A 57,671-nucleotide genomic window follows, 5' to 3' on the forward strand; every position below is an offset into this window, starting at 1 on the left:
GTGTTTCAGAAAGCTTCTTTGAATCGATATATTTCATCCGCAGATTATGCATGAATATTTAAAATTCTTCGGTACAAATAATCAGCAAGAGACTGTTCGTTTTTTGATTTATGAAAGAGGCTTAATGAAATATAAAACACTTTAAAATTATAAATATTTCTTATTTGACGGTTCTTATTGAGAATACCCCCCAAATCAACGAGAATACAGGCATCATAAGCCTTCTGGTCATTAAAGGCTTTAACCTTATTTAAGAACTGTAGACAACCCTATGAACAAGCAACAACTCGCTTCCAAAATCTGGGAATCAGCCAATAAAATGCGCTCAAAGATTGAGGCAAATGAATATAAAGACTATATCCTAGGGTTCATGTTCTACAAGTTTCTTTCCGATAAAGAACAAAGCTTTTTAGAAGCGAACGATTTTACACAGTCAGATATTGAAGCACTGACAGAAGAAGATGCTGAAACCGTAGAATTTATTAAAAATGGTATTGGTTATTTCATCGCTTATGATGACCTGTTCTCAACATGGCTCAATAAAGGCTTAGACTTTACAGTTGCTGATGTTCGTGATGCGCTATCCGCTTTCTCACGCCACATTCATAGTTCCCATAAAAAAGTTTTTGAAGGTATTTTCAAGACATTAGAGACAGGTCTAAGTAAATTAGGCGATAACTCAAATAGCCAGACCAAAGCGATCAGTGACTTGTTGCAACTGATCAAAGTCATTCCAATGAATAACAAGCAAGACTATGACGTGCTTGGTTTCATTTATGAATACTTAATTGGTTCTTTTGCAGCAAATGCGGGTAAAAAAGCAGGTGAGTTCTATACACCGCATGAAGTTTCAGTGCTTATGTCTGAAATTATTGCGCATCATTTAAAAGACCAGCCTGAAATTAAAATTTACGATCCAACAAGTGGGTCAGGGTCATTGCTGATTAATATTGGTAGTTCTGTGGCGAAGCATGTGAATGATGCCAATAAAATCAAATACTACGCACAAGAATTAAAAGAGAATACCTATAACTTAACCCGTATGAACTTGGTGATGCGTGGTATTTTACCTGCCAATATTGTGGCGAGAAATGCTGATACTTTAGAAGATGACTGGCCATTTTTTGAAGACAATGATCCCATCAATACTTACGAACCACTCTATGTAGATGCAGTGGTATCGAATCCACCATATTCACAAGCCTGGGATCCAGCAAATAAAGATGCAGACCCTCGATACAAAGAATTCGGTTTAGCCCCTAAAACTAAGGCGGATTATGCGTTCTTGTTGCATGATTTATATCATTTAAAACCAAATGGCATTATGGCGATTGTCTTACCACATGGCGTATTGTTCCGTGGCGGTGAAGAAGAGCGTATACGTACCAATTTAATTAAGAAAAACCACATTGATGCGATTATTGGTTTACCTGCCAATATTTTCTTTGGTACGGGTATTCCAACGGTCATCCTTATTTTAAAACAACAACGTCCAACTACAGACGTGTTGATTGTTGATGCATCTAAAGGCTTTGTGAAGCTCGGTAAAAACAACCATCTTCAAGCATCGAATATTAAGAAAATTGTCGATGCTGTGATTGAACGTAAAGATGTTGAGCAGTTCTCACGTCTAGTGACGCAAAAAGAAATTCAGGATCAGGGCTACAACCTGAATATTCCTCGTTATGTAGACTCTTCAGCAACGGCTGAAACATGGGATATCTATGCCACGATGTTTGGCGGTATTCCGAAAAAAGAAATTGATGCGCACAGTGCATATTGGAAGGCATTCCCACAATTACGCCAAGACTTATTTGCCGAGAGTGATACGCCTTATGTCAATTTAGCAACGACTGAAATTAGCCAAGCGATTCACAGCCATCAAGATGTGAAGGGCTTTGTGACTCAGTTTAATACCGCATTTGCTGATTTTAAGGATTACTTGAAGGGTGAACTCATTGGCAAAATGCAAAGCTTGCATATTGCCCAGCAAGAAAATGTTTTAAGTAAGGACATCTTTAAACGTTTAGCTGATATTCCACTGGTGGATAAATATCAGGCGTACCAAGCTTTAGATGATCAATGGCAAGGTATTGCAGGTGATTTGGAGATTATTCAATCTGAAGGTTTGGATGCTGCCAAAATTGTTAATCCAAATATCGTGATTAAAAAGAAAGATGGTAAAGAGCATGAAGTACAAGAAGGTTGGGTAGGCTATGTATTGCCATTTGATCTAGTACAGCAACGTTTATTGTCTAAAGAATTGGAAGCCTTAAAAGTCAAAGAGCGTGAACTTGCAGAAGCGAGTGCAGAGATCGAGTCTTTGATGGAGTCTTTATCTGAAGAAGATAAAGAGCAGTTATTAAATGAAGCCAATGATGCATTTGTGCCTGCTGAAATTGCTAAAGCGTTAAAGCAAGCTTATGCGGAAATTGAAACGCCTGAAATTGTGGCACTCAATGAATATCTTGAGTTTTTAGGAACAGACCCTAAACCGAAGAAGCAACAAAAAGAGCAATTTGTACAAACTCATGCGGAAGTGAAGTGGTCTAACATTGAAGCCAATAAAGATGGCACTTATGCAGCACCAAAAGTAAAAGCCTATTTAAAGCAATTGCGTTCAGGCTTTAGTTTTGAAGAAGGCAGTTTAGAGGCAACTTTGGTACAGGTCGATGAGTTACTTGCACAAGAGAAAGAGTTAAAAGCACAGATTAGTAAAGAAGAAGCTGTACTGCATCTTTTAACCAAAACCACGATTGAAGCTTTAGAAGAAGCGCAAGTGAAAGCGTTGCTAGAAGCGAAGTGGGTTGAACCGATTGTGTCTGCGATTTTGGCATTGCCGAATGAAGTGATTGAGCATTTTACCGATACGGTACAGGCTTTGGCAGATAAGTATGCCGTGACCTATACGGAAACCACGCAAAAGCTGACTGAGGCAGAGCATAGCCTTGCAGCCTTGATTGATGACTTAACAGGTGATGAGTTTGATATGCAAGGTTTGGCACAGTTTCAAGCATTGTTAAAAGGGGCGTAATGTGGAAAAGCAAAAATGCCCTGAGGTGCGATTTATAGGCTTTGTAGGCGGATGGTTCAAATCAAGTTTAGCCAAATGTACAGATTTGCTTACAGGCAATCCCTTTGATAGCAATGAGTTTACATCTAGTGGTGTTCTTCTAGTAAGAGGAATGAATGTCAAAAGAGGTTATCTAGATACCTCTGCTAATTTATCTAAATATTGGCCGTCTTCAAAAGGTTTAGAGCGCTATTTGCTACAAGCCGAAGATATTGTTATTCAAATGGATGGTGCATTAATTGGGAAAAGTTATGCTAAGATAAATTCAAAAGATTTACCAGCACTTTTAGTTCAGCGAGTTGCTCGTGTAAGGAGTAATAAGGTTGAAAGTGAGTTTATTTACCAGTATATACATAAGGGCTTTTTAAGTCATATTTCTGGAATCAAAACTGAAACTGCTGTGCCTCATTTGAGTCTTAATGATATTAGAAATTTCACATTTTTTTTACCAGACCAATCAGAGCAGATTATTATTGGTGACTTGTTCAGAAAGCTTGATCAATCAATTGCTTTACATGAAAAGAAATTGGCTCAAACCCAAAATTTTAAAAAAGCGATGTTGGGAAAAATGTTTCCAAAACAGGGAGCTCAACGTCCTGAAATTCGTTTAAAAGGTTTTGGTGGGGATTGGCATAGCTCAAAATTATTAGATTATATTTCGATTAAGCATGGTTATGCATTTAATGGTGAGTTTTTTAGCGATAAAGAAACCGATTATTGTTTATTAACGCCGGGTAACTTTAGGATTGGTGGTGGATTTAAAGCTGAAAAATTTATCTACTATAAGGGTGAAGTTCCTAAGAATTATATCCTTAAGGAAAATGATCTTATTGTAACTATGACTGACTTAAGTAAAGAAAGTGATACTTTAGGTCTACCTGCATTATTACCATCAATTAAAGGAAAAACCTTCCTTCATAATCAGCGATTAGGACTAATTAATTTTGAAAACTCAGAGTTAGATAAAGAGTTTTTATTCTATTTATTGCAGACCAAATCCTACCATAAATATATCGTACTAGCGGCAACAGGTACGACAGTAAAGCATACTTCTCCAAGTAAGATTTTAGGATTTACCTGTAAAATCCCAGAGCCAGCTGAACAGGAAAAAATAGGTCAATTCTTCAAAAAAATTGATGAAAAGATCTATTTACACCAGCAACAGCTCCAAACTGTAAAAAATCTGAAACAAGCATTTTTAGAAAAAATGTTTGTTTAATAATTGCTATATCCCCCTTGATGTAAGGGGGATTTTTAAAATCTAAATACTGACTTTATAAAACTAAATTTGATATGACTTTTAAAAGCGAAACAGCATTCGAACAAGCACTCATTGATCTCCTTTTAAAAAAAGGTTGGCAAGATGTCATTAAAAACCCAACGGAACAGGATCTGATTGATAACTGGGCAAAGATCCTATTTCAAAATAACCGAGAAATTGATCGACTGAATAATCAGCCTTTAACTCAAGGGGAAATGGATCAGATTATTGAACAGATCAATACGCTACGTACACCGTTTGCCCTCAATGGATTTATTAACGGTAAAACCGTATCCATTAAACGTGACAATCCAAATGATGAACTACATTGTGGTAAAGAAGTCAGCTTAACCATTTACGACCGTCAAGAAATTGCCGCAGGTAAAAGCCGTTATCAAATTGCGCAACAACCCAAATTCCCAACCAAATCTAAAATCTTAAATGACCGTCGTGGCGACTTAATGCTGCTCATTAATGGTATGCCTGTTTTTCATATCGAGCTAAAACGCTCAGGCGTGCCAGTGAGTCAAGCGGCACACCAAATTGAAAACTATGCACGTTCGGGCATCTTTACAGGTTTGTTTGCATTGGTACAAATCTTCGTGGCAATGAACCCAGAAGAAACATGGTACTTTGCCAACCCGGGACCTGATGGCACATTTAACTCAGATTTCTATTTCAATTGGGGAGATTTTAATAACGAACCCGTGAACTATTGGAAAGATATTGCAGGGAATCTGCTTTCTATCCCCATGGCTCATCAACTTATTGGTTTTTATACTATTGCGGATAAAACTGATGGTATTTTAAAAGTGATGCGCAGTTATCAATGTTTTGCTGTACATGAAATCACGGATCGAGTGGCAAGTATAGAATGGGATGGCCGAGATCGTTTAGGTGGTTATATTTGGCATACTACTGGATCAGGTAAAACCATGACCAGCTTTAAAGCAGCCCATTTGATTGCTCTGAGCAAAGATGCAGATAAAGTGATTTTCTTAATGGATCGTATTGAATTGGGTGTGCAATCACTTGAGCAATATAACAACTTTGCTGAAATTGAAGACTTTGTCCAAGCCACTGAAAATACCCATGCCTTGGTCAGTAAACTTAAAAGTAAAAATCCAAATGAAGTCTTGATCGTAAGCTCAATTCAAAAAATGAGTAATATTAAGGATGAAGATGGCGGTTTAAATGCACATGACATTGAACTGATCAATAAAAAACGGATTGTCATCATCGTAGATGAAGCACATCGCTCTACATTTGGTGAAATGTTGATGACCATTAAAGATACCTTCCCACAAGCAGTATTCTTTGGTTTTACAGGTACGCCGATTCAGGAAGAAAACGAAAAAAATATGAATACCACTGCAACGGTATTTGGTAATGAATTACACCGTTACAGCATTGCAGATGGTATTCGAGATAAAAACGTTTTAGGTTTTGACCCTTATTTGGTTTCAACCTATAAAGATTCTAAATTGCGTAAAGAAGTTGCACTGTATCAGGCAAAAGCCAATACAGAAAAAGAAGCCATCGATGATCCTGACAAAAAAGCAGTCTATCAACACTTTATGGACAGTAAGCAAGTTGAAATGGCAGGGCGTATAGATAAGTCTGGCAAATACATAAAAGGAATCGAAGACTATCTGCCAACATCACAATATCATCGTACTGAGCATCGCAATAAAGTTGTTGAAGATATTAAAGACAATTGGATGCAGTTTAGCCAAAATCATAAATTCCATGCCATGTTTGCAACCAGTAGTATTCCTGAAGCAATTGAGTACTATCGACTGATTAAAACGTCGATGCCAGAGCTAAAAGTCACAGCCTTATTTGATCCAAATATTGATAACAATGGTAATGCTGCCTTTAAACAGGATGGCTTAGTTGAAATTATTCAAGACTACAATGCACTTTATGGTGTGGACTTTAGTTTAGCTACTCATGCCAAGATGAAGAGAGATATTGCAGATCGCCTATCACACAAAGAAGCCTATAAACGCATCGAAAATACGCCTGAAAAACAGCTTGATCTGTTAATTGTGGTGGATCAAATGCTGACAGGTTTTGACTCAAAATGGGTTAACACGCTGTATTTGGATAAGATGTTAGAATATGCAAATCTAATCCAAGCCTTCTCACGTACCAATCGCTTGTTTGGCAAAGATAAGCCATTTGGCATTATTCGTTATTATCGTCGTCCGCACACCATGAAGCGTAATATCGACGCTGCGGTAAAATTATATTCGGGTGATAAGCCATTGGCTTTATTTGTCGATAAATTGCCAAGCAATTTAAAAAACATCAATGACATCTTCGAAAAAATTGATAGCGTATTTAAAAGTGCCCATGTGTCTAATTTTGAGAAGTTACCAGAAGATGATCAGTCCTGTGCTTTATTTGCCAAACTGTTTAAACAACTCAACGAATATCTTGAAGCGGCTAAAATTCAGGGCTTTAAATGGGATAAATTGAGTTATGAATTTACTGATGAGCATAAAAAGAAATTTACGATTCAATTAAAGTTGGATGAGCAAACTTTCTTAGTTCTGGCACTGCGTTATAAAGAACTGTTCTCGAATGGCGGTGGTGGCGGTTCAGGTGGTGGGAGCATACCTTTTGAAGTAGAAGGCTATTTAACAGAAATCGATACAGACAAAATCGATTCAGACTACATGAATAGTCGTTTTGATAAATATCTAAAAGCACTGCGTAATGGTGATTTAGAACTTTCTATTGAAGATGCGTTAAATGAATTGCATAAGAGTTTTGCAATGCTCAGTGCCGAAGAACAGAAGTTTGCTAATATCTTCTTGCATGATGTACAGAGTGGAGATGTGACTCTTGTTGCTGGTAAATCGTTCAGGGATTACATTACTGAGTATCAATTCCAAGCACAAGAAGATGGAATTCATGATCTTGCAGAAGCACTAGGACTCGATGAAACGAAGTTAAGACAACTCATGAATACGCAGGTGACTGTAAATAATATTAATGAGTTTGGACGTTTTGATGAGCTTCTAGCAACGGTAGATAAAGTCAAAGCAAAACAATATTTAGAAGCTAAAGATGGAGCAACCATTCTTCCTCACAAAGTAAATATTCGAGTGGATGCAATGTTGCGAAAATTCATATTAAGTAACGGCAAAGAATTAACATAGTAATATAAGACGAGGCCAAATGGCCTTGTCTTATTTTGATTCTGTTATTGCTTCAGCTTCTAGTAGATATAACTCATTGATTAATAGAAACTCTCGGTACTGATGAATTAAGTTTTCATCTTTCTCTCGATGTGCACGAGCGTTCCGGAAAGCCATATAGGCACCTGTAAATAAATTTACTCGACCTTTGATCTCGGCACTCTCTGGTACATCCCAAGTGAGAATGGCATTTCCCCTTGAAAGACTTGAGCAAACAGCTTGGTGCTATGCTCACGGATACCTGTACGTGTACGAATAATATCTTCAAGACGCTTATATGCTTTTGTTAAAGCAGAGTCGGGATCTTGTTTAAAGAGTAGAGCAAGGTCAAAAATTCTGTCATCAATAATCGAGTAGGGTAGTTCTAAAGGGTAGTAACGCTTTGAATTAACAGTGTGGGCTGCTTCATTTTCGAAAGGATAAATATAATCATGCAGACGAATAGGACGAATGATTTTTTGCTGAAAAATAAAATCAATATCCTGATCATTTAATGATGAGTTATTCAATCTATTGAGAAGCTTCGTAGGTATTAGAATTTCTTCAGTTTCAATTCTATGTTTGCTTAAAAGAGCTAATGCTTTTGCTAGACCCTTTGGTCCTTCACCTGAATAACAAGATGTAAAGCCAGAGCGAATGACATAATAATTTTCGGTTAGATCTTTCAAGATAAAGGCATGAGATTGTTCACTTGTCAGCAATAGGGCGTAACTTAGATCTGCATGAGTTTGGATCAAATTGTGCAGGCTTAATAGACATGTTTCTGTAATGCCTTCTTCACCTAAATAATCGACACGATAGTAATTTTCTGTTTTAAACATTTTTATAAATAGAGAATTGTTGTTCGAAAAGATGATGGGGTAAATTGGGGTAAAAATCTAGTACTTCAAATTTTCTAATTGCTAGATTTCTTTGGGGATTTTGGGTGAGTTCAATTGCCACCACCTCAAAAAAAGCTATTATTTAAAAACCGTTCATTTTTTTTTGCAAAAAATTATCTTGAATTTATATATGAGCCAATGAATAAAAAATAATTATACTTTTTTTTGAAGAGTTAATTTTTTATTATATTCCATACTGCAGTTATATTTTCAATCTCAGCACCCTAAGGCACTGAGATTACCTAAAAAATTAAAATGAAGAGCTAGTTATAACTCCACATGTATGGGTATATGTGAGCTTCCTCACAAGAACTATCTTAAATTACATATTTGGATAATTCGGACCACCACCGCCTTCAGGCGTTACCCAGGTGATATTCTGAGAGGGATCTTTGATGTCACAAGTCTTACAATGCACACAGTTTGCTGCGTTAATTTGGAAACGTTTAAAACCGTCATTCTCTTCCATAATTTCATAAACACCAGCAGGGCAGTAGCGCTGAGCAGGCTCATCCCATTTTGGTAAGTTCACATTTACTGGAATAGAGGCATCTGTCAGCTTCAAGTGAGCAGGCTGGTTTTCTTCATGTACTGTGTTTGAAACGAATACAGAAGATAGGCGGTCGAACGTTAACTTGCCATCCGGTTTTGGATAGTCTGGTTTCATGTTGTTCGCTTCTACAGATTTCATTGCGCTGTAGTCAGGCTGTAAGTCATGCAGCGTAAATGGCACTTTAAAGATGTTTTGATCGATAAAGTTAAATGCGCCGCCGCCGAATGTACCGAATTTATGCATTGCAGGGCCAAAGTTACGAGCGTTGTATAACTCTTCTTTTAACCAGCTGTTGTTAAATTTCTCAGTGTATGCAGTCACTTCTTTAGCGAAGAAGTCTTCACCTTCGGTCACACGGGCAATAGCAAGGTCACCGCCTTTTTCTACACCGGCAGCAATCGCTTCAAATACTGCTTCACCGCACAGCATGCCAGATTTCATGGCAGTGTGAGAGCCTTTGATTTTTGCAAAGTTCAAGAAGCCAGCGTCATCACCAATCAGCGAGCCGCCTGGGAATGTGAATTTAGGAAGCGAGTTGAAACCTCCTTTCACAACTGCACGCGCGCCATAAGAAATACGCTTGCCGCCTTCAAGGAACTGTTTGATCAGCGGGTGTGTTTTCCAGCGCTGCATTTCCATGAATGGGTACATGTGCGGGTTGGTATATGACAAGTCTACGATCATACCCAAAGTCACTTGGTTGTTTTCTGCGTGGTATAACCACCAGCCGCCTGAAGAACCCGTTTCAGTTAAAGGCCAGCCAGCACCGTGCATTACCGTACCTGCTTTGTGTTTTGCAGGGTCGATTTCCCAAAGCTCTTTAATACCGATACCGTAATGCTGCGGATCAGCATCTTTATCTAAATCAAATTTAGAAATAAGGCGTTTGCCTAGATGGCCGCGGCAGCCTTCAGCAAATAATGTGTATTTTGCATGCAGTTCATAGCCAGGGGTAAAGTTGTGCGTCGGTTCGCCATCTTTGCCAATGCCCATGTCGCCAGTTTGGATGCCTTTAACCGTACCGTCTTCATGGTAAAGGATTTCTGAAGCTGCAAAGCCTGGGAATATTGATACTTCTAATTCTTCAGCTTTAGCGCCTAACCAGCGAACCACGTTGCCCAATGAAATGACATAGTTGCCATCATTGTGCATGGTTTTTGGCACCATCCAATGCGGCATTTCTTGAGATTTTTCATCAGACAATAAGAAATAGGTTTTGTCTTCAGTGACAGGCACATTTAAAGGAGCGCCTTGTTCTTTCCAGTCAGGGAAGAGTTCATTCATCGCGCGCGGTTCAAGCACAGCGCCAGACAGAATATGCGCCCCTACTTCGGAGCCCTTTTCTACGACACAAACGGACAAATCGTTCAGGTTATTTTCAATTGCAAGTTGACGGATTTTAATCGCTGCAGAAAGACCCGCAGGGCCTGCACCAACGATTACTACGTCAAACTCCATCGATTCACGTGTAATATCTTCCATGATTTTTACTCTGTGGATTATTTCATAAAATTGGGGTGAGAAATTTCAGCTTAAATTTAAAAACCCGCTTGCTGGCCTAAGCAAGCGAGATAAGAAGTTAAATAATGCCTTCAACTGATAAGGATTGAATATATTCTGGACTAAACTCCAATTCCTTTAAAATACTGTGGGTATGCTGACCTAAACTAGGTATGCCTTTTACAGTAAAATCCTCAGTATTGGATAAACCGACTGGTTTTAAGGTTGGGATTTTTCCAACAGGGGAATCGACCTCAATCCAACGCTGGCGTGCCTGAAGCTGTGGATGCTGCCATAGGTCTTGAACTTGATTGACACGTGCATTGGCAATATTTGCGCTTTCTAAACGCTGCATAATTTCAGCTTGTGACCACTGGCTGAACTTTTTTTCGATCATATGACACAATGTATGTCTGTTTTGCGAGCGGAGTGTATTGGTGTGGAATCTTGCATCGAGATAAAGTTCAGGAGCTTCTAGTACCATTTCACAAAAGGCTTGCCATTCACGATCATTTTGCACACCTAAAATGACTTGCTTTTGATCGCCTGTTGGGAATGGCCCATAAGGGTAAATGGTGGCATGTGAAGCACCGCTCCGAGGTGGTGAGGACTCACCATTTAGAGTGTAATACAGCGGGTATCCCATCCATTCTGTCATGCTTTCCAGCATAGAGACATCAATGCGTTTACCTTTGCCTGTTTTACCGCGCTCAATCAGCGCAGCCAGAATATTACTGTAGGCATACATGCCAGCAGAAATATCTGCGATGGAACATCCTGCTTTAACACTTTCCTCATCCGTGCCAGTAATAGAGAGAAAGCCTGACTCACTCTGAATCAGCAAGTCATACGCTTTTTTGTCGCGGTATGGCCCAGGATGATTAAGATCATCGCCATATCCAGAAATGTCGCAGACAATAATTCTAGGATTAATTTCAGCAAGCTCTTCGTATGAAAAGCCTAAGCGTGATGCCGCACCAGGCGCTAAGTTTTGTACTAATACATCAACTTTTAATAAAAGTTGTTTGACTACAGCTTTTGCTTGTTCAGTTTTTAAATCTAACGTCAGGCTTTCTTTTGAACGGTTTGTCCAAACAAAATGCGAGGACATGCCATCGACACGTTCATCGTACTTTCGGGCAAAGTCACCAACCTGTGGGCGTTCAATTTTGATGACACGTGCCCCAAGGTCTGCGAGTTGCCTTGTACAAAATGGCGCAGCAATCGCATGTTCTAAAGAGACTACAGTGATTCCATCTAAAGCTGGCATGTTAACCCTCGTGATATTGTACAGCGCCTTTCATTGCAATTTGCCCGTCAGATTTTTCAATCCATAATTCAGCTTGGTTGAGCTGTACATCGCCGCAAATTGAAAATGTATTGAAATCATATACAGGATTAACAGCTTTGAATTCGAAGCGCGAAATTTTTTTATCGCTATGTTCTTGTTTAAATGTATGCAGCAACAATGTTGCTAAAAGGGGGCCGTGAACGACGAGGCCTGGGTAGCCTTCTGTTTCCATCGCATACGGACGATCATAATGGATTTTATGACTATTGAAGGTTAAAGCAGAATAGCGGAATAACGTAGTGGTATTCACTGAAAAACTTTTTTTGTATGTATATGGCTTTTCTGTGACCGCAATTGGCGCAGCAGCTTTAAGCGTTTGTGGCTGATTAGATGCAGCGCGATAAACGATATCCTGCTCTTCAACAATGGCTAAAATATCATTGGAAAATATAGAGTGCTTTACCGTAACGAAGTACATATCGCCACTTTTGCCAGATTTGAACTGAATTTTAATAATTTCAGATTCTTTACGGACGTTGGTATTGAGTAGTACAGGTTCAATAAATTCAATGCGGCTGCCTGCCCACATACGTTTAGGAAAAGGAATTGGGGGTAAGAATCCGCCTTTTTGAGGATGTCCATCTTCAGCGAGGTTTTCTGAATTTACAATTGGCAGGAAGTAAAACCATTGATATAGGTGCGGTAACTCACTGATTTTATTTTCCGTCTGATTTAGCAGCGCTTGCATCATTGAGACAGAGCGCGGATGTGTAAAATCATTTAAAACTTCTTTTTTGCCAATCCAAGCATCAAAATTTTCCATATTCTTATCCCTATATTCCTTTTTTTATTCCTTAAGATGCACGATCAATAATTTTTTGTGCTTGCAAAATAACCGGTAGATCAATCATTTTTCCATTCAAGCTGACTGCTTGTCCTTTTGCGTCTTCAACAGCTTGCATAATTTGGTTTGCCCAAGAAATTTCCTGAGTGCTTGGATTAAACGTTTGATTGACAAGATTGACTTGGTTGGGGTGAATACACAATTTGCCAGCGAAACCTAAGTTTTTAGCTTGCTGTGTTTCTAATTGAATTAAATCTTCATCCTTAAAATCAACCGTCACACCATCTACAGGTGCTTGAATCTTCGCGAGTTGAGAGGCTAAAACAATTTCATTTCTAAACGATAGCAGTTCTAAATAACCGCCATTCATATTCAACTCAAGTTGGAAATCAATCGTGCCAAACATCAAAGCAATGACTTGCTTGGTACAAGCAATTTGTCTGACATTTGCGAAACCCTGAGGTGTTTCAATCAGTGGAAAAATACCAACATCACGAATTTTCAGCACAGCTTCAATGTCTGCGCTGGATTCAGTTTTAGGCAGCACAATTGCGCTTATATTGGGAAATTTCGCTAATTCGATATCCGCCAAGAACCATTCAGTTTGGCTTGAGTTCACGCGGATCATCACTTGATGTTCAGGATGGTCTTGCAGCCAAGCAGCAAGTGCATCACGTGAAGACTGTTTAAGATCGAATGGAACGGCATCTTCTAAATCGATGATCACAGCATCGGCATCGGCATTGAGCGCTTTTTCGAAGCGCTCAACACGATTGGCTGGAACAAAGAGATAAGAACGTGCTGATTTCATCACTTTATTCATTGACTTACCTCATTAGAATGAACGTGGAAGACCAAGTAAGTGTTCAGCAACAAAGCTGTAAATTAAGTTGGTTGAAATAGGTGCAACTTGATATAAGCGTGTTTCACGGAATTTACGTTCGATATCATATTCATTAGCAAAACCGAAACCGCCATGGAATTGAAGGCAGTTATTTGCCGCTTCCCAACTTGATTTCGCTGCTAGATACTTTGCCATATTGGCTTCTGCACCACATTTTTCACCACGATCAAACATTTCACATGCACGGAAGCGCATTAGGTTTGCAGCTTCAATTTCAATGAAGTTCTCTGCCAATGGGAACTGTACACCTTGGTTCTGACCAATTGGACGGCCAAAAACTACGCGGTCTTTTACATATTGTGTAGCACGGTCCATAAACCAGTAACCATCGCCAATACATTCTGCGGCAATTAAAGTACGCTCAGCATTCAAGCCATCTAAAATATATTTAAAGCCTTTGCCTTCTTCACCAATTAGGTTTTCTTCAGGAATTTCTAAATTATCAAAGAAAATTTCGTTGGTTTCATGGTTAACCATATTTGGAATAGGGCGGACGATCATGCCATTTTTTTCAGCTTCACGTAAATCCACCATGAAAATGGACATACCTTCTGATTTTTTAGTGACTTCAGAAAGTGGAGTTGTACGTGCTAGCAGAATCATCCAGTCACTGTGCTGTACACGAGAAATAAAAACTTTTTGTCCATTTACCACATAGCGGTCGCTTTTTTTTACTGCTGTGGTTTTAATTTTGGTGGTGTCTGTACCCGTTGTTGGTTCAGTCACACCCATGGTTTGTAAGCGCCATTCGCCTGTTGCAATCTTAGGTAAATACAATTCCTTTTGTGCTTTAGAACCGTGGCGCAATAATGTGCCCATGTTATACATTTGACCATGGCATGATCCAGCATTGCCGCCGCTGCGGTTAACTTCTTCCATAATAATAGAGGCTTCAGTCAAGCCTAGACCAGAACCGCCATATTCTTCAGGAATCATGGCCGCCATCCAGCCAGCTTTTGTCAATGCATCAACGAATTCTTCTGGGTAGGCACGTTCTTCATCAATTTTACGATGATATTCTGCTGGAAATTCTGCACATAAAGCGCGGACTGCTTCGCGGATTTCTTGGTAATTATTGATTGTGCTTTTCATTTGATGTCCTTATCGAAACAGGTTTTTAGTAACTTGTAATGATCATATATTGTTATTATGAGAATAATAAAATAGAATATTTTGATAGTCGTTATGCTAAAAGAATATTGAAATGGACATCAAACAATTACGATCTTTTATAACAATTTCAGAGACTAAGAATATTACTAAAGCAGCAGCTTTATTAAATATTGTACAGCCTGCAGTTTCACGGCAAATTCATTTACTTGAGGATGAGCTTGGTGTCGAATTGTTTGAACGCGGCCGTCATGGCATGCACTTAACCAATGAAGGAAAAATTCTAGAAGTTTATGCAAGACGAGTTCTAAAGGAAATTGAAACTGCAAAAATTGAATTAACTTCATCAGACGGTGCGTTGAAAGGTACGGTCAATGTTGGGATCTTAGCAAGTCTAAGCGAAGCGCTCTCTGTATCTCTCATGCGGGTGATAAAAGAAAAATATCCCTTTGTCAATTTAAAAATTACAGTGGGGTATTCAGGGCATTTAAAAGAATGGCTAGAAAGCGGTGAGATTGATGTTGCTTTGATTTATGGGTCAGTTTCATCTAAGTTTTTAGATTTACAGCCGCTTGTACGTGAACAGCTGTGGCTGATAGGCGCTTACGACTCTAAACTAAATGAACTGGAAGAAGTAGAGTTGAAGCAGATGTCTGCATTTGAATTAATTTTGCCATACACACCGCATCGTTTACGTACACTGATTGAGCAAGGTTTTCATAAAGCTAAATATGAACTAAAGATCAGTGCAGAAGTGAATGATCTCAATGTGCAAAAACAATTGGTGAAAGAAGGCTTTGGATTTACGATTTTACCGCTGGTTTCTATTAAAACAGAATTAGCGCAAAAGACTTTGCAGGCCTCAATTATTAATCACCCAGATTTTATGCGTGAAATTGGTTTGGCACTCCCGAATACACGCCATATTTCAAAATTGGTGCATACCATTGCCAATGAAATTATTGCGAGTTCAAGACAGGCGGTACGTTCTGGTACATGGCTTGGCTGTGAATGGATCGGCCAAGAATAAAAAAATGCTCCCTCAGGAGCATTTTTTTATAGAGTATCAAACTTACGCTGTTTTATTTGCAGCGACAGTTGCATTTGCTTTGCTATCCGCTGACTCTAAATTTTTGGTGTCTGCTTGAGGGTCATACATTTTTTCTTTAATAAACAATGTTGGTAATGCACATATTAAATATGCAACACCCATCACCAAGAAGCCTAAACCAATAGAACCTTCTGTTGCAATGAAGCCAATGGTTGCAGGGGCAATAGTCGAACCGATACGTCCAACATTATGTGCGGTACCAATGGCAGTTCCACGTACATTGGTCGGGAAACTCTCAGACATATAGGTGGTATATACACCCAACGGCATGCCATATAAGAAACCAAAGATCACAAGCAAGTACAGAATATTGCTGGCATTATGGAACATTACAATGATGATTAAGAAAATTGCAGTAGAAATCGCACCGAACATGAAGGTGAACTTACGTCCGAGTTTATCACCCATCACACCAGCTAAAATCTTACCACCAATCATTGCTGTATAGCTGCCGATCAAATAGTTGGTCATAGACTTGAAGTTCATGCCCAATTCTTGCTCTAGGTACAACGGCATCCAGTTATTTACACCATAATAACCAAACTGCATGAAGCCAGCGACAATCATCCAAAACACGAGCGTTCTGAAAATTAATTTATCTTCAACCAATGCTTTAAATACTGAGCGGTCAGTTTTGACCATCTTAGCTTCATTTTGAGTACGATTGAGTCGTGCATTTTTCCAAGCTTCTGATTCTTTGACAAAAAATGGCATAAGAATACCAATAATTGCGGCTGAACCACTCACCATGAATAGCATACGCCAGCCATGTTCTGGAATAATCGCACCAGCAAGCAATGAAGCTACAATATAGCCAAATGTCCATCCAGTAAAAATTGTCGCAATAATCGTTGTACGATATTTTGTAGGAACAAGTTCTGACATCAAACCTGCACATACCATATAAACCGCACCTAAGCCTAGAGCAGAAAGAAAGCGAACAGCAGCAAATTGGTAAACGTCTGTAACAAAACCTAAAAGTGCAGTCAAGATTGAGAATTTAATGATACTCAAGGAAATAATACGGACACGGCCGAATTTATCGCTGGCCCAACCGCCAAAAATACCTCCGATGGCCATACCGGCAAGAGTTACACTGCCTAGCATTCCAGCTTGAAATGACGACAAGCCAAATTCTGCTTTTAAACTAGAGAGGCTATAAGAGAGGAGCAGCATATCTGCGCCATCGACTAAAAGAACCAAAAAGCAGAATATAAAAGCTGCAATCCACTTTTGCTTAGGCGGTGAACTGACTACATTTGCTGCTTGCATATAATTCATCCTTAAATGTTTTTTATATTTAATAGCCTGCTATGTTTTTTAAGATGTGAACATCTTATTTTATACGTTTTATTATGCTGAATATGGAATTCAGTTAATAAATAGATAGCATGATTGACTATAATTAAAATATAGTTGCGAAAGTTATTTAAATGGGTAAATTAATTTATCGATCCTGATTCAATTAATTTATTTTGATTATTAAGTGTGTCTGAAAAAACAGACAACCTAAAGATCTATATTTAATATAACGATGCTTTATTTGAATTTAAATAGATATAAATATGTTATGTTTTGATCTATTTAATGCTGAAAATTGATTGCTATTTAAACAAAAAACCATCACTGAAAGTGATGGTTTTTTACGTCGTATTTAGACTTTTTCAAATAAGGCAGCAATGCCTTGCCCGCCGCCGATGCACATGGTTTCTAATCCATACTTTGCATCTCTGCGCTGCATTTCATGTAAAAGCGTCGTCATAATACGGATGCCCGTTGCACCAATAGGATGACCGAGTGAAATCCCGGAACCATTGACATTGACACGTGAGTAGTCGTGTATATCTAATGCTTTTAACACTGCTAACGCTTGAGCAGCAAAGGCTTCATTCACTTCAAGCAAGTCAATTTCATCTAAGCTGATATTGTGTTTTGACAGCAATTTTTGTACTGCTGGTACAGGACCAATACCCATGCGGCTGGGTTCACAACCAACTGCAGTCCAACCTACAATTTTAGCCAATGGTTTCAAACCATGTTTTTCTGCATATTCTGCGCTGACCACTAAACATCCTGCAGCCGCATCATTTTGCTGACTCGAATTTCCTGCGGTGGTCACACCATTTTCACGCAGAATACGAAGTTTAGCTAAACCTTCTGCAGTTGTATCAGCTCGAATTCCTTCGTCACGGAGTACCACTGTTGTTTGTTTTTTAGTTTTAACTTCAACAGGAATAACTTCATCTGTAAACAAACCATTATTCCATGCAGCATCTGCTCTTTGATGACTCAGTGCGGCAAAAGCATCGCATTCTTCACGACTGATATTGTAATCATGTGCTAAATTATCTGCAGTTTCGGGCATGCCTGAAATATAGCCGAAACGCTCCACAGGTTGTGAACGCTCACGGCCACGCTCTAAGCGGTCATAAAAAGTCACATTACCTGCGCGTGAGCCCCAGCGCATATTGGTCGAGTAATATTCAATATTACTCATGCTTTCTACACCCAGAACAAGAACAGATTCTGCTTGGCCGGTTTGAATATTCATTGCAGCATTCATCAAGGCTTGGAGGCCTGAACCACAGCGACGGTCAAGTGTGTAGCCGGGAACCTCAATTGGAAGATTGGCTGCTAAAGCGGCATAGCGGCCCAGGCAGGGTGCTTCACTGGATGCATAAGATTGTGAGGCAATCACCTCATCAATCGTCGATGGATCAATTTGAGTTTTTTCTAGAACTGCTTCAATCACTTTCACGGCAAGATCTACAGCAGATAAGGATGCTAGACCACCGCCAAATTTACCAATAGGCGTGCGGATTGGGCTGACAATATATGCTTCTTTCATCATTAACTCCATTTAAAGATAAATCGTATTTTGTGCATCTGATTCCAACTGTGCTCTGTACTCAGGTGCTGCAATCTCAATCATTTTTTCTACACGCTGTTTAATAGACAAGCCACGTAAATCGGCAATACCAAATTCAGTAACAACAATGCCAATGTCACATCGAGGCGTTGAAACAGGGCCGTTTAATTGTGAGACAATCCGTGAAAAATTTTTACCTGCTGCAGGTAATGCAATGATGGAACAGCCATTTTGTGCCTGATTTGCCGCGCGAATGAAATCTAATGCGCCGCCAATTGCACCGACATAGACGCCATTTGCAACTTCAGCATTAACTTGCCCAGTCAGATCAACTTCAATTGCTGAATTCACTGCGATTAAGTTGTGAATTTTAGTCAGAACGCTGGCACTGTGCGTATAGGACGTTGGCCTCAATTGAATATTCGGGTTGAGGTGTACCAGCTGCTGTAATGCGTCCGAGCCGTTCACTAAGCCAGTAATTGTGATACCGGTATCAATGGGTTTCTCGGCATTGTTAATCACGCCAATTTTGGTCAGTTCACCAACACCATCACTAATAATGCCGCTATGAATACCTAAATTCTTGTGCTGATTTAAGGCATTTAAAACGGCTTCAGGCAGGGTGCCGATGCCAATTTGTAAGGTTGAACCATTTGGAATTAATGAGGCTACATTCTCTGCAATTTGCAAATTAACCAATGAGTGTTCATTATTTATTTCGGTAATATGTTTATGATTGGATTCAATGAAATAATCAAAATTTTCTTGCGTTAAATATGTCTCTGAATATGTCCATGGAATATCTGAATTAATTTGTGCAATAATGATTTTAGACTTAGGGATTAAATCTGAAATATAATCCTGACCATGTCCAAAACTATATTGTCCTAACTCATTGGGTGCTGAGAGCTGTATTAATAAAATATCAGGAGATATGTGCTCTGCTAGCATTGAATAATGTAAAGGCAGAATATCTAAATGATGATTTTTTGCCAAATTACGATTACTTCCAGCACCGCAATAACTTGAGAAATCGATTTTTTCAGCATGTGCTGGCTGACATGTGGCGTAGTTACTGATACCTAAAAAAACACGGAATTTTGGCAGCTCAGGTAACTTTTGCATTAAATCCTGAGTTAAAGAAATAGGTTCAGCCTGAGCTTGTCCCCAAACAATTAAGTCGTTTTCTTTAATGATGTTTTTCCAGTCGACACTTTTTACTTTGTTCATCATATTCATTCATTTATACATAAGAACAAAAAAGGGCTCGTCCTGTCGAGCCCCATTATTTTTTATGATGCTTCGCGAATCATGTTGCGGGCAATAATGATTTGCTGAATTTGTGTTGTACCTTCATATAAACGGAATAAGCGTACATCACGGTAGAAGCGTTCAATAGGGTATTCGCTGATATAGCCTGATCCACCTAAAATTTGTACACCGCGGTCTGCTACTCGGCCGCACATTTCAGTGGCAAACATTTTTGCACAAGAGGATTCCGTGCTGACATTTTGTCCCGCATCACGTTTTCTTGCTGCATCTAAAACCATGCATTTTGATGCATAAATCTCAGCTTTAGAGTCTGCAAGCATGGCTTGAATCAATTGGAAATTAGCAATTGGCTCACCAAATTGGGTACGTTCCATTGCATAGCGTAAAGAGTCTTCTAGGATACGTGTTGCTGCACCCGCACTAAGTGCTGCAATATGCAGACGGCCTTTGTCGAGCACTTTCATGGCAGTTTTAAAACCGACACCTTCAACACCGCCAATCAGGCTTGATGCAGGAATACGGCAGTTTTCAAAAATAACGTCACAGGTATGCGCGCCTTTTTGCCCCATTTTTTTATCACGCTTACCAAGTGAAATGCCTGGTAATTTACTGTCGATGATAAAAGCCGAAATACCGCCTGCACCTTTAATATCTGGGTTAGTACGTGCCATTACTGTAAAGACACCGGCATGCGGGGCATTGGTAATAAAACGCTTCGTACCATTTAAAATGTATTCATCACCATCTTTTACTGCTGTTGTTTTTAATGAAGCCGCATCAGAACCTGAGTTGGGTTCAGTTAAGCAGAAAGAACCAATGATTTCGCCTGAAGCAAATTTAGGTAAAAATTGCTGTTTTTGTTCTTCTGTGCCATCAATGATTAAACCCGCAGCTCCAATACCGTTATTTGTGCCAATGTACGAACGGAAGGCTGGAGAGGTGCGTCCAAGCTCAAATGCAATGATGACTTCTTCTTCCATGGTTAAGCCAAGACCTTCATATTGATCAGGAATTGTTAAACCAAATAGTCCTAACTCTTTCATTTGCTGAACGACATGCGGTGGCATTTCATCTGTTTCAGCCATTAACTCTTCATTCGGAATTAATACGCCATCAACGAATTGACGAATTGTATCTACCAATTGATCTAATGTTTCTTGATCGCGGATCATGACAGTGGCTCCTTGTGTCATTTATGAACTGTTCTCGTCTGAACAGCTATTCAATTTTGTTTAATTATTTCTCACTTTATACAGTGTCAATGTTATCACTTCAATCAGATTTTAAGATTACACAGTGAATTTTATATGTTAATTTTTGATCAAAATAATCAAAAATTAATATCCACTTTTAGTCTATTTTCATAGCTTTAATCATTCCTTTTAAAAATAATCATCTGTATATTGATTTAAAAATACGCTGTACGGAATACAAAAGAACGGTATGGATATACTTAAAATAGCGGTTAAGGAAGATGGGGTTGCAATTGTTGAATTGCATCGCCCTGAAGCGCGAAATGCTTTAAATTTAGCGCTTAGAGAGGCCTTGGCAAATGCCTTTGATACTTTAGATGCCGATAAAAACGTAAAAGTGATTGTGTTGACTGGCGGTGAAAAAATCTTTGCTGCTGGTGCTGATGTTAACGATTTTCTAACGGCTACAACTAGCCAAATGTATTTGCGCCATACTGAAAAATACTGGAAAAGTATATCAAATTGCAGCAAGCCTATTATTGCTGCTGTTAATGGCTATGCATTGGGTGGAGGCTGTGAACTTGCCATGCATGCAGACATTATTATTGCGAGCGAAACAGCAACTTTTGGACAGCCAGAAGTCAAGCTCGGTCTTATGCCGGGTGCAGGCGGTACGCAGCGTTTATTACGTGCTATTGGCAAATATAAAACCATGCTGTTGGTGTTGACAGGAAAATTAATTCCTGCTCAGGAAGCATTGCAAATGGGTTTGGTTTCAGAAGTAACAGCAGGTGATGCGACGCCAAAAGCGATTGAAATAGCAAATACAATTGCTGGTTTTTCAACGATTGCAGTACAGCAGATTAAGGAAGTGACCAATTTAGGACAGGATATGTCTTTAGATGGCGCACTTGCGCTAGAGCGTAAAGCTTTGCAAATTTTATTTGATACGAAGGATCAAAAAGAGGGTGCAAAAGCCTTTTTAGAAAAAAGACCAGCTGTGTATCAAGGAGAGTAACACAATGAAAATTGAGAAAATGGCGCTAGTGGGTACTGGCGTAATGGGTATGGGTATTGCGCAAATTGCAGCACAGGCAGGTCTTGAGGTTCGTTTATTTGATGCGAAAGAAGGTGCGGCTCAAGTAGGTTTAAATAAACTCAAAGCTACTTTGGAAAAATTGGTAGCGAAAGGGAAAATTTCTCCAGCTGCTTTTGAGCAAACTATTTCCCGTTTCATTGTGGTTGATCAGTTAGAGCAAGTAGCTGGTGTTGACTTGGTTGTTGAAGCAATTATTGAAAACTTGGAAATTAAACAGACCTTGTTTAAGCAGCTGGAAGACATTGTCTCTGAGTCGGCTATTTTAGTTTCAAATACTTCGTCATTGGTCGTTACAGAAATTGCTGCAAGCTGTAAGCATAAAGAACGTATAGCAGGATTCCATTTTTTCAATCCTGTGCCGCTGATGAAAATTGTAGAAGTGGTCAAAGGTTTATTTACTTCGGATGAAGTTGTAGATTCTTTATTAGAATTGGCTGAGTGCATGGGTCACTTTGGTGTGAAAACTAAGGATACACCAGGATTTTTGGTGAATCATGCAGGACGTGCTTTTGGAACAGAATCACTTAAAATTTTAGGTGAAGGTGTTGCAACTGTCAGTGAAATGGATCGCATTTTACGTGAGTCTGCAGGTTTTAAAATGGGGCCGTTTGAACTGTATGATTTAACAGGTTTAGATGTTTCTCATCGTGTGATGGAATCCATTTTCAATCAGTATTATCAAGAAGACCGTTACCGTCCAAGTACACTGACCCGCTTAATGCTGTCTGGCAATACAGTAGGTAAAAAAGTTGGTCAAGGTTTCTATCGTTATGATCAAGATACACGTTTAGATCAAGCACCGCCGCAAGCTGTACCGAATGTAAAAGACTTTAATGCGGTTTGGCTGGGTACAGACTTTGAAACGGACCGTGAAATTTTGGCGCAATATGTTCAATCACACGGATTCATTTTAGATCATGCCGAAAGTCCTGCTGCGGATAGCCTGATTGTATTGGCGACTTATGGCGAAGACACAACAACAGCTAGCCAACGTTTTAATGTCGATGCAGCGCGAAGTGTCAGCATCGATATGTTGACTGACTTTAATATGCGCCGCGTATTAATGCCGTCCATCATTACGGATAAAAAATACATTGATCAAGCGCATGCATTATTTGCAAAGAATAATCATGGCGTCAGCGTGATTGAAGAAAGTGTAGGCTTCGTCAGTCAGCGTGTAATTTCAATGATCATTAATTTGGCATGTGATATTGCTCAGCAGCGTATTGCATCTGCTTCAGATATTGATAAAGCGGTACGTTTAGGTCTTGGTTATCCGCATGGCCCGATCAGCTGGGGTAATGTGCTTGGCGCACATCGTATTTTATTGGTACTTGATCGTATTTATGCGATTACCGGTGATCAGCGCTACCGTCCAAGCCCATGGTTACAGCGCCGAGCAAAACTTAAATTAGATTTGCTGCACACAGCGTCGATTTAACGCATTTATTCATCATTTTTTCAAGAACGAAACAATATTCTGAACGGATTTAGAGGTGATTTATTATGGGTACTTTAGAAGGTATTCGTGTCCTAGATTTAAGTCGTATTTTAGCGGGTCCTTGGTGTGGTCAAATATTGGCTGACCTTGGTGCAGAAGTGATTAAAGTGGAACGTCCACGTGTGGGAGACGATACCCGTATGTGGGGTCCACCTTGGATGAAAAACGATGCTGGGGAAGAAACACGTGAAGGTGCGTATTTCCAAGCTGCGAACCGCAATAAGCATTCAATTACCATTGATATTTCTAAGCCAGAAGGACAAGAGATTGTCCGTCAACTTGCGAAGGATTCTGATGTTGTTATTGAAAACTATAAGGCGGGTTCCTTAAAAAACTACGGTTTAGACTATGAGAGCTTAAAAGAAATTAATCCAGGCTTGGTGTATTGCTCTATTACAGGCTTCGGTCAAGATGGACCACGTGCAGAAGAGCCGGGTTATGACTACATCATTCAAGGTATTGGCGGTTTGATGTCAGTTACGGGTGATAAAGAGCCGTTAAAAACCAGCGTTGCATTTGCCGACTTAAATACAGGTTTATATTCGGCCATTGCCATTCAAGCAGCGATTATTAACCGCTTTAAGACAGGTCAAGGTCAGCATATTGATATGGCGCTGTTGGATGTACAAGTCGCATGTTTAGCCAATATTGGCATGAACTATATTACATCAGGTGAAATTCCGAAGCGTTATGGCAATCAGCATGCCAATGTTGTTCCATATCAAGTTTTTAAAGCTTCTGATCAAGACTTTATTGTGGCTTGCGGAAATGACAAGCAATATGTAGTGCTGTGTGAAGCGATTGGTTTACCCGAATTAGCAACAGATCCACGTTTTGTGACCAATGCACTTCGACTTAAAAACCGTGATGAAATTGTCGAAATTTTAAGTCAGCATTTCTTAACCAATACAGGAAAATACTGGGTGGAAACCATTCAGAAAGTCAAAGTTCCTGTCGGTGTCATCAATAATCTTGAACAGACCTTTGCTGAACCACAAGTGATTGCCCGAAAAATGCTGGTTGAAATGAAGCATCCAATGAAAGAGAAATTGAAAGTCATTGCTTCGCCAATGAAATTTTCACGCACTCCAGTGCAATATCGTAAGGCACCGCCAACCTTGGGTGAAGACACCGATGCTGTTTTAGAACGATACCTTGGAGCTGAAGAAATTTCTCAGCTGCGTACGAAGGGTATTGTCGGTTAATCAAAAAGTGTTATTTCGCTTAAATTGCCAATTTAAGCGAAAACTAAGTGTTTAAGTCCCCCTGCAAAAAGGCATCAAATTTTTTTATGAAATTTGAGGGGGACACTTGTTTCATGAAATTGAAATGAAAATTTCATAATAAATTCAAATAAATGGATGTTTGAAAATCACAGGGAGGGCACTATGTTGCCATTTTTAAAATCAAGTTTAGTTGCAGCGCTGAGCAGCTGTTTATTTATTCCAATGACGTATGCGAATACGGAAATCAATCAAAAGATTGATGCGCTTTACAAGGAAATAGATCAGTTGAAAGCAATGGTTGCGCAGCAAAATGCGCAACTGCAGCAAAATCAAAATACCACGGCAACACTCGTAGCAAATACAGAAAAAGCTGATCAAACCATCGTTCAAGCCCGTTCTAAAGGCGGTGCGGAAGTCACGCTCTATGGTTTTGTCCGTGCGGATGCTGCGTATCAATTTGAAGGCGGTAACGGTATTTTTAACCGTATCAACAACGTGGCTTTAGAGGGTGATGCCAATAAAAAGCAAACGGAAAACCGCTTCGACAGCACATTGACTTCATCACGTATTGGGATGGATTTAAAGACTAAACTGGCAGATAAAGATATCAATGCTAAAGTGGAAGTCGATTTTCGCGGCGGTGATAAAAACGATACCATTCGTATTCGTCATGCTTATTTGGCTTGGGACAATTGGCTTGTTGGTCAAACAACATCATCATTTTTATCCACTGAGACACTGCCAGAGCTTTTAGATTTTAATGGTGTTTTGGGTGGTGGCGTTTATCGAACGCCAATGGTTCGCTATAGCCATGCGCTGTCACCGGATGCACAGCTTTTGGTGGGGATAGAAAAATCCAGTGATGCCAATGAGTTTCCCGCACTGACGGCAAAAGTCAGTCAAAAACTGGCCGATAACAAATTATTAATTAATGGTCGAGTTTTGGCGCAAGAAGTCAGAAACCGTTCTCAGCAGGATGATCTCACGGAATTTGGCTGGGGTGTCGCAGCAGGTCTGCAATATCAACCCGCGAATAATGTGACAGTGAATGCAAACTACTCACATGTCGTTGGTGATGATAAGTATTTTTTATATAACGCTTCAAACAGCTATATTCAAAGCAATGATTTGAAGTTAGTTGAGTTTGATGCAGTGAGCGCAGGTTTAACGTATCGTATTAATCCGAAATTAAGAAGTACTTTAGGTTATGGTGCATTATTTTATGATGAAAATAATGCGACTGGAAATGAGAGTTTACAGCAAGCTTGGCTAAACCTGATGTATAACCCATTTAAACCAGTGACTTTTGGTATGGAGTATATATATGGTGAACGTGAAACGATGGATAATAAACAAGGTAAAGATAGCCGTTTAGAATTTATGGCGAAATATGATTTTTAATTGGTTTGTTATTTAAATATCAGGCTATATATTAATATGGCCTGATATTATTTTTTTTGGAAAAAATTAATATTATCGTTTGATGATCATTAATGTTGCTGTGCCATGCGCAAAAACTTTATTATTTTCATCAATAATTCTACCTTCAGTCATAACCAAAGTTTTACCTGTATTGATAATGGTTCCAATTCCCCTGTAGGTTTTATTAATTTGCATCGGACGGATCATTTTAATATTTAGGTCAGTCGTGGCAAAACGAATCCCTTTTTCCATGACAGTATGTGCTGCAGCGCCAGTTACACTGTCTAATACCGTTGCGCAAAAGCCACCATGAACACCGCCTTGAAGGTTTATATGATGTTGATTTGGCGTAACTTCATAAACAATATATCCAGTTTTTACTTCAACCAGTTTCATTGGGATGGTGCTGGCCATCGGGGCGTGGGAAATACTCCCATCTTTGACTGCTGTTAAAAACTCTAAACCCGTAAGTTGATCTGTAGACATTTTAAATCCTAAATATATTGCTGTTCTAAGAGAATATTTATTTTATTTATAACATAAAATTTTAAAAATTAAATACAACTTTGTTATTGGACTGCTCTTTGTATAGTGAAAAACTATTGTTAGCCGAAGAAAATTTTATTATACCTGTTTGGTTTATTTATGTAGATTTGTTTTTAGGGTGTTTTGATTTAAGTTGAAAATTCATTTTATTTATATGAATTTTATAAATTAAAACGTCGCATTGTGATTTATTTTCCAATGTGTATCTTCTATTCATTATTAATACGTAGAAAACTATGCGCCAAATTCATAAAATATTAGTTGCGAACCGTGGTGAAATTGCGATTCGTGTCATGCGGGCAGCATCTGAAATGGGCATTCGAACCGTTGCGATTTATGCAGAAGAAGATAAATTTGCCATGCATCGTTTTAAATCAGATGAAGCATACCGAGTAGGAGCAGGCAAGAAACCAATTGCGGCTTACTTAGATATTAAGGACATCATTAGAATTGCATTAGAAAATAATGTAGATGCCATTCATCCAGGTTATGGTTTTTTATCAGAAAATCCAGATTTTGCAGAAGCTTGTAAAGAAGCTGGAATACTATTCATTGGACCGAGTGCAGATGTGATGAGACAGCTTGGTAACAAAGTAATGGCGCGTAATGTCGCAGTCATTGCTGGTGTGCCAGTTGTGCCAGCAACAAATGCACTGCCAGAATCAATTATGGAATGCCGAGAGATTGCCGCTCAAGTGGGTTATCCATTAATGCTGAAGGCAAGCTGGGGTGGTGGTGGTCGTGGCATGCGTGCAATTGAGCATGAGGGTGAGCTTGAAGATGCTATTCACATTGCACGCCGTGAAGCAAAATCTGCTTTTGGTAATGATGAAATTTATTTAGAGAAGTTGATTCGTCAAGCACGTCATGTTGAGGTGCAGATACTTGGGGACATGCATAACAATATTGTTCATTTGTTTGAGCGTGATTGTACGGTACAGCGTCGCAATCAAAAAGTTGTAGAGCGTGCGCCTGCACCTTATTTGAATGAAGAACAGCGTGAAAAACTCTGTGCAGCAGCCTTGAGGCTTGCAAAGGCGGTGAACTATACGCATGCGGGTACAGTTGAATTTTTAATGGATGCTGAAACAAGCGAGTTTTACTTCATTGAAGTCAATCCGCGTATTCAAGTAGAGCATACAGTCACTGAGGAAATCACTGGCATTGATATTGTCAAAGCTCAGATTCGTATTACTGAAGGGGCGAAGATCGGTGAGAAAGAAAGTTTTGTTCCTGTCCAAGAGCAAATTAAAATGCTTGGTCACGCTGTTCAATGCCGTCTGACCACTGAAGACCCGAAAAATGCGTTTATGCCAGATTATGGCAAGCTGACTGCATATCGTGCAGGGACAGGTTTTGGGGTGCGGGTCGATAGCGGGACAGCTTATACTGGTGCTGTTATTAGTCCATATTATGATTCGCTGCTTGCAAAAGTGACGGTACGTGGTTCATCTATGCATGAAGCCAATTCCCGTATGTTGAGAACTTTAAAAGAATTTAGAATCCGCGGTGTTGCGAATAATTTAGCCTTTCTAGAAAATGTAATTACCCATCCATTATTCAGTTCGGGCCAATGTACGACAAAATTTATTGATACAACACCAGAGCTGCTGAACTTTCCAATTAAACAAGACCGTGCAACAAAGCTCTTAGAGTTTTTAGGTGATATCACTGTCAATGGTCAGCCGGAACTGAAAGGTAGACAATTACCTCAAATACAGACCTTTTCAGCACCACTACCGTCTTGGGAACTTAGCAATGATTCAGGTTTAACAGGTTCTAGAGAGCAATTTAAATTGCTCGGCGCAGATGGTTTCAGTCAATGGATGTTAGATCAGAAACGCGTCTTGATTACCGATACGACTATGCGAGATGCACATCAGTCATTGTTTGCGACGCGAATGCGCAGTGCAGATATGCTTGCCATTGCGCCATATTATTCAAAAATGGCAGACCAGCTATTTTCACTCGAATGCTGGGGCGGGGCAACTTTTGATGTATCGATGCGTTTCTTAAAAGAAGACCCTTGGGAGCGTTTGGAAAAACTACGTGAAGCTGTACCAAATATTTTATTCCAAATGTTGCTCAGATCTTCAAATGCGGTGGGATACACCAATTATCCTGATAATGTCGTACGTCATTTTATTCAGCAAGCCGCGCAGTCTGGTATTGATTTATTCCGTGTTTTTGACTCTTTAAATGCAGTGGATAATATGCGCACCGCGATAGATGCTGTACGTGACACGGGCATGCTTTGTGAAACCGCGATTTGCTATACCGGCGATATTTTTGATCGTAGTCGCCGCTATGATTTGAAATATTATGTCAATATGGCGAAACAGCTGGAAAAGGCTGGAGTAAATATTCTGGCAATTAAAGATATGGCCGGTATTTGTAAGCCTAAAGCTGCCTATGAATTGATTAAGACCTTAAAAGAAGAGACTGGTTTACCAGTTCACTTCCATACACATGACACAAGCGGGATTGCTTCGGCAAGTATCTTAGCTGCAATTGATGCAGGAGTAGATGCTGTAGATACCGCCATGGATGCAATGAGCGGTTTGACCTCGCAGCCAAGTATGGGCTCCATTGTTTCGGCACTGCAAAATACTGAGCGTGATACAGGTTTAAATCAGAAAAGTCTACAAGCGTTATCGAGCTATTGGGAAGGCGTACGCAATATTTATGCACCGTTTGAAGCAGATATGCGTGCAGGCACAGCAGACGTTTATCATCACGAGATGCCAGGCGGTCAATATACCAACCTACGCGAACAGGCGCGCTCTTTAGGTTTAGAAGAGCAATGGTCAGATATCTCAGATGCGTATGCTCAAGTCAATTTACTGTTTGGTGATATCGTTAAAGTCACGCCGACCTCTAAAGTTGTAGGGGATATGGCTTTGTTTATGGTGTCGAATAATTTGACGACCGAAAATGTAAAAAGCGCAGACTATGCAATTGATTTCCCTGAATCTGTAATTTCGCTGTTTAAGGGTGAATTAGGAGTGCCAGCGCATGGTTTTCCTGAAGATTTACAACGAAAAATTTTAAAAGGTGAACAGCCTTTAAGTGACAGACCTGGTGCGCTTTTGCCTGCAGTTGATTTAACAGGGGAAAAGAAAAATGTTCAAAAACTTTTAGGTCAGTGTATTCGTGAGCAAGAATTTGCTTCTTATTTGATGTATCCAAAAGTATTTATGGAATTTATGCAGCATAAGCAGAAATATGGTGCAGTATCCAATATACCTTCGACTGCATTCTTTTATGGCTTAATGGAAAATGAAGCTGTTGAAGTTCCGCTTGAAAAAGGCAAAATGCTAGAAATTAAACTTCTAGCGCAATCCCAAGCGAAGAATGGAAACGTTGATTTATTTATTGAATTAAATGGACAGTTGAGATTGCTGCAAATTCAGCAAACTGGACAACTGTCAGAGCAGAGCCGTACTCAAGCTGAAACAGGAAATGCGCAGCATGTTGGCGCGCCAATGCCGGGTATGATCAGTACTGTTGCTGTGAAACAAGGCCAGAAAGTTGAGAAAGGAGAAACTTTATTTACTGTTGAGGCAATGAAAATGGAGTTGGCGGTTAAAGCGGAAGTGGATTGTATTATTCAAGACATTTTATTGAATTCGGGTCAATCTGTAAAAACCATGGATTTGGTGATGACATTATCCTAAGAGAAAATAAATTCAAGCAAGCCCAGATTTGCAATCTGGGTTTTCGTTTATACTAATTTATTAATTGAGCCATTTTGTCATTCAATAAGGTGTAATCAGGTGGGGGAGTAGTAGCACCTGAAATAAGCATGTTTTGCTGTCTGTAACATCCAGCATTGTCATTATCAATATTTTTAAGAATTAGTTGATGGATGTTCTGGATTTGCCATTCAGAAAAAGGCTCTTCTTTACGAATAAAGCCTTCTACATAGTAAATCGCATTTCTACGGTTAATTGCCTCGAAATGTGCTCGTAATGCTTTCCCGCCAACAGTAATACCTTCCAACACAACTTTTGTTTCTAGCAATGTCAGTGTATTGGCTGCAATTGCATTTGAATGGTATGTTCAGCGAACAATAAGATTTTTTTACAATTGCAGGAGAAAGGGGACGATGCTGATCTAATTTTGTTTTTAAAGTATCTATAATGTCAAACATAACTTTTTATCTACAGTTGAATTTTTAAATGATACATATAAAAGAAATGTTATAACATTTCTTTTATATTAAATGTATACGTGTTAAAATCAGTACACCATTTCAAATCCTGTTAATGGATTTGAACAAAATAAATTTTGTGATTCAATGCGCTAAATCTAATTTGGGTAAAAAATGGGTACAGGTAAAATGCTATTGACTTTATGGTTCACTAAATCAATAGTTTAGGAGTTGAGTTCAACTCCCGCCATCTCCACCAAATACCTAGTTTTATATGACGAAATATAACTGAATATAAAACGGAAAGGCTTAAATCTTAAGGGTTTAAGCCTTTTTTCTTGCCTAAACATAACCAAACATAAAAGCATATAGTATTGCGCTTCGTGTATCCCTGCGTGTATCCTTGAGAAAAAAATTGAACACAAGGGATACAAGGCTAATGAAAAGAACTGAAATAAAGCGCCGTCCTTTATCTGACACCGTGCTGGCTAATCTTGAAGCTGAATCAAAAGAATATAGAGAGCTTGATGGCAATGGTTTATATATCCGAGTAAAACCTGATGGTAACAAGTCATGGCAACTTAGATATAAAAAGCCTGATGGTAAGTGGTCATGGCTTGGGCTTGGTGGCTATCCCGAGGTTGCAGGGCAACTAGCTCGTAAGAAAGCCAAAGAGCTTTTAGATGATGTATCTAAAGGTGAAAACCCAATTATTTCTAAGCAAGAGCGAAAACGACAAGAGCTAGAACAAAATAATGCGACTTTTGAATTACTGGCTCGTGAGTGGTTAGATACAAAGCTCAATTCATGGGTGGCGGATACGATGACAAGAAATAAAGGTGCATTGGAAAAGCACATATTTCCTGTTTTTGGTAAGCGCCTATATACAACGATTAAACCAATTGAATGGATGAACTTGTTAAAAGGGATACAACAAGAGAAAGGCATTTTTGAACAAGTGAATCGTATGCGGGCAATGTGTCGGGATATTTACGATTATGCAAAGGTCACAGGGCGTATTGATTATAATCCTTTGGAGGGTATTCAGAAATATCTAGAGCAAGGCAAAAAAACCAATATGGCTCATGTGGATGAAAAAGAACTTCCCGCATTGCTGAGGGCTATTAATAATTATCCGACTATGGATGTACGAATGGGTTTGCAGTTGCTTGCTATGCTGTTTTGTCGCCCTAGTGAGTTGCGTGGCGCAAAATGGGATGAGTTTGATTTTAAAAATGCTGTATGGAATATACCCGAAGAACGCATGAAGAAACGCCGTGAGCATGTTGTGCCATTACCGACACAAGCCATAGCAATTTTGGAAGAACTCAAAAGTTACGATACTAATTCTGAGTTTTTATTTCCGAGCCGTTCGGATAAGAGTAAGCCTAAATCGGATACGGTTTTTATTATGGCTTTGCGCCGTATGGGGTATGAGGGGCGACAAACGCCACACGGTTTTAGACATATAGCTAGTACGCTTTTAAACAATAGAGGCTTTGATGAACGTCATATTGAATCGGCTTTAGCGCATGTCAAGGATGGTGTAGCGGGTGTGTATAACAAGGCTCAGTACTTACAAGACAGAGCCAATATGATGCAATGGTATGCGAATCATTTAGAAGAAATAGCAGATCAATCAATAATTCAATTTAAAAGAAATGTTTAATTAATTATAGGACAGAAATATGGCTGAAATTTCACTTACAACTGAAGATATAAAAATACTAAAAAGTCTAAAAAATTTTAATGAAGAATTACGCTTAGACGAAAATAAACCATCTTTTAGCATGGTCTTAATGTCGTTAAATCAATTTAATTATAGTTACGATTTTTTTTGCCAAATAATGAAAATTGAAAAGGATGATTTTTCAAAATTATTACTGGGTTTCAGGAATAACTTATATGAAGACTTAGAAAATACAGGATTATCAGAAGTACTCAAAGTTGACATAAATAATATTTATAATTCAATGCAATACTTTATTCATTTTAATGATGTAGTTCTCTTAAGTGATATTTGTTTTGAAAAAAAAAGCTTGTTAAACGATTTAGAGAATTTACAATTTTGTAGGGATTCAAAACAAATAATCTCAACATTTTTCATAGCATTTGATAAATTTTTTGTTTGGGCTCAAGCAATTAATATTCTCAATGAGAGGATAAAAAACTCAATTAATATAGGTCAAAAATTAAAAAAACAGCCTAAACATGTAGTAGATATTCATAAAAAAGGCGCTCAAGCCAGAAAAATGGTTTTTGAATTAAAAAAAGCAAAAGCATATGAACTATATGAAAAGGGGAAATACCATTCATATGCACAATGTGCTCGGGAGATTTACCTAGAAATAGGGGTTAATGACCCAAGAACTGTTAGTAATTGGTTGAGTGAAAAATACAGTAAAAAGAAGAAATAATACAGTTATCAAGCAAACTGTACTTCGTGCAACATAAGTGTGCATTGAGCTAGCTCAAGCATTTAAATCATTGTAATTAAATTAAATAATACCTTTACTTTTTCAAATACAGGTATGTTTATGACTATTACACCTTTGCGCCTTCAGTTCAAAAAAACTTGTGAACTTTTAGATATCAGCCGTGAAAAGCTCCGACATTTACAGCGTACAGATGAATCTTTTCCGAAAGCGATTAAGGCGGGCACAAGTAAGCAAAGTGCAGTTTTCTTCGATTATGCCGAGCTTATGGCATGGCACGAAAAGCAAAAGTTAAGCCTTACAACTGAGGAGGTTTAATTTATGCGTATCACTCATAAAGCGAATATTCTTCGACATCTGCAACAAGGCAAAAGTATTACTCAACGAGAAGCGATTGCCTTATGTAATTGCTATCGACTCAGTGCAGTGATTTTTGAATTACGTTGTGCGGGTTACGATATTAAAACCCATGACGAGGATAATGATTCAGGAAAAGGCATTCATGCTCGATATGAGCTTATAGGGGGCTAACATGACTGGTACTCTTGAAACCCCGAGCTTAGAACAGCCTAGAGATATATTAGCAAATTGTATAAAGCTTAATCCACAGGACGGCGCATTTATGCGTCACCCTATCATTGAATCAAATGGTAGCCCTAAACAACCCATCTATATTGATAATACAGTCGTTGATATAGATGGCGTGAAATATGAAAGCCCAATGATATTGCCAATCTATAACGGGCAATTAAAACTGATTCAGTGTGCGGTACTTCAGGATAAAAAGACTGTTCAAATATTCCCTGATGGAGGTTTAGCTAAAGGATTTGCATATTATGGGCAATTGCATAAAGACAGACCTGTTATAATCGCGCGCGAATTAGAAGAATTTTTTAGCGTGGCAAGAACTGATTATGCTGTTGTTTTAGCAATATTGCCTGATGTGTGTAAAACAACAAATACTGCATTAAAACAAGCTGATTTAAACATAATTGAAGCAGTTATAAATCAGTTATGGGGTGCAGGTTATAAACAGCTATATATCCCGACACGACCACAAAATAAAGAAATATTACTCGAAATAGCACAAAGCCAAAAAGTACAGCTTATAGACCAATATCGAAGTGATGGAACTTTTATGGAAATTACACAATATGAAACAGCACAAGAGGTACAAGCGTTTATAGGTGAGGCAATTCAAGATTTACCAATATTTCAGGAAGTTTGGAAAGAACCCAAACAAATAAAATCTGAATTATTACCAGTGAAGAAAATCACAAGAGATATGCTTCCACTCGATGTATATACGTATTGTGCGGATGAAGCTAAACGAGCGGATAACATGACTTTTGATTTAGTCGCCGTGTGTTTGTTGACTTCATTGGGTGCATTGATTGGTGCGAGAGTCGCTATCAAGCCTAAACAATTAGATGATTATTCGATTGTACCTAACTTATGGGGCGGAATTATTGCGCCACCGAGTAGCAAAAAGTCACCCGCAATAAGTGCAGGCACACGGCATTTAGATCGACTCGTATTGCAGGCTAAAGAACAATATGAACTTGAGCAAAAGGAAAATATTGCCAAAGGTATTGTTTTTAAATCTACTGAAAAAGAGCTAGTTAAAAAGTTAGATAAAGCAAAAGAGGAAAGTGAAAAATTAAAACTAGCTCAAGATATTGCAGAAATGCAAACAGAAGTTAATGACAGACCTGTATTAAAACGCTACTTCACTAATGACAGTTCACCCGAAGCATTGGCTGATTTAGAAAGAAGTAATCCAAACGGTATTTTGGTCATTCGAGATGAACTTATTGGCTTACTCAGTTCATTAGATCAAAATGATACTGATACAGGACGAGCATTTTATCTTGAGGGATGGAACGGCACAGGTTCATATCAATTTGATCGTATTACACGAGGTTCAGGATATATTCAAAATCACTGTTTATCAGTATTGGGGGGTATTCAGCCTGATAAATTAATGAGCTATTTAGAAAAGACAATTAGAGGAATGGGGAATGACGGCTTATTACAGCGTTTTCAATTACTCATTTATCCTGATTTAGCCCAATGGCAATATGCAGATAGCAAGAGCAATAAAGATGCTAAAGAGGCTGTATTTAGTTTGTTTAAACAGCTTGATGAACTCAATGAACATGAGTTAGTTCAATTGGGTGCAAAGCCAAGTGATGAATTTAATATTCGACCTTATTTTCGATTTACACAAGAGGCTCAGGAAGCCTATAAAACATGGTCAACTCAATTAAATGGCATTACTATCCCCAATGAGGAACACGCAATTATTCAAGAGCATTTATCGAAGTTTGGAAAGTTAATGCCATCTTTGGCTTTAATATTTCATCTTATTGATTCAGTGCAATTAGGTGAGCGTATAGGGGGCATAAGCCTTTCATGTGTAGAAATGTCAATTAAGTGGTGTGATTACTTAGAAAGCCATGCACGGCGCATTTATGGCATGGTTTTACATTCTGCTACGTTTAAAGCCAATGCTTTAGCAATGAGGCTAAAAAAGCTCAATAATAATGATTCATGGCGAAGTAATGGCTTTAGTTCAAGAGAAGTGCATCGTAAAAATTGGAAAGGTTTAACAGACTTGAATGCTGTAAATGAAGCCCTTGAGCTACTTGTAGATTATGAATGGCTGAATGAGCAAGAAATTGAATCTTCGGTAAGGGGTGGGCGACCAAGTAAACGCTATTTGATAAACCCTAAAATATACTTTTCGCAAAAGTAGCACTGACAAAACTGACATTACTTAAATAGTTTTGTCGGTTTTGTCATTTGTGATTCTATGAAAATAATAATTTTTAGAGTCCATAAAAAAGAGTTTTTTCAGTCCCTAAAGGTATTTTATAAATCTAGTTTTATTTTGTGGTGATTGACTACAGATAAACCTTGAACTAAGTCTAATAATCGAATTTACGGACACGTTAGATACCGATAAAACCTTGTCCTAATCTTACTGTTTCATTAGATTTTCGGAGTCCTTAAAAAGGGAGTTTATGCATACGTTGAAAAAAGGAGTTTTCCGACACGTTAGATGTCAGAAAAATCTTACTATTACTAATTTTTAGAGTCCATAAAAAGAGTTTTCGGAGCGTTACGTGAACAGCTTGGCTTATATGTGACTTTCCAAGTATTTTTAATTTCCGAATGCCCTTAAGTACCTGACAAAACCTAACATTTTTAGTTAATACCAAAAATGCATGTGAAAACTATGAGCCAGTAGGTTATGATTTTTAATATTCTAAAATTAAGAAACTTTCTACAAAATTGAACTAATATTTTTAGGGTGATACTTTGCTTAAATTATTAATATTATTGTGTGGGATGGCTAGTCCGCTTTTATTTGCCCAAACCATTTATGAACTTAGGGAAAGTAATGGTGAGGCCTTGCTTACTAACAAGGATACTAAATATTCGAATCTAAAAGTTGAGAAGAAAACTTATTATCCTGAAGATGGTTTCGAGACAAAGTGGAATGTTCATTGTTCCAAAGACCGCTTTAATGGTTTAAAAAGTTGTTCGATAAGTACTTATGCGTCTGATGTATTTGTATATTTTTCAAAAGGCCAATATTCAATTTTGATTGGAAGAAATCATTACCCCCGAACATCAAGTGCTATAAAAATAGATGATAATGCAGCGATTTATGGGTATGAAGGTATATCTGAAACACCTTTAAAAGTTCTCAAACAGATGATGAATGGGAAGATAGCCTATACGAGATACAAAGAGTGGCCTTATGAATATAACAAGGATAACGAAGTAAAATTGGATGGTTTTAGTGAAGCTATAGAAAAAATGAAAACTGAGTACAAAAATTTATAAATGCATAATTAGATAAATAGGGGGGAGGGATGCAGGATTTGTTAGGTCAGGCTGCGTACAAGAAAAAGTTAGCAAAATTGTCAATAAAAGAAAAAAAATATGATGATGCGTGGAAATTTTTACATGAACAAAAGGAATTATATTTACGACATGCATCAAGTTCAGGCTTTGATCTAGTTTCGACTAGAGTAATTGATGCTTCAATTCATGAAGATTTAGCCAATATTTTGCGGTTGGAGTCAAAGCATAAACAAGCACTAAGTAATTTATCTTATACATATAAAGCTCAATTTATGGCGAATAGACCGATAGTTACTTTAGAAAAAAAATTACAGGCGTATTTTTCGAGAGTTTATGAAAAAGAACAATTTGAAAAGTTTAAATCACTTTTAAATTTGTTAAAGGATTCTGATTACATTTCGGTTAGAGATTTTGTAGAGATTTACTTTCTACAATTGTCGAAGAGTTTGAATGAAAAAATTTAAACCTGATAAAACTTGAATACTATTGAGGAAATGTAGCTTATAAGAGGCATTTAATCACCTCAATTCATTGGTGTATTGATATCTAATAAAAGATATTTTGTATCCCTACGTGTATCCCTTTGTTTTTAAATTTTATAAATTAAATAAATAACAACTGCTTATGTGTTTAGTTCAATTGACGCCATCCCACCAAATTCCTAAAAAAGCCTTTAAGCTTAATGTTTAAAGGCTTTTTTATTGGCTGTATTGCCTGTCGCTTGAGCAGTGCACCTCAATTTTTGCCTTTACGGGTAATTATTGGAAAAATTTATCCATTTAATTTTTAGTCTAGATAATGGGTATATAGATTAACTCATAGATACGAGATGCAGAAAAGCACAGCCCCAAGATAAGTATTACCGCCTTTGAGATGAAAATGGCTCATCACTATTAATCATACCCATTGGACAAAAAGAAAGAAACGTATGCTATACCGTTCAAGGTGAACGCAATTCTGATTCATTCTGTCTATATCCTGAGGGGGAATTTAAAGAAAGCAAGAGAGCTTGCCATTGAACTGAAATAAATGTATTACAAGTCAGTCTATTACAAATATATCAAGCTATTTTTTAAAGTGGTCGTTGAGAATCAAAGAATAAATAGTCATGATCTAAAAATGATTATCTGCTTTATTCAACTCTTTTGAGACAACAGTGTAATCTTTAATCCCTTAGGAAAATTCGGTTCAAATTCGATGGCATAAGCATATTGTTGCAGCATTATTTTGACTAAAGATAAGCCCAGTCCATGACCTTTCTGCTGAGACGATTTACGCCAAAAACGTTGCCCTAAGTAACGAATATCTTCGGCATTTAAATGTGGACCGTTATCTTGAATGTGTAAAGTGTTTTTCTGCATACTCACGTTAATCACATCAGCATTTGCATGTAATAGTGCATTTTCAAGCAGGTTTTTAAGAACAGAATACAAGACAAATTCAGGTAATGCCAAATCACCAAGACTGTGCCAATCGACCTGAATTTTAGCTGTTGCTTCAGGATAAATCAGTGCTAAATCATCGAGTACTTTTGCAATAATGGGCTGTACCTGAATGCTTGCTTTGATCTGTTCAATAGATTGATCAGTATTCGACAACATCAGTAATTGCTCAAGTAAATCAGCATAGCGACGGACACTTTGATTTGCTTGATCCAAGCTATATTGCAATTTCATATTGCCGTCCTTTTTCGCTATCAGTTGTGCCAATTGCACATTGGTTTTAATTGCGGTTAAAGGACTCCGTAATTCATGCGCAGCGTATGCACTAAAGACTTTTTCATTTTCAAGACTTTGATGCAGTTTGTGGACTAAGCGATTCGCATTTTGCACAAAAGGGTAGACCTCTGAGGGCATGGTATTGGCATCTAAGCTTGTGAGATATTGGCTTGCCTCATTGAGCGATAAATTTGACTGACTTAAATTGCTTACAACCAGATCCAAGGCTTTAAATTCTCGACGAACAATTAAAACAATTAAGCCGATACACAACAATAATGACAAGATCAGCGGAATTAAGACCGATTGTAAAATTTGTTTTAACAAAGACTCCCGCAAAAACATACGCTCTGCAGCCACCACTTGAATCTCACCACGGCGTAACACATAACTGCGCCATTGCGTCTGACCTTGTTGCCAAGTACTAAAACCAACTGCTTGTTGACTTAAATCTTTCGGTGCCCCGCGTGTTTTGGCAATCACATGCTGTCCTACACTGATGTCAGAACTAAATAAAGATACTTCGCACGCGATTAATGGTTCTTGGTCTGTGGAATGAAGTTGTTGAGCTAAGGCAGACTCATCCAAGCTTTGCACTGGTAATTGTTGAATTAGCCGTGCCACCATTTGTGCGGAGGCATGTAGACGTTGATCTAGAGTCTCCTGAAGACGCTTTTGTAAGTCGATATACAGCCAAACAAACACCACACTCCATAAGCCGATCATCACAGCCAAAAGACTACTGACCAAGCGCCATTTTAAGCTGTGTGATTTTTGCATGGGATTGACTCAGGAATTTTAAACATATAACCGACACCACGAATAGTCTGAATATAGTCCGCATGCAATTTTTGCCGTAAATGATAAATATGGACATTCAAGGCATTACTTTCGATACTGTCTTGGAAGCCGTATAACTTATCTAACAGCACTTCATTTTTGAGCACTTGATTTGGATGGCTCATCAAGGTTTCAAGCAAACTGTATTCACGTCGTGAAAGCTGAATCATTTGATCTTGATAATGGACTTCTTGAGTGTCTTTATTGAGCTTTAAGTGGTCAAATTGAATGACATTCGATGAAAAACCGCGGTGACGTCGGGTGAGTGCATGAACCCGTGCAATTAGTTCATCCAGTTCAAAAGGCTTGGTTAAATAGTCATCGGCACCGACATTTAATGCCTCAACACATTGTTGGGTCTGTAACCGTGCGGTTAAAACCAAAACAGGGACATGAATCTGATCTCTGCGCCATGATCGCAGTAAGTCTAAACCATCTTGGTCAGGTAGGCCTAAATCAAGTAAACATAGATCGACCGCACTGTGGCGGATAAAATAATCCGCATTACGCGCATGACTCACATGTTCTACTGAAATATTTAAAAAATCCAATGTGGCACAAATACTTGAGGCAATATATGGATCATCTTCAACCAAAACAACAAACATAGCGTTTTCCTGACTTCCTACCTGTATTTTATAAATGATTTATCTTGTTAATGCTCCCTTAATTTATGCTTTTGCATAATCAACTGAAATAGATTTATGTCGGGTATTAAAGTCATCTATGCGTATAGGGTTAGTAGGGTTGTGTGGAATATTCAGCATTTTGAGTATGCAAACAGCATCCGCTGATTTTTTACCCCCTGATCAAGCATTTGCTTTTCAGGCTGTATCGACAGCGCAAGACCAAGCCAGCTTCACGTGGCGTATTGCTGATGGTTATTATCTGTATCATGATCAGATTAAAGTCATTGAAAATGGCAAAGCATTATCACTGCAACTGCCTCGTCCACAGCAAAAAGATGACCCCAATTTCGGCATGACCGACGTACATTATGGGCAAGTGCAAGCGACTGTCGCAATGCAACCCAATCAAAGCTATAAAATTGAATGGCAAGGCTGTGCCGAAAGTGGCTTATGTTATCCAGTACAGCGCACCACCATTCAAACCGATGCAGATGGATTACTCCCTGCAAGCAATCTGAGTCAGCAAAGCACAACGCAAAAGAAATTATTAGATGCAGTCACATCGTCGTCATTACCCAATACTGCAGTACCTGTAGAACCACAGGCGAAAAACACTGAAACTGTAACCGTTGTAACGCCAGCAAATACAGCAGAAGTCAAAGAGGATGAAAATGGTTTAAGTCCCTCTTCTGAAGTGACTGCTTTAACAGAACCTAGCGAAGCCAGTGCGCCAGAGCTAGATGATGCCTTGATGATGCAGGCAAGTTCTGAATCTGTGACTACAACGAATGCTGAACAGCGTACGAAGCAGGTCGATTGGAACAACGACCAGTACTTCTTTTATTTACTTTCAACAGACAATATTGCACTGAATCTGATCATTTTTTTAGGTTTAGGTGTATTGCTCGCATTCTTACCATGTTCCTTACCACTGATTCCGATCTTATCCAGTATTTTGGTACAACGTCATCGTGGCTATCGTGCTGGCATGATTGCAGGTGTCTTTGTGGTCGGAATGGCATTGGTTTATGCCTTGATGGGTTTAGCTGTGGCAGGACTTGGCTATAACTTCCAACGTTGGTTACAAAGTCCCATCTTTATTGGGTTATTTGCGGTCATGTTTGTGCTGTTTGCACTGAATTTATTTGGCGTATTCCAGTTGTCTTTACCACAAGGTGTATTACAGCGTTTAGATCAATGGCAACAACGACAAAAAGGTGGAACCTTATGGGGCTCATTCATTATGGGCATGATCTCTGCGCTAATTGTCGGACCCTGTATGAGTGCGCCATTGGCAGGGGCTTTGCTGTTTGTTGCGCAATTACCTGAACCGTGGATGGGGGCTAGTTACCTGTTTATTCTAGGTCTAGGTGTGGGCTTACCATTGTTGATTGCCTGTGTGTTTGGTACGCAGTACTTACCCAAACCGGGCGTGTGGATGGATCGTCTGAAATTCACTTTCGGTTTTGTCATGCTGTTGTTGGCGGTGTATTTCCTGCGTCCTTTACTACCGAGTGTGGTTTATTTGATGTTGATGGGACTCTTATTCATCGGTATCACGGTTTACATTTTATGGAAGATACGTCCGCATATTTTGCAAATGCCGATGCAACTGCTGTTGATTGCTATGAGCTTAGCGACCGCAATATCGGGTGGATGGTATATCACGCAAGCATGGTCACAACTGAGTACAACACAAGCCATCACATTAGTCGCATGGCAAAAAGTACGTACCCAAGCCGAGCTTGAACAGGCACTAAATCAAGTCAAAGGACAAGCAGTGCTCATAGATGTGTATGCCGATTGGTGTGTGGCTTGTCAGCCGATTGAAAAAGAGGTGTTACCTCGTGCCGATGTACAAACAGCTTTAGATGCTGTTGCTCGAATCAAACTCGACTTAACAGAATATGAAGCAAGTCAAGATATTGTGCTGAAAGACTGGCAGATTTTAGGACCACCTACCATGATTTTCTTAGATGTACACCATCAAGAACAGCGCAATCTACGTTTGACGGGTACCTTTAGTGCAGCGCAACTCTTGAGCCGATTAAACCGAGGTACACCGCCATGATCTCAAGCGAAGCACTGCATCTTGGACCATTCATGTTGCCATGGGGACTGTTGTGTTTGGTGTTGGCTTTGCTGGTCAGTGCCATGATTGGACGAAAAGTCGGGCAAGAAGCACAGTGGTCAACCGAAATCCAACAGCGTTTCCAAGATTCGATTTGGAGTAGTGTTTGGATCGGATTACTCGGTGCACGCCTAGTCTTTATTGGATTAAATCTGGAATCTTATCTCGTATCGCCCATTGATATGCTGAAAATTCAAGACAAAGGGTTTCATCTGATTGGCGGGATAATTATTGGATGTGCATGGTTTTGGTGGCGAAATTCAGCCATTGCGAACAAAGCAAAAGCCACATTATTACTGATCTTTGTCCTGCTTATGGGGGCAGGATGGACAGTACAAAAAATCATGCATCAAGATAGCCATTATCCAAATTTGAGTTTTCCAAGTCTGAAGCTTGCCCATCAAGATCTGTCAGAAATCATTGCGCTAAAACAATTTCAAGGTCAGCCCACGGTTGTAAATTTATGGGCGAGTTGGTGTCCGCCGTGTCATCGTGAAATGCCTGTATTACAGCGTGCGCAGGATCAATATCCTGAGGTGCATTTTGTCATGCTCAATCAAGGGGAAGAGGTCGATACCGTCCGTGCTTATCTCACAAAACATCACTTCAGTTTTAAACACGTTCTGCTAGATGTGCAGGGTGAAATGCCCCAAGCAGTGAACAGTTTAGGTTTACCCACTACCTTATTTTTCAATGCACAAGGTCAGTTGATTGCGCGTCATCAAGGAGAACTCAGTCAAGCGATGTTGCAACAATACTTAAAGAAAATGAATCCATAAATTGATCATAGGATATGCGTCATGAATACTTTACTTAAAACCAGTTTATTCATCGGAACACTGTTGACGGTAGCATGTGGTGTCAGTGCCAATCCGAATGCCATTAAAAAACAACTAGAAAAAGAAGGCTTTCAATTTGTAAAACAAATTCCTGCACCCGAAGGTTTAACAGGTTGGGTAGGGCATGAAGATCAATATTCCAATACCATTTTTATTTCTAAAGATGGTAAATATTATATAAAAGGTGAGTTGTTTGATGCCCAAGGCAATAATCTTTCAAACACCCAAATTGAAACCCATATGAAAAAAGCCATTTTGGATGATGTATGGAAAACATTAGAAGATTCAACCTGGATTCAAGATGGCAAAACCGATGCGCCACGTATTGTCTATGTATTCTCAGATCCCAATTGCCCGTATTGCCATAAATTTTGGCAAGAAGCACGTCCTTGGGTAGAGTCAGCTAAGGTACAATTACGTCATATTCAGGTCGGCATTATTCGTGAAGAAAGTCGTGCTCAGGTAGCAACTTTACTCATGTCAAAAAATCCAATAGCGGTATTTCATGATATCAATGTCAATCGTGGCAAAAATCGTCTTAAACCAGCTGAAAATATTCCTTTAGAGATTGCAGAAAAAATTGATTTTAACCAAAGCTTAATGGGCAAATATGGTTTCTTCTCAACACCATCCATTGCTTGGCGTGACAGCAAGGGGAACTTCAAGTCCGCACAAGGGATGCCGAGTGATCTCAAAGAAATCTTTGAAAAATAAGTAAAATGGATGTTCACCAAGCCAACACAACAGCGCGTCTAAGATCATGCTAAGCTCAACGTCAACGACTTAAACATCAGGGGGCGCAATGTCAAATTTACAAGATCCACGCGTATTGTTCGCTTTGGAACGTACAGCATTGGCATGGAACCGCAGTGGTTTAGCCCTGATAGCCTTTGGTTTTGTGATTGAAAAATCAAATGTATTGCTACAACTACTGCACCCTGAGGAATATCAGCACAAAATTATCTATGGACAGTGGCTGGGCATTGCCGTGATTGTGTTTGGTTTATTGGTGAACTTTGCCTCAATTTTGCAATATCGTCGAGGATTGAGCTCATTAACCGAACAGGAATTTATTGCGGATTATCAGAGCCAACATCCCGTGTGGCTGAATTTATTGACCATGCTGACTGGGTTTTTACTGATCATCTCATTTTGGATTTACTAAACTTGGCTGAGCCTCCATACAAAAGCATGCACAAGAATGTTTATTCCTGACAGTACAATTGATACAGCGTTTGCATAATACCCAGCACTTTAGGGTCTGCCATTTGATAAAAAATTTGTTTGCCTTCGCGACGTGTCGAAACAATTTTATTGTTCCGTAAAACGGTCAATTGTTGCGATAGGGTCGGCTGATGAATATCGGTACATTCCTCAATTTGCTGAACATTTAATTCGCCATTGATCAACACACATAAAATTTTTAAACGGTCAGGATTTGATAACACTTTCAAACAATTGGAAACGGTATCAACCTGCGTAAATTCAATTTTTAAGTTATCGATTGCGATATTCATAACGTCTAACCCGAATCATAAAAAGCAAAAGGAGCAAAGTATATCGAGATAATAACATAAAATGACTTGATTAATATATAAAGTTATATAATATAAGTTTAAATATTGTTTATGGCGCGTTAACTATGCATGATTTTGTGACAGCGTTTCTTGGTGGTGCTCTGTTGGGTATAGCAGTGGTGGGTTATTTGTATGTCCATGGGCGTATTGCAGGCATCAGTGGCTTGATTGCGCAGGTACTGAATCCACAGACGATTTTTAAAACGCCTGCACTGTGGTTTCTTTCAGGCTTGATCATCACGCCATTTATTTATGGTCTTTTTGTACAACCAGAGATTATCGTGTCTGCTAGCCCATTAATGATGATTATTGCTGGTTTACTGGTGGGTTTTGGTACCCGCTTAGGTTCTGGTTGTACCAGTGGTCACGGTATTTGTGGGATCAGCCGATTATCTAAACGTTCCATCATTGCAACTATGACCTTTATGTTTGCAGGCTTTATTGCTGTATATGTCGTTCGTCACTTGATTGGAGCATTCTAAAATGAAAAACTTTTTAGCTTTTGTATTTGGTTCGCTTTTTTCAGTGGGTTTGATGTTCTCTGGCATGTCTAATCCGCAAAAAGTGATCGATTTTTTAGACATATTTGGTAATTGGGATGCAAGCCTTGCCTTTGTAATGATGGGGGCAATTGCTGTGGCATTTATTCCATTCCAAAAAGCGGTACGTAGCAGTGCACCAACCACAGTATTTAATGAGCAGATTGATTTACCAAGTAACAATAAAATTGATTCAAAGCTTATTATCGGTGCCTTAATATTTGGTGCAGGATGGGGGATTGCCGGCATTTGCCCAGCGCCAAGTTTCACCTTAATTGGCTTAGGACATTATCAAGTTTTATATTTTATAGGGGCGATGCTTGCAGGCGTGTTGATTCACCGTAAATGGTCAGGAGCTTAATTATGCAACAACCGATTGTTCAGGATTTTTTTGATCAAGCGACCAATACATTTAGTTATGTGGTGAGTGATCCGGTAACCAAGCGCTGCGCTATCATTGACAGTGTTTTGGACTATGATGCGGCTTCGGCAACCACCTCGACCACCCATGCTGATGCAATCATTGCATATGTCAAAGTACAAGATTTAAAAGTAGATTGGATTTTGGAAACCCATGTGCATGCCGATCATTTGACTGCAGCACAGTATTTAAAATCTGTACTCGGTGGCAAAATTGCCATGAGTCATCATATTGCCTTGGTGCAAGAAACCTTTAGTGCCATTTATAATTTAGATATCAAGCAGTTTAATGCTCAACAACCATTTGATTATTTATTTGATGATCATGAGCATTTTCATATTGGTGAGCTAGAGGCCTATAACATCCCGACACCAGGTCATACGCCTGCATGTTTAAGTTATGTAGTGGGTGATGCAGTTTTTGTCGGTGATACTTTATTTATGCCAGATTATGGCACAGCACGTTGTGATTTTCCGCGTGGTAGTGCAGATACCTTATTTGATTCGGTGCAAAAACTGTATCAATTGCCAGTGTCCACCCGAGTGTTCTTATGCCATGACTATTTGCCAAAAACGCGTGATGAATATCACTGCCAAACCGATATTCAAACGCAAAAAGAGCACAATATTCATATTCATGAGGGAACTACAAAATCTGAATTTGTGCAGATGCGTCATGAGCGGGATGCAACATTAAGTATGCCTAAACTGATTTTGCCGTCGATTCAAATCAATATGAAAGCGGGTCAATTTCCTGAACCTGAAGAAAATGGGGTGTCGTATTTAAAGTTACCGCTTAATTTTTTTAAAACCTAAAAATATTGTATTTCAAATTATTAAAGACTTATTTATGTCTTTATCTTAAAAATTCATATTTATATCTTTAAAGTGAATATTCACTTTAAAGATCTTGGTATTTTAGGTATATTTATTCTATAAAGCTGACTTGTATGATCGGATTTCAAGGAAGCACTGATTTTTTTAAGTATTTTTGCTTTCGTTGGCATCTGTTGAGAGAATATGTTGCTAAGACAGAGTGGACTGTTTTTTGCAATTTTAACTTTAGTTTTGCAAATCGCAGTATATTTACAACCACTATTACCCGAAGAATTTCAAATTGCTCCGGTATGTCTCTCTATTACACATAATTTACTGTCCCCAGAAAAGCACAAACACGTACATGAGACGTATAACGAACTTGTTCATCATCTGACCCACGATCATAATCACGACGATCACAATGGACATAACCATCAATGCCAATACTGTACCGTCTATGGTGATGTTGTCCTACCTTTTGATTTTGAGATAGTTGAAATCATCGATAAGATTCAAGTCCGTCTAAGTTTCTATAAAGATGCTTTCCGACATGTATATTTCTCACTGCAAAGGCTTTACTTACTTCCACAAGGTAGGGCACCTCCACACACACTTTAAATCCTAATCAGACCAACAATTTGAATTGTTGATTTACCTCGGTATTTAAAGAGTGATTTTATGAAACTTTATATTTTTGCACCGTTTAGTGGATGCGAACAGAATCGGTTCGCCTATATCATTAGGCTAAAACAATTGATCAAATCCCAACAGATTCACAACAGTCTGCGTCATCGTACTGATCTATCTTTCCTAAAGCAGTCCCGAAATTATGGGCCGTTTGTGGTTCACCGCATAATTCCACAATAAGGTGATAGACATGGATTTAGGTTTGACAGCACTTGAATTGGCGCGAATTCAATTCGCTTTTACAGTTTCTTTTCATATTATTTTCCCTGCAATTTCCATTGGGCTAGCAAGTTTTCTTGCGGTCTTAGAATGGCGTTGGCTTAAAACACAAGATCCCGTTTACCGAGATCTGTTCCAATTTTGGATCAAGGTGTTTGCATTGTCTTTCGGAATGGGAGTGGTTTCAGGGGTAGTCATGAGCTACCAATTTGGCACCAACTGGAGTGAATTCTCTCGTATTGCGGGTAGTGTCACTGGCCCCTTACTCAGTTATGAGGTCTTGAGTGCCTTCTTCTTAGAAGCGGGTTTCTTAGGCATTATGCTGTTTGGGTGGGGAAGAGTGGGTCCTAAAACCCATTTCTTTGCCACACTGATGGTGGCAATTGGCACCTGTATTTCCATGTTTTGGATTTTATCTTCCAATAGCTGGATGCAAACTCCACAAGGCTTTAGCTTTGAAAATGGCATTATAGTGCCGCAAGATTGGTTTGCTATCGTTTTTAACCCATCATTCCCTTATCGCTTAGCGCATATGGCTCTAGCAGCATTCCTTGTATCTGGCTTATTGGTCGCTGCTACTGCAGCATGGCACTTACTCAAAGGTCGCCGTGATGCCTTAGTAAAAAAATCATTTTCTATGGCGATGTGGATGATTCTCGCACTTGCACCTTTACAGGTATTTGTGGGGGATATGCATGGTCTAAATACATTAGAACATCAACCTGCGAAACTTGCTGCAATTGAAGGACATTGGGAAACTAATAAAGATCATGGCATGCCGTTATATTTGTTCGGTATTCCTGATATGGAGGCGGAAGAAACCAAGTATGCAATTGGCATTCCGAACCTCGGTAGTCTGATCATGACGCACACCTTAGAGGGAGAGGTGAAAGGCTTAAAAGACTTTGCCCCTGAAGATCGACCAAACTCGCTCATAGTATTTTGGAGCTTCCGCATTATGGTCGGTATGGGAGTCTTGATGATTTTGCTTGCTCTGATGGGTGCATGGTTGCGTAAAACTGGGAAATTTTATGAGTCAAAATGGCTACACAAATTTGCCTTATGTATGGGACCTTCAGGCTTTATTGCCCTGCTTGCTGGTTGGTTTACCACAGAAGTCGGTCGTCAACCTTGGGTCGTGTATGGCGTACTGCGTACCAAAGACGCCTTGTCACCAGTATCGGCAGAACAAGTCGGTTTAACCTTAATAATCTTTGTGATCGTGTACTGCATCGTATTTGGTATTGGGATTTATTACATGCTCAAATTGATGGTTAAAGGACCACAGTTCATTCATTCTCAAGCCCATAGCGATGGTGAGGTCATTCGTGCATCAAATCGTCCAATGAGTACGATTGATGAGTCGCTTGAAGTACAACCACAGGAGAAAAACCATGATTGATTTATCCTTAATTTGGGTAGTAATCATTGCTGTAGGTGTGCTGATTTATGTGGTACTCGATGGCTTTGATTTAGGGATTGGTATCCTTTTTCCTTTAGTAAAAGATCGCCAAGAACGCGATGTGATGATGAATACCGTTGCACCAGTTTGGGATGGCAATGAAACTTGGATGGTTTTAGGTGGTGCAGGCTTATTTGCGGCATTTCCATTGGTGTATTCGACTGTGCTTTCTGCGCTGTATATGCCGATTATCTTAATGGTCATCTCACTGATTTTCCGTGGTGTCGCCTTTGAGTTTCGTTTTAAAGCGAACCGCACTAAACATTTATGGGATCAAGCGTTTATTTGGGGCTCGATCTTAGCATCATTCTTCCAAGGTATGATTTTAGGTGCTTATATCCAAGGGATTGAAACCACCAATGGTATTTATAGTGGTGGCGGATTGGATTGGCTGACCCCATTTTCAATTTTTACTGGGATTGCTGTAGTGGTGCTGTATGCCACCTTGGGCTGTGGTTGGCTGATTTTTAAAACGGATGCACGTGTTCAAAATCATATGTTTAGCCTCATGCCAAAACTGATTATCGCCTTATTTGTGATTTTTGCTGCAGTGAGTATTTACACCCCATTGGTACATGCAGAGATTGCAAATCGTTGGTTTAGCTTGCCGCAACTGTACTATTTTAGTCCTGTGCCGATTTTAGTATTGATCTTCACATTATTGGCTTTACGTGCCTGTAAAAGACGTCAGGAATTTGCGCCATTTATTTATACACTTGTCTTAGTTGTGCTGGCATATACAGGGTTCTTAATCAGTCTATGGCCAAATATCATCCCACCATCCGTCACCATTTGGCAGGCAGCAGCACCGCAAAGCAGTCAATTGTTCGCCTTGATTGGAGCATTGGTGCTGATACCGATTATTTTGTTCTATACCGCACTGTCGTATTGGGTGTTCCGTGACAAAGTTCGTGTCGGCGATGATGGCTATCATTAAGGAGAATCATCATGAAACTGAATCAAGCAGGCTGGTTTATTGTGCTATGGCTTAGTGGTGTCTTGAGTTTGGCGCTTGTCGCAGGGTTCTTTAGACTGCTGGTGCAGTGGGCTTACTAGAACCTATTCCTTAAATCTGAATCCACTATCTTGCCGGGTAAGATAGTGGATTTTTTTGAGGGACTAAAGGTGAATTGAGTAGGTAGAATATGACAATTTAAAGTGTCGAAATACATAAAATATATTTTTTTATATTCAATACTTCTTTTGAATGATTTTTCTGTTTTTTTAGCTTCTATATTGTTAAAACTAACATGAAGCATTGAAAAAATCTTAAGGAGCGTGAGTGGAACTTAAACAGCTCAAATATTTCATCACCATTGTAGAGTCTGGAAGTTTAGGCAAAGCTGCACAAAAACTTGAGGTTGGCACATCGGCACTCAGTCAACAGATTGCCAAACTTGAAGATGAACTCTGTACACGCTTATTACAGCGAAACTCAACAGGTGTGACGCCCACGCCAGCGGGTTTAGCATTTTTTAAGCAAGCTCAACTTTCTCTACGTCATGTGCAATATGCCATTGAGGCGGCGCATTCTTCACGATTGACAGGTCATGTGAGTGTTGGATTTTCACCCAGTATAGCGTCAGTTCTGGGCATACCATTTATGCAGCTCATGTCAGAGCGTTATCCTGATATTAAAATTCATTTAGTTGAAAGTCTCTCGGGAAATTTAACCAATTTAGTCAACTCAAGACAGCTCGACATTGCCATTATTTTTACCCAAGATGTCGATGCCAATTGGGCAGTACAACCGTTATTAAAAGAACAAATGTTTCTTATGGCAAATCGTTCTTTACTGAAAGAGTATGGCTTTGAACACTGCATTGAAAATGGAAAAATTGATTTAGAAAATGTGAATCGTTTGCCTCTGGTACTACCAAGCCAACGACATGGTCTACGTAAATTCATAGATCAAAAGGTTGAGGGGCTGGACGTAAATTATGAAGTTGATGGTTTACACTTACTCATGAACTGTGTCAGCAACTTAAATATGGCGACCATTCAACCTGTCAGTGCACATTTTGATTATCTCAAATCAGATATTTGTTTACTCAAAGTAGTCGAACCAGTGCTGGATCGAATTAATTATCTTATTAGTATTGCTGAAGAAGAGCTTTCTCCTGCAAGTATCGCCACCAAAGTAGCAATTAAAATTTGTGTTAAGCAGCTGATCAATAAAGGATTATGGTCAAGTGCAGAGCTATTAGACTTTTAGCCTATTTAATTTTATTAAACACCTATTTAAAAGTTGCCTATCACAGCGCTAGGCAGTTTTGGTCTTAAATTACATCAAATTCGAAAGGGAAGACATCGAATGCATGATGTAATTGTAATTGGCGGTGGGAATGCCGCTTTATGTGCAGCATTGACAGCAAGGGAGGCTGGGGCTTCAGTTTTATTGCTAGAAGCAGCACCAAAGGAATGGCGCGGTGGAAATTCACAACATACCCGTAACCTGCGTTGTATGCATGATGAACCTCAAGATGTATTAGTCGATGCCTACCCAGAAGAAGAATATTGGCAGGACTTACTCAAAGTGACTGCAGGTAAAACCAATGAGCATTTAGCGCGTTTAGTGATTCGCACGACGGCAACTTGCCGTAATTGGATGCGTCAACATGGGGTAAATTTTCAACCACCGTTATCAGGTGCCTTACATGTAGCACGGACCAATGCATTTTTTATGGGCGGTGGTAAAGCTTTGGTGAATGCCTATTTTAGAAGTGCAAAAGATTTAGGGGTCGAGATTCGCTACAACACAAAAATCAATGAACTGATTATTGAAGATGGGACATTTATTGCTGCAATTGCTGAAGATGGCACGCGTTTTGACGGCGCTTCATGTGTATTAGCTGCAGGTGGATTTGAATCCAATCGCGAATGGTTAAAAGAAGCGTGGGGACAAAATGAAAATGGCGAATGGCCTGCAGATCATTTCATTATCCGAGGTACACGCTTTAATCAAGGCAATTTATTAAAGTTTATGATTGATCAGGGGGCAGACATTATTGGTGACCCATCTCAATCACATTGTGTCGCAGTTGATGCGCGCGCGCCGTTGTACGATGGTGGCATTTGCACCCGTATTGACTGTGTTTCATTAGGTATTGTGGTCAATAAAAATGCACAACGTTTTTATGATGAAGGCGAAGATTTCTGGCCGAAACGTTATGCCATTTGGGGGCGTTTAGTTGCAAAACAGCCAAGTCAGATTGCGTATTCAATTATTGATTCAAAATCGGTTGGGCGTTTTATGCCACCTGTTTTTGAAGGTACTAAGGCAGATACGATCGAAGAATTGGCAGAAAAATTAAATCTAGATGTTGCAACTTTAGTTCAAACCGTGAAGGACTATAACCAAGCCTGTGTGGCGGGTGAGTTTAATCACACTGTACTGGATAATTGCCATACTGAGAATTTAACGCCCGCAAAAACACATTGGGCTGTTCCTTTAAACCAACCGCCATATTATGCCTACGCTTTACGTCCAGGCATTACTTTCACCTATCTAGGCTTAAAAGTCGAAGATGATGCCGCTGTGCGCTTTGAAAATGTCGCAAGTCCAAATCTATTTGTTGCAGGCGAAATGATGGCAGGCAATGTACTTGGGCAAGGCTACACAGCCGGTGTAGGTATGTCGATTGGAACGACATTTGGTCGGATTGCAGGAAAAAATGCGGCTCAAGCTGCATTTAAACTGGGAGTTTAAAGAATGAATGCAAATGTTAAAAACTTAATACCAGTTGTGCAGCTCTCGGATCATGAACAGCAAGTAAAACAGGCTTTACAGATTTGTAATGCATGTCGTTACTGCGAAACATTCTGTGCGGTTTTCCCTGCAATGACCAAAAGACTAGAGTTTACTCAAGCCGATATTCATTACATGGCAAATTTATGTCACAACTGTGGCGCATGTTTACATGCCTGTCAGTATGCGCCTCCGCATGAATTTGGCGTCAATATTCCTCAAGCCATGGCACAAGTCCGCCTAGAAACCTATCAAGAATTTGCAGTTCCTGCATCTTTTGGCGCGATTTATAAAAAGACCGGAATTCCGCTAGTTTCTGCGATGTCGGTATTTTTTGCATTACTGATGCTCTTGGGTGTTTGGCTCAATGGCACCAATATCTTTGGTCAATATCAAGGGAATTTTTATGCAATTTTTCCGCATAACTTTCTTGCCGTGTTATTTGGCTCTGTATTTATCTTAGCTTTTATGCTTTTGGGCTTGGGAATAGCAAAATTTTGGAAACAAACTTCAAAAATTATTCCAGAAGGCGTTGCTCAACCAGATATCTTACAAGCGTCAAAAAATGTCCTGACCTTAAAATATTTAGATGGTGGACATGGTAAAGGCTGTAATGAAGAAGATGATCGTTATACGCAAATCCGCCGAGTTTTCCATCACTTCACGATGTATGGATTTTTACTTTGCTTTATGGCAACCAGTGTCGCGACGATGTATCACTACTTTTTAGGCTTAGAAGCACCGTATGCCTACACCAGTTTACCGGTGATTTTAGGTACATTGGGCGGTATTGGTCTGATCATTGGACCGATCGGGCTGCTACATCTCAATATTAAACGACATCCGATGCATGGGGATGCAAAACAAAAACCAATGGACCGTGGTTTTATCTTCCTGTTATTGCTGATCAGCATTACAGGTCTGGCGTTATTGGCATTTCGCGATAGTTCCGCAATGGCTCTCTTGCTGATTGTTCATCTTGCAACCGTTATGACTTTCTTCTTGACGATCCCTTTTGGTAAGTTTGCGCACGGCTTTTACCGAAGTGCCGCATTACTGAAATTCGCCGTCGAAGAACGTGTCGCAAAACTTAAAACGAATTCAAAAACCAAGTAAGCACCCAAACCACAACCGGACCATGGAGGTCGATGATGGCTATAGGTAAGAAAATTGAATTTTTCAATGGACTACAACGTTATAAGGATATTTTAACAATGAAGAAATTAAAATGGTTAACCGTCGCTTGCACCAGTATTGCAGTCGTTGGCTGCGGCACAGGCAATGCCTCAAAAGATCCTGGTCATCCAAAACGTGCAGAATGTATTGCACCTGCAAAGCCGGGTGGTGGTTTTGATATGACCTGTAAGCTGATCCAATCCGGCTTTAAAGAAACAGAAGTATTAAAAGACCCCATGCGTGTGACCTATATGCCAGGCGGCGTTGGGGCCGTTGCTTACAATAAAATCGTGAATAATGATCCAGCAAATAACAATGCGGTCATCGCATTTTCAACTGGTTCTTTACTGAATTTGGCTCAAGGTAAATTTGGTAATTTTACTGAAAAGGATGTGAAGTGGCTTTCGGGTGTAGCTATTGATTACGGTTTAGTGGCAGTGCATAAGGATTCGCCATTAAAAACACTGGATGATCTGATGAAGGCGCTAAAAGAAAATCCCAAAGGGATCAGTTTTGGTGGCGCTGGCAGTGTGGGTGGTCAAGATTGGATGCAAACGGCAATTTTGGCTAAAAAGGCTGGGGTAAATCCTGCCAACATGAGTTTTGTAGCTCTCGAAGGCGGTGGCGAAGTATTAACAGCCTTGTTAGGTCAACATATTCAAGTGGGTGTGGGGAATGTGAGTGAAATTGGCTCACATCTCGAAGCGGGCAATATCCGCGTTCTAGCAGTGTTTTCAGATAAACGTTTAGCGGGTAAATTTTCTAACTTATTAACCGCGAAGGAACAAGGTTATGACTTGGAATGGCCTGTGATTCGTGGTTTCTACATGGGGCCAAAGGTCAGTGATGAAGCATATGCATGGTGGAAAAATGCCTTTGATAAAATGATGACCAATCAAAAATTTGATGCCGTTCGAGAAAATCAGGATCTGTTGCCATTTGAATTAACAGGTGAAGAAATTAGTGCTTATGTCTATAAGCAAACGGCTGAAATGCGTCAATTATCAGAAGAATATAAATTATCAAAATAACAAATACGCTGAGTTGAATGCCTTTTCAACTCAGTTTTTTGTTTTCGAGGATAGATGATGAAATCTGAACGGATTCTTACGGCCATCATTGCGGTCTGCGGTTTTTTCTTATTAATTTACGCATGCAATTTTGAAGCGCCTATTTCCTACGACCCTGTAGGACCGAAAGCCTTTCCAATTTTACTGATGGGTTTAATTACAGTGAGTGCCATTTATTTGACTGTGCGCCCAGCCATGATGTTTGAACCTGTTGAACTAGGTTGGAATAAGCATTTAATCGGCAAACTTGTTCTATGTACATTGGCATTGTCACTGTATGCGCTTTGCTTCGAATGGTTGGGATTTATCGCAGCAACGCTACTGATGACCATCGCGGTTGGGAAACTTTTTAACGGGAAAACAGTACCAGTTGTTATTACGGGTTTGGTGCTGAGTATGAGTACCTATTATCTGTTTGACCGTGTTTTGGATGTGCCATTGCCACTAGGCTTCTTGGGTTAGGGATGACAACGACATGGACATATTTAATTTCTTAATGACAGGTTTTGAAGTTGCCTTACAACCACAAAACTTACTCATTGCTTTTATTGGTGCATTTATTGGAACGATTGTCGGACTGTTGCCGGGATTGGGTCCAATCAATGGTGTTGCCATCTTATTACCTTTTGCCTATGCCTTAGGATTACCCGTTGATAGTGCCTTAATTTTATTGGCAGCTGTTTATCTCGGTTGTGAATATGGTGGACGAATTTCCGCAATTTTGCTGAATGTACCGGGCGATGCGGGTGCAATTATGACCACTTTAGATGGTTATCCTTTGGCTCAGCAAGGTAAGGCAGGTATTGCTTTATCCCTTTCATCTGTTAGCTCATTTATAGGTAGTACGATTGCCTTTATTGGGATCGTTTTATTTGCTCCGATTTTGGCACGATGGGCGGTTTCCTTTGGACCAGCGGAATACTTTGCCTTGATGGTTTTTGCAATTGTGTGCTTGACCGGTTTAGTCAGCACGCAACCATTTAAAACGTTAATCATGGCGCTGATCGGTCTGGCAATTTCGACCGTGGGTATGGATGCGATTACTGGTGTTTATCGTTTTACATTTGATAGTGTGGGTTTAAGTGACGGCATTGCCTTTACAACTGTGGTGATTGGTTTATTTAGTATCAGTGAAATTTTACTGCTGCTTGAACGGACCACGATGGGCAAAGTGGTTTTAGAACAAGGAAAACGCTCATTATTTAATGTTAAAGAGTTTCTGAGTGCCTTAGCCACCATGATTCGTGGATCTTTGATTGGGTTTTTCTCAGGGATTTTACCGGGCGCAGGTGCTAGTGTGGCGAGTGCCATGGCGTATACCACTGAACGGAAAATGGCGGGTGACAGTAGTAAATTTGGTAAAGGTGATCTACGTGGTTTGGCCGCGCCAGAAAGTGCTAATAACGCGGCAGCATGTGGTTCTTTTGTCCCAATGTTGACTTTAGGTGTGCCGGGTTCTGGAACAACTGCGGTCATGATGGGGGCTTTGACCATGTATAACATTACCCCAGGTCCGCAATTATTTACAGAGCAGCCTGTATTGGTTTGGGCATTGATTGCATCCTTAATGGTGGGGAATATTATCTTATTGATATTGAACTTACCTTTAGTTGGCTTCTTTGCGCGTTTACTTTCGATTCCAAGCTATATTTTGATTCCTATTATTGCAACCGTCAGCTTTGTTGGGGTATTTGCAATTCATAGCACTGTTTTCGATCTTGTGCTTTGTATGGGGCTCGGTATTGTTGGATATATCCTTCGAAAATTTGATTTTCCATTGGCACCTCTGATTCTTGGTTTTGTACTGGGTGAATTGATGGAGTCAAATCTACGACGTGCACTCTCCATTTCTCAAGGTGAGCTCAGTATTCTGTGGAGCAGTAACATCAGTATGGGACTATGGGTCATGTCAGCACTGTTGTTGATCTTGCCAATCGTCCGTAAATATCTATTCATTAAGAAGCAAAAAGCTTAAATGGAGAAGCAATGGTCAGCGAGTCTGACCATTGCTGTTAGATCATATGGAAATAATAAAATTAAATGCCAAAGGATTGGTATGCGCACTGATCGGTGCGCTCATCGCAAATTTACTTCATCTCCCTTTACCGTGGTTGCTCGGGCCATTACTCGCGGCTTTATTGTTTGGTTGTATAGGCCAACCACTCACATGTTCACCGCATTGGCGTAAAGTGGGACAAGTCATTATTGGTATGGTTTTGGGACTATATTTTACCCCAGCGCTAGTCCATGCTATTTCTGCCTATTGGATATTTATCGTACTCGGCATCTTATGGTCATTGATTTTGGGAACACTTATCGCAGGATTACAATATCGTATCAATGGTTTAGATTGGGCAACGGCGTGGTTTTCTTCTGCAATCGGCAGTGCCAGTGAAATGGTGAATATCGCAGAACATCACCATGCGCAAGTAGATAAAGTCGTTGCTGCACATAGTTTAAGAATTGTG

General features: G+C 39.4%; 45 protein-coding genes and 3 pseudogenes (1 of these 48 running past the window's edge). 33 read left to right on the plus strand and 15 right to left on the minus strand.

Features of this window, described 5'->3' with window-relative positions; translation table 11 throughout:
• Positions 1–271: 271 nt before the first annotated feature.
• The 3 genes from FTU02_RS13890 (at position 272) to FTU02_RS13900 (ending at position 7,504) form a co-directional block, all read left to right on the plus strand.
• Entirely contained in the window at positions 272–3,034 is a 2,763-nt protein-coding gene (locus tag FTU02_RS13890) for a type I restriction-modification system subunit M (RefSeq protein WP_180115487.1), read from the plus strand.
• Between the two features lies 1 nt (position 3,035).
• Entirely contained in the window at positions 3,036–4,292 is a 1,257-nt protein-coding gene (locus FTU02_RS13895; protein ID WP_180115486.1) for a restriction endonuclease subunit S, read from the plus strand.
• Positions 4,293–4,366: 74 nt separating this feature from the next.
• Positions 4,367–7,504, plus strand: coding sequence for a type I restriction endonuclease subunit R (locus tag FTU02_RS13900; RefSeq protein ID WP_180115485.1), 3,138 nt, complete (start codon positions 4,367–4,369; stop codon positions 7,502–7,504).
• Between the two features lie 30 nt (positions 7,505–7,534).
• Here FTU02_RS13900 and FTU02_RS13905 read toward each other — a convergent pair.
• The 6 genes and pseudogenes from FTU02_RS13905 to FTU02_RS13930 form a co-directional block, all read right to left on the minus strand.
• A pseudogene (locus FTU02_RS13905) lies at positions 7,535–8,364 on the minus strand (TIGR02391 family protein).
• Between the two features lie 382 nt (positions 8,365–8,746).
• On the minus strand, positions 8,747–10,459 hold the full coding sequence (locus FTU02_RS13910; protein ID WP_180115484.1) for an electron transfer flavoprotein-ubiquinone oxidoreductase: 1,713 nt from the start codon (positions 10,457–10,459) through the stop codon (positions 8,747–8,749).
• A gap of 97 nt (positions 10,460–10,556) precedes the next feature.
• Positions 10,557–11,747, minus strand: coding sequence for a CaiB/BaiF CoA-transferase family protein (locus FTU02_RS13915; protein ID WP_180115483.1), 1,191 nt, complete (start codon positions 11,745–11,747; stop codon positions 10,557–10,559).
• Position 11,748: 1 nt separating this feature from the next.
• A complete protein-coding gene (locus FTU02_RS13920) occupies positions 11,749–12,591 on the minus strand; it encodes a hypothetical protein (RefSeq protein WP_180115482.1) in 843 nt (280 codons plus the stop codon).
• A gap of 31 nt (positions 12,592–12,622) precedes the next feature.
• Positions 12,623–13,435 (minus strand): CoA ester lyase, encoded by an 813-nt coding sequence (locus FTU02_RS13925; protein ID WP_257223733.1) that lies wholly within the window; start codon positions 13,433–13,435, stop codon positions 12,623–12,625.
• A gap of 12 nt (positions 13,436–13,447) precedes the next feature.
• A complete protein-coding gene (locus FTU02_RS13930) occupies positions 13,448–14,608 on the minus strand; it encodes an acyl-CoA dehydrogenase family protein (protein ID WP_180115481.1) in 1,161 nt (386 codons plus the stop codon).
• A gap of 112 nt (positions 14,609–14,720) precedes the next feature.
• On the opposite strand from FTU02_RS13930, the gene FTU02_RS13935 reads away from it, so the two are divergent.
• On the plus strand, positions 14,721–15,656 hold the full coding sequence (locus FTU02_RS13935) for a LysR family transcriptional regulator (protein ID WP_180115480.1): 936 nt from the start codon (positions 14,721–14,723) through the stop codon (positions 15,654–15,656).
• 114 nt (positions 15,657–15,770) lie between these two features.
• Here the strand turns inward: FTU02_RS13935 and FTU02_RS13940 are convergent.
• The 4 genes and pseudogenes from FTU02_RS13940 to FTU02_RS13955 form a co-directional block, all read right to left on the minus strand.
• Positions 15,771–17,009 (minus strand): annotated as a pseudogene (locus tag FTU02_RS13940) (MFS transporter); the annotation flags it as partial.
• Positions 17,010–17,391: 382 nt separating this feature from the next.
• Positions 17,392–18,585: an acetyl-CoA C-acetyltransferase gene (locus FTU02_RS13945; protein ID WP_180115478.1), complete on the minus strand. Its 1,194-nt coding sequence runs from the start codon at positions 18,583–18,585 to the stop codon at positions 17,392–17,394.
• A 12-nt stretch (positions 18,586–18,597) separates the two neighbouring features.
• Positions 18,598–19,839 carry an acetyl-CoA hydrolase/transferase family protein gene (locus tag FTU02_RS16525; protein ID WP_373423586.1) on the minus strand — a complete coding sequence of 414 codons (1,242 nt, stop codon included), beginning with the start codon at positions 19,837–19,839 and terminating at the stop codon, positions 18,598–18,600.
• A gap of 59 nt (positions 19,840–19,898) precedes the next feature.
• Positions 19,899–21,050, minus strand: coding sequence for an acyl-CoA dehydrogenase family protein (locus tag FTU02_RS13955; RefSeq protein WP_180007406.1), 1,152 nt, complete (start codon positions 21,048–21,050; stop codon positions 19,899–19,901).
• Between the two features lie 271 nt (positions 21,051–21,321).
• Between FTU02_RS13955 and FTU02_RS13960 the strand changes: the two genes are divergently transcribed.
• From FTU02_RS13960 to FTU02_RS13975, 4 genes are all read left to right on the plus strand, one after another.
• Complete coding sequence (locus tag FTU02_RS13960) at positions 21,322–22,089, plus strand: enoyl-CoA hydratase-related protein (RefSeq protein ID WP_180115476.1); 768 nt, start codon at positions 21,322–21,324, stop codon at positions 22,087–22,089.
• Positions 22,090–22,093: 4 nt separating this feature from the next.
• Positions 22,094–23,611 carry a 3-hydroxyacyl-CoA dehydrogenase gene (locus tag FTU02_RS13965; RefSeq protein ID WP_180115475.1) on the plus strand — a complete coding sequence of 506 codons (1,518 nt, stop codon included), beginning with the start codon at positions 22,094–22,096 and terminating at the stop codon, positions 23,609–23,611.
• Between the two features lie 65 nt (positions 23,612–23,676).
• The gene (locus FTU02_RS13970) at positions 23,677–24,876 is read left to right on the plus strand and encodes a CaiB/BaiF CoA-transferase family protein (protein ID WP_180115474.1); all 1,200 of its coding nucleotides are present in this window, start codon (positions 23,677–23,679) and stop codon (positions 24,874–24,876) included.
• 183 nt (positions 24,877–25,059) lie between these two features.
• Positions 25,060–26,298, plus strand: coding sequence for a DcaP family trimeric outer membrane transporter (locus FTU02_RS13975; RefSeq protein ID WP_180115473.1), 1,239 nt, complete (start codon positions 25,060–25,062; stop codon positions 26,296–26,298).
• 72 nt (positions 26,299–26,370) lie between these two features.
• Here FTU02_RS13975 and FTU02_RS13980 read toward each other — a convergent pair whose 3' ends face one another.
• A complete protein-coding gene (locus FTU02_RS13980; protein WP_180115472.1) occupies positions 26,371–26,805 on the minus strand; it encodes a PaaI family thioesterase in 435 nt (144 codons plus the stop codon).
• A 296-nt stretch (positions 26,806–27,101) separates the two neighbouring features.
• Between FTU02_RS13980 and FTU02_RS13985 the strand changes: the two genes are divergently transcribed.
• Entirely contained in the window at positions 27,102–30,542 is a 3,441-nt protein-coding gene (locus tag FTU02_RS13985) for a pyruvate carboxylase (protein WP_180115471.1), read from the plus strand.
• Positions 30,543–30,597: 55 nt separating this feature from the next.
• On the opposite strand, the pseudogene FTU02_RS13990 reads toward FTU02_RS13985, so the two are convergent.
• A pseudogene (locus FTU02_RS13990) lies at positions 30,598–31,018 on the minus strand (Fic family protein); the annotation flags it as partial.
• Positions 31,019–31,457: 439 nt separating this feature from the next.
• Between FTU02_RS13990 and FTU02_RS13995 the strand changes: the two are divergent.
• From FTU02_RS13995 to FTU02_RS14025, 7 genes are all read left to right on the plus strand, one after another.
• Positions 31,458–32,687: a tyrosine-type recombinase/integrase gene (locus FTU02_RS13995; protein ID WP_180157663.1), complete on the plus strand. Its 1,230-nt coding sequence runs from the start codon at positions 31,458–31,460 to the stop codon at positions 32,685–32,687.
• 19 nt (positions 32,688–32,706) lie between these two features.
• Positions 32,707–33,435, plus strand: a complete 729-nt coding sequence (locus tag FTU02_RS14000; protein WP_180157666.1) for a hypothetical protein — start codon at positions 32,707–32,709, stop codon at positions 33,433–33,435.
• A gap of 120 nt (positions 33,436–33,555) precedes the next feature.
• Positions 33,556–33,771 carry a transcriptional regulator gene (locus FTU02_RS14005; protein WP_086178636.1) on the plus strand — a complete coding sequence of 72 codons (216 nt, stop codon included), beginning with the start codon at positions 33,556–33,558 and terminating at the stop codon, positions 33,769–33,771.
• A 3-nt stretch (positions 33,772–33,774) separates the two neighbouring features.
• Positions 33,775–33,984, plus strand: a complete 210-nt coding sequence (locus FTU02_RS14010; RefSeq protein WP_086178508.1) for a helix-turn-helix domain-containing protein — start codon at positions 33,775–33,777, stop codon at positions 33,982–33,984.
• A 1-nt stretch (position 33,985) separates the two neighbouring features.
• Complete coding sequence (locus tag FTU02_RS14015) at positions 33,986–36,211, plus strand: YfjI family protein (RefSeq protein ID WP_257232787.1); 2,226 nt, start codon at positions 33,986–33,988, stop codon at positions 36,209–36,211.
• Between the two features lie 566 nt (positions 36,212–36,777).
• Positions 36,778–37,308: a hypothetical protein gene (locus tag FTU02_RS14020; protein ID WP_257232788.1), complete on the plus strand. Its 531-nt coding sequence runs from the start codon at positions 36,778–36,780 to the stop codon at positions 37,306–37,308.
• A gap of 29 nt (positions 37,309–37,337) precedes the next feature.
• Positions 37,338–37,793 carry a hypothetical protein gene (locus tag FTU02_RS14025; protein WP_180157668.1) on the plus strand — a complete coding sequence of 152 codons (456 nt, stop codon included), beginning with the start codon at positions 37,338–37,340 and terminating at the stop codon, positions 37,791–37,793.
• A 672-nt stretch (positions 37,794–38,465) separates the two neighbouring features.
• On the opposite strand, the gene FTU02_RS14030 is transcribed toward FTU02_RS14025, so the two are convergent.
• Both FTU02_RS14030 and FTU02_RS14035 read right to left on the minus strand, forming a co-directional pair.
• Positions 38,466–39,827 carry an ATP-binding protein gene (locus FTU02_RS14030; RefSeq protein ID WP_180157671.1) on the minus strand — a complete coding sequence of 454 codons (1,362 nt, stop codon included), beginning with the start codon at positions 39,825–39,827 and terminating at the stop codon, positions 38,466–38,468.
• A complete protein-coding gene (locus FTU02_RS14035; RefSeq protein WP_180157672.1) occupies positions 39,806–40,495 on the minus strand; it encodes a response regulator transcription factor in 690 nt (229 codons plus the stop codon). The genes FTU02_RS14030 and FTU02_RS14035 overlap by 22 nt, the downstream gene beginning before the upstream one ends.
• 166 nt (positions 40,496–40,661) lie before the next feature.
• On the opposite strand from FTU02_RS14035, the gene dsbD reads away from it, so the two are divergent.
• The 4 genes from dsbD to FTU02_RS14055 all read left to right on the plus strand — a co-directional run bounded on the left by dsbD (position 40,662) and on the right by FTU02_RS14055 (position 44,651).
• The gene (gene dsbD / locus FTU02_RS14040) at positions 40,662–42,587 is read left to right on the plus strand and encodes a protein-disulfide reductase DsbD (RefSeq protein ID WP_257232789.1); all 1,926 of its coding nucleotides are present in this window, start codon (positions 40,662–40,664) and stop codon (positions 42,585–42,587) included.
• Complete coding sequence (locus FTU02_RS14045; RefSeq protein ID WP_180157676.1) at positions 42,584–43,426, plus strand: TlpA disulfide reductase family protein; 843 nt, start codon at positions 42,584–42,586, stop codon at positions 43,424–43,426. Before dsbD ends, FTU02_RS14045 begins: the two co-directional genes overlap by 4 nt.
• 21 nt (positions 43,427–43,447) lie before the next feature.
• The gene (dsbG, locus tag FTU02_RS14050) at positions 43,448–44,200 is read left to right on the plus strand and encodes a thiol:disulfide interchange protein DsbG (RefSeq protein ID WP_180157678.1); all 753 of its coding nucleotides are present in this window, start codon (positions 43,448–43,450) and stop codon (positions 44,198–44,200) included.
• A gap of 88 nt (positions 44,201–44,288) precedes the next feature.
• Positions 44,289–44,651: a YidH family protein gene (locus FTU02_RS14055; protein WP_180157680.1), complete on the plus strand. Its 363-nt coding sequence runs from the start codon at positions 44,289–44,291 to the stop codon at positions 44,649–44,651.
• A 40-nt stretch (positions 44,652–44,691) separates the two neighbouring features.
• Here FTU02_RS14055 and FTU02_RS14060 read toward each other — a convergent pair whose 3' ends face one another.
• Positions 44,692–45,003, minus strand: a complete 312-nt coding sequence (locus tag FTU02_RS14060; RefSeq protein ID WP_180157682.1) for a metalloregulator ArsR/SmtB family transcription factor — start codon at positions 45,001–45,003, stop codon at positions 44,692–44,694.
• 125 nt (positions 45,004–45,128) lie between these two features.
• On the opposite strand from FTU02_RS14060, the gene FTU02_RS14065 reads away from it, so the two are divergent.
• The 13 genes from FTU02_RS14065 to FTU02_RS14120 form a co-directional block, all read left to right on the plus strand.
• Positions 45,129–45,545 (plus strand): YeeE/YedE family protein, encoded by a 417-nt coding sequence (locus tag FTU02_RS14065; RefSeq protein ID WP_180157684.1) that lies wholly within the window; start codon positions 45,129–45,131, stop codon positions 45,543–45,545.
• Between the two features lies 1 nt (position 45,546).
• Complete coding sequence (locus tag FTU02_RS14070) at positions 45,547–45,963, plus strand: DUF6691 family protein (RefSeq protein ID WP_180092321.1); 417 nt, start codon at positions 45,547–45,549, stop codon at positions 45,961–45,963.
• Entirely contained in the window at positions 45,963–46,838 is an 876-nt protein-coding gene (locus FTU02_RS14075) for an MBL fold metallo-hydrolase (RefSeq protein WP_180157702.1), read from the plus strand. The genes FTU02_RS14070 and FTU02_RS14075 overlap by 1 nt, the downstream gene beginning before the upstream one ends.
• A 207-nt stretch (positions 46,839–47,045) precedes the next feature.
• Positions 47,046–47,459, plus strand: a complete 414-nt coding sequence (locus FTU02_RS16400; protein ID WP_078193302.1) for a DUF2946 domain-containing protein — start codon at positions 47,046–47,048, stop codon at positions 47,457–47,459.
• Positions 47,460–47,718: 259 nt separating this feature from the next.
• Positions 47,719–49,149 carry a cytochrome ubiquinol oxidase subunit I gene (locus FTU02_RS14080; RefSeq protein WP_180085258.1) on the plus strand — a complete coding sequence of 477 codons (1,431 nt, stop codon included), beginning with the start codon at positions 47,719–47,721 and terminating at the stop codon, positions 49,147–49,149.
• Positions 49,142–50,146 carry a cytochrome d ubiquinol oxidase subunit II gene (cydB, locus tag FTU02_RS14085; protein WP_078193076.1) on the plus strand — a complete coding sequence of 335 codons (1,005 nt, stop codon included), beginning with the start codon at positions 49,142–49,144 and terminating at the stop codon, positions 50,144–50,146. The genes FTU02_RS14080 and cydB overlap by 8 nt, the downstream gene beginning before the upstream one ends.
• A 345-nt stretch (positions 50,147–50,491) precedes the next feature.
• Complete coding sequence (locus FTU02_RS14090) at positions 50,492–51,424, plus strand: LysR family transcriptional regulator (protein ID WP_180157686.1); 933 nt, start codon at positions 50,492–50,494, stop codon at positions 51,422–51,424.
• Positions 51,425–51,523: 99 nt separating this feature from the next.
• Positions 51,524–52,918 (plus strand): FAD-dependent tricarballylate dehydrogenase TcuA, encoded by a 1,395-nt coding sequence (gene tcuA / locus FTU02_RS14095; protein ID WP_180024033.1) that lies wholly within the window; start codon positions 51,524–51,526, stop codon positions 52,916–52,918.
• 3 nt (positions 52,919–52,921) lie between these two features.
• Entirely contained in the window at positions 52,922–54,073 is a 1,152-nt protein-coding gene (tcuB, locus tag FTU02_RS14100) for a tricarballylate utilization 4Fe-4S protein TcuB (protein WP_180157688.1), read from the plus strand.
• A gap of 35 nt (positions 54,074–54,108) precedes the next feature.
• Positions 54,109–55,164 (plus strand): tripartite tricarboxylate transporter substrate binding protein, encoded by a 1,056-nt coding sequence (locus tag FTU02_RS14105; RefSeq protein WP_180157690.1) that lies wholly within the window; start codon positions 54,109–54,111, stop codon positions 55,162–55,164.
• 54 nt (positions 55,165–55,218) lie between these two features.
• Complete coding sequence (locus FTU02_RS14110; RefSeq protein ID WP_180102382.1) at positions 55,219–55,665, plus strand: tripartite tricarboxylate transporter TctB family protein; 447 nt, start codon at positions 55,219–55,221, stop codon at positions 55,663–55,665.
• A 13-nt stretch (positions 55,666–55,678) separates the two neighbouring features.
• A complete protein-coding gene (locus FTU02_RS14115) occupies positions 55,679–57,178 on the plus strand; it encodes a tripartite tricarboxylate transporter permease (protein WP_180157692.1) in 1,500 nt (499 codons plus the stop codon).
• A 46-nt stretch (positions 57,179–57,224) separates the two neighbouring features.
• Positions 57,225–57,671: the 5' end (the start) of an AbrB family transcriptional regulator gene (locus FTU02_RS14120; RefSeq protein WP_078193068.1), read on the plus strand. The gene runs 606 nt beyond the window's last position; the window shows 447 of its 1,053 coding nt (coding positions 1–447); its start codon is at positions 57,225–57,227; its stop codon lies beyond the right edge, outside the window.

The sequence above is a fragment of the Acinetobacter sp. YH12045 genome (assembly GCF_013419925.1).
Classification (GTDB): Bacteria; Pseudomonadota; Gammaproteobacteria; order Pseudomonadales; family Moraxellaceae; genus Acinetobacter; species Acinetobacter amyesii.

What these genes read in the sequence shown, in the direction of transcription:
- FTU02_RS14070 (WP_180092321.1), top strand. Translation starts at nt 45,547, where the DNA reads ATGAAAAACTTTTTAGCTTTTGTATTTGGTTCGCTTTTTTCAGTGGGT.
- FTU02_RS13945 (WP_180115478.1), bottom strand. Translation starts at nt 18,585, where the DNA reads ATGAAAGAAGCATATATTGTCAGCCCAATCCGCACGCCTATTGGTAAA.
- FTU02_RS13935 (WP_180115480.1), top strand. Translation starts at nt 14,721, where the DNA reads ATGGACATCAAACAATTACGATCTTTTATAACAATTTCAGAGACTAAG.
- FTU02_RS14030 (WP_180157671.1), bottom strand. Translation starts at nt 39,827, where the DNA reads ATGCAAAAATCACACAGCTTAAAATGGCGCTTGGTCAGTAGTCTTTTG.
- FTU02_RS14060 (WP_180157682.1), bottom strand. Translation starts at nt 45,003, where the DNA reads ATGAATATCGCAATCGATAACTTAAAAATTGAATTTACGCAGGTTGAT.
- FTU02_RS13955 (WP_180007406.1), bottom strand. Translation starts at nt 21,050, where the DNA reads ATGATCCGCGATCAAGAAACATTAGATCAATTGGTAGATACAATTCGT.
- tcuB (WP_180157688.1), top strand. Translation starts at nt 52,922, where the DNA reads ATGAATGCAAATGTTAAAAACTTAATACCAGTTGTGCAGCTCTCGGAT.
- FTU02_RS13985 (WP_180115471.1), top strand. Translation starts at nt 27,102, where the DNA reads ATGCGCCAAATTCATAAAATATTAGTTGCGAACCGTGGTGAAATTGCG.
- FTU02_RS14045 (WP_180157676.1), top strand. Translation starts at nt 42,584, where the DNA reads ATGATCTCAAGCGAAGCACTGCATCTTGGACCATTCATGTTGCCATGG.
- FTU02_RS13915 (WP_180115483.1), bottom strand. Translation starts at nt 11,747, where the DNA reads ATGCCAGCTTTAGATGGAATCACTGTAGTCTCTTTAGAACATGCGATT.
- FTU02_RS13920 (WP_180115482.1), bottom strand. Translation starts at nt 12,591, where the DNA reads ATGGAAAATTTTGATGCTTGGATTGGCAAAAAAGAAGTTTTAAATGAT.
- dsbD (WP_257232789.1), top strand. Translation starts at nt 40,662, where the DNA reads ATGCAAACAGCATCCGCTGATTTTTTACCCCCTGATCAAGCATTTGCT.
- FTU02_RS13890 (WP_180115487.1), top strand. Translation starts at nt 272, where the DNA reads ATGAACAAGCAACAACTCGCTTCCAAAATCTGGGAATCAGCCAATAAA.
- FTU02_RS13970 (WP_180115474.1), top strand. Translation starts at nt 23,677, where the DNA reads ATGGGTACTTTAGAAGGTATTCGTGTCCTAGATTTAAGTCGTATTTTA.
- FTU02_RS14000 (WP_180157666.1), top strand. Translation starts at nt 32,707, where the DNA reads ATGGCTGAAATTTCACTTACAACTGAAGATATAAAAATACTAAAAAGT.
- FTU02_RS14025 (WP_180157668.1), top strand. Translation starts at nt 37,338, where the DNA reads ATGCAGGATTTGTTAGGTCAGGCTGCGTACAAGAAAAAGTTAGCAAAA.
- FTU02_RS14035 (WP_180157672.1), bottom strand. Translation starts at nt 40,495, where the DNA reads ATGTTTGTTGTTTTGGTTGAAGATGATCCATATATTGCCTCAAGTATT.
- FTU02_RS13910 (WP_180115484.1), bottom strand. Translation starts at nt 10,459, where the DNA reads ATGGAAGATATTACACGTGAATCGATGGAGTTTGACGTAGTAATCGTT.
- FTU02_RS14005 (WP_086178636.1), top strand. Translation starts at nt 33,556, where the DNA reads ATGACTATTACACCTTTGCGCCTTCAGTTCAAAAAAACTTGTGAACTT.
- FTU02_RS13960 (WP_180115476.1), top strand. Translation starts at nt 21,322, where the DNA reads ATGGATATACTTAAAATAGCGGTTAAGGAAGATGGGGTTGCAATTGTT.
- FTU02_RS16525 (WP_373423586.1), bottom strand. Translation starts at nt 19,839, where the DNA reads ATGATGAACAAAGTAAAAAGTGTCGACTGGAAAAACATCATTAAAGAA.
- FTU02_RS14010 (WP_086178508.1), top strand. Translation starts at nt 33,775, where the DNA reads ATGCGTATCACTCATAAAGCGAATATTCTTCGACATCTGCAACAAGGC.
- FTU02_RS14115 (WP_180157692.1), top strand. Translation starts at nt 55,679, where the DNA reads ATGGACATATTTAATTTCTTAATGACAGGTTTTGAAGTTGCCTTACAA.
- FTU02_RS13925 (WP_257223733.1), bottom strand. Translation starts at nt 13,435, where the DNA reads ATGAATAAAGTGATGAAATCAGCACGTTCTTATCTCTTTGTTCCAGCC.
- FTU02_RS13965 (WP_180115475.1), top strand. Translation starts at nt 22,094, where the DNA reads ATGAAAATTGAGAAAATGGCGCTAGTGGGTACTGGCGTAATGGGTATG.
- tcuA (WP_180024033.1), top strand. Translation starts at nt 51,524, where the DNA reads ATGCATGATGTAATTGTAATTGGCGGTGGGAATGCCGCTTTATGTGCA.
- FTU02_RS14105 (WP_180157690.1), top strand. Translation starts at nt 54,109, where the DNA reads ATGGCTATAGGTAAGAAAATTGAATTTTTCAATGGACTACAACGTTAT.
- dsbG (WP_180157678.1), top strand. Translation starts at nt 43,448, where the DNA reads ATGAATACTTTACTTAAAACCAGTTTATTCATCGGAACACTGTTGACG.
- cydB (WP_078193076.1), top strand. Translation starts at nt 49,142, where the DNA reads ATGATTGATTTATCCTTAATTTGGGTAGTAATCATTGCTGTAGGTGTG.
- FTU02_RS13980 (WP_180115472.1), bottom strand. Translation starts at nt 26,805, where the DNA reads ATGTCTACAGATCAACTTACGGGTTTAGAGTTTTTAACAGCAGTCAAA.
- FTU02_RS14015 (WP_257232787.1), top strand. Translation starts at nt 33,986, where the DNA reads ATGACTGGTACTCTTGAAACCCCGAGCTTAGAACAGCCTAGAGATATA.
- FTU02_RS13995 (WP_180157663.1), top strand. Translation starts at nt 31,458, where the DNA reads ATGAAAAGAACTGAAATAAAGCGCCGTCCTTTATCTGACACCGTGCTG.
- FTU02_RS14110 (WP_180102382.1), top strand. Translation starts at nt 55,219, where the DNA reads ATGATGAAATCTGAACGGATTCTTACGGCCATCATTGCGGTCTGCGGT.
- FTU02_RS14080 (WP_180085258.1), top strand. Translation starts at nt 47,719, where the DNA reads ATGGATTTAGGTTTGACAGCACTTGAATTGGCGCGAATTCAATTCGCT.
- FTU02_RS14055 (WP_180157680.1), top strand. Translation starts at nt 44,289, where the DNA reads ATGTCAAATTTACAAGATCCACGCGTATTGTTCGCTTTGGAACGTACA.
- FTU02_RS13930 (WP_180115481.1), bottom strand. Translation starts at nt 14,608, where the DNA reads ATGAAAAGCACAATCAATAATTACCAAGAAATCCGCGAAGCAGTCCGC.
- FTU02_RS13975 (WP_180115473.1), top strand. Translation starts at nt 25,060, where the DNA reads ATGTTGCCATTTTTAAAATCAAGTTTAGTTGCAGCGCTGAGCAGCTGT.
- FTU02_RS13900 (WP_180115485.1), top strand. Translation starts at nt 4,367, where the DNA reads ATGACTTTTAAAAGCGAAACAGCATTCGAACAAGCACTCATTGATCTC.
- FTU02_RS14065 (WP_180157684.1), top strand. Translation starts at nt 45,129, where the DNA reads ATGCATGATTTTGTGACAGCGTTTCTTGGTGGTGCTCTGTTGGGTATA.